Source organism: Candidatus Accumulibacter necessarius (assembly GCF_036625085.1).
The window spans coordinates 344,080-401,750 of sequence record NZ_JAZKUM010000005.1; the positions used below are offsets into that span (position 1 = coordinate 344,080).

At 65.6% G+C, this 57,671-nt stretch carries 47 protein-coding genes and 1 pseudogene (2 of these 48 only partly in view); 28 read left to right on the forward strand and 20 right to left on the reverse strand.

Translation table 11 applies throughout. From position 1 onward, the window contains the following. Together mutS and V5B44_RS15480 are read right to left on the reverse strand one after the other, a co-directional pair. Positions 1-1,474: the 5' portion of a DNA mismatch repair protein MutS gene (gene mutS, locus V5B44_RS15475; RefSeq protein ID WP_332359895.1), read on the reverse strand. Its footprint begins 1,124 nt before the window's first position; the window shows 1,474 of its 2,598 coding nt (coding positions 1-1,474); its start codon is at positions 1,472-1,474; the stop codon falls past the left edge of the window. A gap of 444 nt (positions 1,475-1,918) precedes the next feature. Then, complete coding sequence (locus V5B44_RS15480) at positions 1,919-2,158, reverse strand: oxidoreductase-like domain-containing protein (RefSeq protein WP_332359896.1); 240 nt, start codon at positions 2,156-2,158, stop codon at positions 1,919-1,921. Between the two features lie 212 nt (positions 2,159-2,370). Here V5B44_RS15480 and V5B44_RS15485 point away from each other — a divergent pair, with 212 nt between their 5' ends. After that, positions 2,371-3,462, forward strand: a complete 1,092-nt coding sequence (locus tag V5B44_RS15485) for an Acg family FMN-binding oxidoreductase (RefSeq protein WP_332359897.1) — start codon at positions 2,371-2,373, stop codon at positions 3,460-3,462. Between the two features lie 7 nt (positions 3,463-3,469). After that, positions 3,470-3,874, forward strand: coding sequence for a hypothetical protein (locus V5B44_RS15490; protein ID WP_332359898.1), 405 nt, complete (start codon positions 3,470-3,472; stop codon positions 3,872-3,874). A 208-nt stretch (positions 3,875-4,082) separates the two neighbouring features. Here the strand turns inward: V5B44_RS15490 and V5B44_RS15495 are convergent, their stop codons facing one another. The 5 genes from V5B44_RS15495 to V5B44_RS15515 form a co-directional block, all read right to left on the reverse strand. Then, positions 4,083-8,012: a toll/interleukin-1 receptor domain-containing protein gene (locus tag V5B44_RS15495; protein ID WP_332359899.1), complete on the reverse strand. Its 3,930-nt coding sequence runs from the start codon at positions 8,010-8,012 to the stop codon at positions 4,083-4,085. Positions 8,013-8,017: 5 nt separating this feature from the next. Beyond that, positions 8,018-9,757, reverse strand: a complete 1,740-nt coding sequence (locus tag V5B44_RS15500; RefSeq protein WP_332359900.1) for a DUF4062 domain-containing protein — start codon at positions 9,755-9,757, stop codon at positions 8,018-8,020. Between the two features lie 279 nt (positions 9,758-10,036). Beyond that, entirely contained in the window at positions 10,037-10,912 is an 876-nt protein-coding gene (gene hisG / locus V5B44_RS15505) for an ATP phosphoribosyltransferase (protein WP_332360059.1), read from the reverse strand. An 11-nt stretch (positions 10,913-10,923) separates the two neighbouring features. After that, positions 10,924-11,301, reverse strand: coding sequence for a phosphoribosyl-AMP cyclohydrolase (gene hisI, locus V5B44_RS15510; protein WP_332359901.1), 378 nt, complete (start codon positions 11,299-11,301; stop codon positions 10,924-10,926). After that, positions 11,288-11,983, reverse strand: a complete 696-nt coding sequence (locus V5B44_RS15515; RefSeq protein WP_332359902.1) for a hypothetical protein — start codon at positions 11,981-11,983, stop codon at positions 11,288-11,290. Before V5B44_RS15515 ends, hisI begins: the two co-directional genes overlap by 14 nt. A 2-nt stretch (positions 11,984-11,985) precedes the next feature. On the opposite strand from V5B44_RS15515, the gene V5B44_RS15520 reads away from it, so the two are divergent. The 17 genes from V5B44_RS15520 (at position 11,986) to V5B44_RS15600 (ending at position 34,274) form a co-directional block, all read left to right on the forward strand. After that, the gene (locus V5B44_RS15520) at positions 11,986-13,536 is read left to right on the forward strand and encodes an SIR2 family NAD-dependent protein deacylase (RefSeq protein WP_332359903.1); all 1,551 of its coding nucleotides are present in this window, start codon (positions 11,986-11,988) and stop codon (positions 13,534-13,536) included. Beyond that, positions 13,533-16,985 (forward strand): WD40 repeat domain-containing protein, encoded by a 3,453-nt coding sequence (locus tag V5B44_RS15525; RefSeq protein ID WP_332359904.1) that lies wholly within the window; start codon positions 13,533-13,535, stop codon positions 16,983-16,985. The genes V5B44_RS15520 and V5B44_RS15525 overlap by 4 nt, the downstream gene beginning before the upstream one ends. A gap of 131 nt (positions 16,986-17,116) precedes the next feature. Continuing rightward, positions 17,117-18,040: a DUF3616 domain-containing protein gene (locus V5B44_RS15530; protein WP_332359905.1), complete on the forward strand. Its 924-nt coding sequence runs from the start codon at positions 17,117-17,119 to the stop codon at positions 18,038-18,040. Between the two features lie 260 nt (positions 18,041-18,300). Then, positions 18,301-20,250, forward strand: coding sequence for a DNA topoisomerase IV subunit B (locus tag V5B44_RS15535; protein ID WP_332359906.1), 1,950 nt, complete (start codon positions 18,301-18,303; stop codon positions 20,248-20,250). 13 nt (positions 20,251-20,263) lie between these two features. Continuing rightward, positions 20,264-22,627 carry a DNA topoisomerase IV subunit A gene (gene parC / locus V5B44_RS15540; protein ID WP_332359908.1) on the forward strand — a complete coding sequence of 788 codons (2,364 nt, stop codon included), beginning with the start codon at positions 20,264-20,266 and terminating at the stop codon, positions 22,625-22,627. Between the two features lie 44 nt (positions 22,628-22,671). Continuing rightward, positions 22,672-23,154, forward strand: coding sequence for a CreA family protein (locus V5B44_RS15545; RefSeq protein ID WP_332359909.1), 483 nt, complete (start codon positions 22,672-22,674; stop codon positions 23,152-23,154). Between the two features lie 130 nt (positions 23,155-23,284). Next, a complete protein-coding gene (locus tag V5B44_RS15550) occupies positions 23,285-24,535 on the forward strand; it encodes a class I SAM-dependent methyltransferase (protein WP_332359910.1) in 1,251 nt (416 codons plus the stop codon). 85 nt (positions 24,536-24,620) lie between these two features. Beyond that, the gene (gene gshA / locus V5B44_RS15555) at positions 24,621-25,931 is read left to right on the forward strand and encodes a glutamate--cysteine ligase (RefSeq protein WP_332359911.1); all 1,311 of its coding nucleotides are present in this window, start codon (positions 24,621-24,623) and stop codon (positions 25,929-25,931) included. Beyond that, entirely contained in the window at positions 25,922-26,875 is a 954-nt protein-coding gene (gene gshB / locus V5B44_RS15560; RefSeq protein WP_332359912.1) for a glutathione synthase, read from the forward strand. Before gshA ends, gshB begins: the two co-directional genes overlap by 10 nt. After that, positions 26,857-27,894, forward strand: coding sequence for an FAD:protein FMN transferase (locus tag V5B44_RS15565; RefSeq protein WP_332359913.1), 1,038 nt, complete (start codon positions 26,857-26,859; stop codon positions 27,892-27,894). The genes gshB and V5B44_RS15565 overlap by 19 nt, the downstream gene beginning before the upstream one ends. A gap of 70 nt (positions 27,895-27,964) precedes the next feature. Then, positions 27,965-28,357 carry a PTS sugar transporter subunit IIA gene (locus V5B44_RS15570; protein WP_332359914.1) on the forward strand — a complete coding sequence of 131 codons (393 nt, stop codon included), beginning with the start codon at positions 27,965-27,967 and terminating at the stop codon, positions 28,355-28,357. Positions 28,358-28,382: 25 nt separating this feature from the next. Further along, entirely contained in the window at positions 28,383-28,652 is a 270-nt protein-coding gene (locus tag V5B44_RS15575; RefSeq protein ID WP_332359915.1) for an HPr family phosphocarrier protein, read from the forward strand. A 7-nt stretch (positions 28,653-28,659) separates the two neighbouring features. Continuing rightward, positions 28,660-30,408, forward strand: coding sequence for a phosphoenolpyruvate--protein phosphotransferase (gene ptsP / locus V5B44_RS15580; protein ID WP_332359916.1), 1,749 nt, complete (start codon positions 28,660-28,662; stop codon positions 30,406-30,408). Between the two features lie 161 nt (positions 30,409-30,569). Continuing rightward, on the forward strand, positions 30,570-31,697 hold the full coding sequence (gene metX / locus V5B44_RS15585; protein ID WP_332359917.1) for a homoserine O-succinyltransferase MetX: 1,128 nt from the start codon (positions 30,570-30,572) through the stop codon (positions 31,695-31,697). Then, positions 31,694-32,317 carry a methionine biosynthesis protein MetW gene (metW, locus tag V5B44_RS15590; RefSeq protein WP_332359918.1) on the forward strand — a complete coding sequence of 208 codons (624 nt, stop codon included), beginning with the start codon at positions 31,694-31,696 and terminating at the stop codon, positions 32,315-32,317. Before metX ends, metW begins: the two co-directional genes overlap by 4 nt. After that, positions 32,317-33,576, forward strand: a complete 1,260-nt coding sequence (locus tag V5B44_RS15595; protein ID WP_332359919.1) for an AmpG family muropeptide MFS transporter — start codon at positions 32,317-32,319, stop codon at positions 33,574-33,576. Before metW ends, V5B44_RS15595 begins: the two co-directional genes overlap by 1 nt. Continuing rightward, a complete protein-coding gene (locus V5B44_RS15600; protein ID WP_332359920.1) occupies positions 33,543-34,274 on the forward strand; it encodes a uracil-DNA glycosylase family protein in 732 nt (243 codons plus the stop codon). The genes V5B44_RS15595 and V5B44_RS15600 overlap by 34 nt, the downstream gene beginning before the upstream one ends. 52 nt (positions 34,275-34,326) lie before the next feature. Here the strand turns inward: V5B44_RS15600 and V5B44_RS15605 are convergent, their stop codons facing one another. The 5 genes from V5B44_RS15605 to V5B44_RS15625 form a co-directional block, all read right to left on the reverse strand. Continuing rightward, positions 34,327-34,668: a YqjK family protein gene (locus V5B44_RS15605; RefSeq protein WP_332359921.1), complete on the reverse strand. Its 342-nt coding sequence runs from the start codon at positions 34,666-34,668 to the stop codon at positions 34,327-34,329. Continuing rightward, positions 34,649-35,059 carry a phage holin family protein gene (locus V5B44_RS15610; RefSeq protein ID WP_332359922.1) on the reverse strand — a complete coding sequence of 137 codons (411 nt, stop codon included), beginning with the start codon at positions 35,057-35,059 and terminating at the stop codon, positions 34,649-34,651. The genes V5B44_RS15605 and V5B44_RS15610 overlap by 20 nt, the downstream gene beginning before the upstream one ends. A gap of 17 nt (positions 35,060-35,076) precedes the next feature. Next, positions 35,077-35,397 carry a DUF883 family protein gene (locus V5B44_RS15615; RefSeq protein WP_332359923.1) on the reverse strand — a complete coding sequence of 107 codons (321 nt, stop codon included), beginning with the start codon at positions 35,395-35,397 and terminating at the stop codon, positions 35,077-35,079. A 142-nt stretch (positions 35,398-35,539) separates the two neighbouring features. Next, entirely contained in the window at positions 35,540-37,006 is a 1,467-nt protein-coding gene (locus V5B44_RS15620) for a DUF3482 domain-containing protein (protein WP_332359924.1), read from the reverse strand. Next, entirely contained in the window at positions 37,003-38,553 is a 1,551-nt protein-coding gene (locus V5B44_RS15625) for a DUF2868 domain-containing protein (protein ID WP_332359925.1), read from the reverse strand. The genes V5B44_RS15620 and V5B44_RS15625 overlap by 4 nt, the downstream gene beginning before the upstream one ends. 328 nt (positions 38,554-38,881) lie before the next feature. Here V5B44_RS15625 and V5B44_RS15630 point away from each other — a divergent pair, with 328 nt between their 5' ends. Further along, positions 38,882-39,670 carry a GAF domain-containing protein gene (locus tag V5B44_RS15630; RefSeq protein WP_332359926.1) on the forward strand — a complete coding sequence of 263 codons (789 nt, stop codon included), beginning with the start codon at positions 38,882-38,884 and terminating at the stop codon, positions 39,668-39,670. A 61-nt stretch (positions 39,671-39,731) separates the two neighbouring features. Here V5B44_RS15630 and V5B44_RS15635 read toward each other — a convergent pair whose 3' ends face one another. Then, positions 39,732-40,709, reverse strand: a complete 978-nt coding sequence (locus V5B44_RS15635; RefSeq protein ID WP_332360060.1) for a hypothetical protein — start codon at positions 40,707-40,709, stop codon at positions 39,732-39,734. A 541-nt stretch (positions 40,710-41,250) separates the two neighbouring features. On the opposite strand from V5B44_RS15635, the gene V5B44_RS15640 reads away from it, so the two are divergent. From V5B44_RS15640 to V5B44_RS15655, 4 genes are all read left to right on the forward strand, one after another. Next, complete coding sequence (locus tag V5B44_RS15640; protein ID WP_332359927.1) at positions 41,251-42,846, forward strand: hypothetical protein; 1,596 nt, start codon at positions 41,251-41,253, stop codon at positions 42,844-42,846. A gap of 229 nt (positions 42,847-43,075) precedes the next feature. Continuing rightward, positions 43,076-44,536 (forward strand): hypothetical protein, encoded by a 1,461-nt coding sequence (locus V5B44_RS15645; protein ID WP_332359928.1) that lies wholly within the window; start codon positions 43,076-43,078, stop codon positions 44,534-44,536. A 19-nt stretch (positions 44,537-44,555) separates the two neighbouring features. Further along, positions 44,556-45,485 carry an AAA family ATPase gene (locus V5B44_RS15650; RefSeq protein WP_332359929.1) on the forward strand — a complete coding sequence of 310 codons (930 nt, stop codon included), beginning with the start codon at positions 44,556-44,558 and terminating at the stop codon, positions 45,483-45,485. Then, positions 45,472-49,497 (forward strand): caspase family protein, encoded by a 4,026-nt coding sequence (locus V5B44_RS15655; protein ID WP_332359930.1) that lies wholly within the window; start codon positions 45,472-45,474, stop codon positions 49,495-49,497. Before V5B44_RS15650 ends, V5B44_RS15655 begins: the two co-directional genes overlap by 14 nt. A gap of 31 nt (positions 49,498-49,528) precedes the next feature. On the opposite strand, the gene V5B44_RS15660 is transcribed toward V5B44_RS15655, so the two are convergent. Further along, positions 49,529-50,059, reverse strand: coding sequence for a DUF2062 domain-containing protein (locus V5B44_RS15660; RefSeq protein WP_332359931.1), 531 nt, complete (start codon positions 50,057-50,059; stop codon positions 49,529-49,531). Between the two features lie 295 nt (positions 50,060-50,354). On the opposite strand from V5B44_RS15660, the gene V5B44_RS15665 reads away from it, so the two are divergent. After that, complete coding sequence (locus tag V5B44_RS15665; RefSeq protein WP_332359932.1) at positions 50,355-51,164, forward strand: SDR family NAD(P)-dependent oxidoreductase; 810 nt, start codon at positions 50,355-50,357, stop codon at positions 51,162-51,164. 113 nt (positions 51,165-51,277) lie between these two features. Here the strand turns inward: V5B44_RS15665 and V5B44_RS15670 are convergent, their stop codons facing one another. From V5B44_RS15670 to V5B44_RS15680, 3 genes are all read right to left on the reverse strand, one after another. Then, positions 51,278-52,456 carry a CaiB/BaiF CoA transferase family protein gene (locus tag V5B44_RS15670; RefSeq protein ID WP_332360061.1) on the reverse strand — a complete coding sequence of 393 codons (1,179 nt, stop codon included), beginning with the start codon at positions 52,454-52,456 and terminating at the stop codon, positions 51,278-51,280. Positions 52,457-52,481: 25 nt separating this feature from the next. Next, the gene (locus tag V5B44_RS15675) at positions 52,482-53,642 is read right to left on the reverse strand and encodes an acyl-CoA dehydrogenase family protein (RefSeq protein WP_332359933.1); all 1,161 of its coding nucleotides are present in this window, start codon (positions 53,640-53,642) and stop codon (positions 52,482-52,484) included. A 251-nt stretch (positions 53,643-53,893) separates the two neighbouring features. Next, entirely contained in the window at positions 53,894-54,688 is a 795-nt protein-coding gene (locus V5B44_RS15680; protein ID WP_332359934.1) for a PEP-CTERM sorting domain-containing protein, read from the reverse strand. A 386-nt stretch (positions 54,689-55,074) separates the two neighbouring features. Between V5B44_RS15680 and V5B44_RS15685 the strand changes: the two genes are divergently transcribed. Beyond that, positions 55,075-55,587: a YbaK/EbsC family protein gene (locus V5B44_RS15685; protein WP_332359936.1), complete on the forward strand. Its 513-nt coding sequence runs from the start codon at positions 55,075-55,077 to the stop codon at positions 55,585-55,587. Positions 55,588-55,633: 46 nt separating this feature from the next. Here the strand turns inward: V5B44_RS15685 and V5B44_RS15690 are convergent, their stop codons facing one another. Beyond that, on the reverse strand, positions 55,634-56,407 hold the full coding sequence (locus V5B44_RS15690; RefSeq protein ID WP_332359937.1) for a bacteriohemerythrin: 774 nt from the start codon (positions 56,405-56,407) through the stop codon (positions 55,634-55,636). 281 nt (positions 56,408-56,688) lie between these two features. Here V5B44_RS15690 and V5B44_RS15695 point away from each other — a divergent pair, with 281 nt between their 5' ends. Continuing rightward, positions 56,689-56,907, forward strand: coding sequence for a prevent-host-death protein (locus V5B44_RS15695; protein ID WP_332359939.1), 219 nt, complete (start codon positions 56,689-56,691; stop codon positions 56,905-56,907). Beyond that, positions 56,907-57,131 carry a plasmid stabilization protein gene (locus V5B44_RS15700; protein WP_332359940.1) on the forward strand — a complete coding sequence of 75 codons (225 nt, stop codon included), beginning with the start codon at positions 56,907-56,909 and terminating at the stop codon, positions 57,129-57,131. The genes V5B44_RS15695 and V5B44_RS15700 overlap by 1 nt, the downstream gene beginning before the upstream one ends. A gap of 8 nt (positions 57,132-57,139) precedes the next feature. Here V5B44_RS15700 and V5B44_RS26745 read toward each other — a convergent pair. Both V5B44_RS26745 and istA read right to left on the reverse strand, forming a co-directional pair. After that, positions 57,140-57,568: pseudogene (locus V5B44_RS26745) on the reverse strand (ATP-binding protein); the annotation flags it as partial. Continuing rightward, positions 57,565-57,671 carry the final stretch of an IS21 family transposase gene (istA, locus tag V5B44_RS15710; RefSeq protein ID WP_332357315.1) on the reverse strand. Its footprint extends 1,369 nt past the window's final position, so 107 of the gene's 1,476 nt are visible here — the last part of the coding sequence; its start codon lies off the right edge, out of view; its stop codon occupies positions 57,565-57,567. The gene istA and the pseudogene V5B44_RS26745, both read right to left, overlap by 4 nt.

The following is a 57,671-nucleotide window of genomic DNA, read 5'->3' on the forward strand; positions in this document are numbered from 1 at the left end:
GGACTTTGGTGGCGTTGGCATTGCTGACTTCGATGTAGAAGCCGTGCACACGGTTGTACTCGACCTTGAGGTTGGCGATCCCGGTACGCTCGCGTTCACGCGCTTCGAGCTCGACCAGGAAGGCGCCACAGTTGTCGTTGAGCGCGCGCAGTTCGTCGAGATCGGGATCGAAGCCATTGGCGATGACGCCGCCGTCACGGATCAGGGCGGCGGGCTCGGGCAGAATGGCGCGGCACAGCAGGTCGAAGGCCGCCACCGGGGTCGCCAGGTGCGCATGCAGTTCGGCGAGCAGCGGTGCGGCGGTCGCCGCCAGCGGTGCGCGCAGCTCGACGAGGCGCTGCAGGCTGTCGCGCAGGCTTGACAGGTCTCTCGGCCGCGCGCTGTAGAGCGCGATGCGCCCGGCGATACGTTCGACGTCGGCAAAACCGCGCAGCGCCTGCCGCAGCTCTCGCAGCGTGTGGCCACCGTCGTCGAGCAGCATGGCAATCGCCGCGTGGCGGGCGGCAGGGACGGCGGGGTCGCACAAGGGATGGTGCAGGGCGTGGCGCAGGAGCCGCGAGCCCATGGCGGTGATGCAGTTGTCGAGCAGGCTGCAGACCGTCGGTGCCGGCTGGCCGCGCAGGGTCTCGGTCAATTCGAGGTTGCGCCGGGTCGCTGTGTCAAGTCCGAGGAAGGTCGCGTCGCGTTCGACAATCAGCGCCCGCAGGTGGGGCAGGGCACGCGTCTGCGTCGCTTTGGCGTAACGCAGCAGGGCGCCGGCAGCAGCGATGGCCGGCCGCAGACCGTCGGCACCAAAGCCGGCCAGCGAGGTCGTGCCAAAGTGCGCACGCAGTTCGCGGCCGGCGGCCTCGACGTCGAAATGCCAGTCCGGCTGACGGGTCAGCGCCACTTCCGGGGTGAAGCTGAGCGCCACGCTCTCGGCAACGATGATTTCGGCCGGACGGATACGTTCGAGGGTCGCCGCCAGCCTTGCCGGCACGACTTCGGAGACGCGAAAGTCGCCACTCGCCAGATTGATCCAGGCCAGGCCGGCGAGTTGCCGGGTGAGATGGATGGCGAGCAGGAGGGTGTTGCGTTTCTCGTCGAGCAATGCCGCGTCGGTCAAGGTGCCAGGGGTGACGATGCGCGCCACGGCACGTTCGACCGGACCCTTGCTGGTCGCCGGATCACCGATCTGCTCGCAGATCACCACCGACTCACCCAGCCGGACCAGCTTCGCCAAGTATTGCTCGACCGCGTGGTAGGGTACGCCAGCCATCCGGATCGGCTGCCCGGCCGACTGGCCGCGTGTCGTCAAGGTGATGTCGAGCAGGCGGGCGGCCTTTTCCGCGTCGTCGAAGAACAACTCGTAGAAGTCGCCCATCCGGTAGAACAACAGGATGCCCGGATGCTCGGCCTTGATGCGCAGGTACTGCTGCATCATTGGCGTGTGCAGCGTTGGCGAGCCTTCCCTGGCACCCTGATTCTTCTGCATGTTTATGTCAAGCCATTGAGTTATCGTGCAAACGGGTCGGCATCTTCGGGCTGGAGATGATCAAGGAAGCGCGTCGCTACACGACGACACCTGGCTTTGCCGTACAGGTTTCTGTGGTGTATTCGGAAGAACCTGTGCCAATGCTCTGGTTACCGGAAAAAAACCGCTACTGGGGACCGCTCCTGGGCTTCGGTGCGCGTTCAATCAAGCTGTTGCACAGGTCAGCATCTTACCAGTGCGACTCCGGGATTGCGGATGCAGCGTACTCAGACAGGAGGAGCTGGACTTACCGGTGCCGAAGCCCACTCGCTCAGAAGCTGCGGCAGGTGCGGATCGACACCGGCAGGCGGCCAGATTCCTGCCTGGCTGCGTGCACACCGGACGAGCGAGGCCAGGTGATTGGCGCCATCCGCTCGCAGGGACTGCCTCGTGGATCAACGGCCCTCAGCGCGCGAGTTCCCGGGCCTGATCGCGCCAGTAGGTCAGGGCTGCGTAGTATCCTTGCCAGACACAACCGTTGCAGCCCCGACCACAGCAGGTATCGGGCACGGGCGGAGGAGGGCGCAGGCTGAGGCCTCGCTGGCTGAGCAGGGCTTCGATCGCGCGAACGAGTGCCTGCGCGTCGGCGAGGTTGTTCATGGGCAGGGAAAAAGGATCGGGACAGGCGTTCGTGTCGGGCATCATGGCTGCGGGTGGATATGGGGTGGATATGGGGTGGATATGGGGGGATATGGGGTGGATAGCGGGTGACGACGGGCGTGTGCTCGTCCGCCAGTCCGGTGATCATGGTTCAAGGATGCGACGATTCACCGAGGCACTGACGGTCGTCAACACCGAATTCCGGCAAGGCGCCCATGCTGCACCAGCCAGGGGACTTTCTTTCAGGGATGATCATCATGAAGCGGCGAACCTTCCTCGTCGGTGCCGGCGTCGCGGCGGCTACGGGCGCAGGAGTTCACTGGCTGACGCGCGGTCCGGATTATGACTCAGTGGCGGCCAACTTGTGGTCGCATCGGTCGTCTGCCAGCGGCGCGGGGTTCGCCGATCTGGTCCACTACGCGACCCTTGCGGCAAACAGCCACAACGCCCAGCCCTGGCACTTCCGGCAGACGCCCGTGGCTGTGGTGATCGCGCCGGACTTCACTCGCGCGCTGCCGGTGGTCGATGCCGACAATCATCACCTCTACGCCTCGCTCGGCTGCGCCGCTGAAAACCTGATGCTGGCGGTCCGGGCGGCCGGGAGATCGAGCGAGCTGACTTTCGATCCGGCAGGCGCAGGGCGAGTCCAGGTGACGACCGGGCGGGCCGGTGCCGCGCGTGATGCCCTCTTCGAGGCCATTCCCGACCGGCAGTGCACCCGTTCCGACTATGATGGCCGAGCCCTCGGCGCGGCAGACCGAACCGTCTTGCTGCAGGCGGCACGGGTCGACGGTTGCGAGTTGCTGCTGATCGAGGATCGGGCCAGGGTCGAACAGGTGCTTGAGCTTATCCTGGCGGCCACCACGGTCCAGGTCGCCGACCCGGCCTTCGTGGCGGAACTGCGTTCCTGGCTGCGTTTCAATGCCCGCGCGGCAGTCGAGCGTGGTGATGGCCTGTATGTCGGCTGTTCCGGCAATCCGACGCTGCCGACCTGGCTGGGGTCGATCCTGTTCGGTGCCTTCTTCAAGCCGGCCGCAGAAAACGTGCGCTACGCCCGGCAGGTGCGCTCCAGTGCCGGGCTGGCGGTCTTTGTCTCGGAGCGCGACGATCCGGCGCACTGGGTTCAGGCCGGAAGGAGCTATCAACGCTTTGCCCTGCAGGCGACCGCACTCGGTATCCGCCATGCGCATCTCAATCAGCCGCTGGAGATCGCACCCATACGCCGGCAGCTTGGGGCACTGCTGGGGGTGGGTGATCGTCGTGTCGACCTGATGGTCCGTTATGGCCATGCCGCACCGATGCCGCGTTCCCTGCGCCGCCCGGTCAGCGATGTGATCATCGCCACGTGAGTCCTTTATGACCAAGGCGCTGCGAGCGGGCTGTACCTACTTTGCCGGGGCTTTCGCCGTCGGCTTTCTCCTCGGTGTGTTGCGCACCCTGGTGCTGGTGCCTCGGGTTGGCGAAACCGCGGCGGTACTCATCGAGCTGCCGATCATTCTTGGCGCCTCCTGGTTGATCTGCCGACGCATTCTGCGGCGAGCACCGCTTTCCTCGGGCGAAGCGGTCGTGATGGGCGCTGCTGCCTTTGTGCTGCTGATGATTGCGGAGTTGTCGATGTCCATCCTGTTGGCGAATCGGACATTCACGGCGCATCTGGCGCTTTACTCCGAGGTGGCGCATCTCTTGGGGCTGGCCGGGCAGATTGCCTTCGCGCTGTTCCCGGTGCTTCAGGCAATGCGCCGTAAACCAGGGAGAGGCTGAGATGCGCCAGCGGCGAGTGGCAAGGGGCGATCCAATCGGTCGGTCAGGAGGATCCGCAGGTTGAACCGGCTCTCGGCTGCTCTTATCCCGTGTCCTCGCAATCAGATCCTGGGTATGCCCGGGTAAAAAAGTCCCGGAGGCCGCAGCACCCGCGGCGTACGGCTGCATCTGCGCGATCCGCCTGGTGCCCGCGCCCCCTGCGTTTTGATCAGCGTGACCCGGTCGGTGAATCCCCCGCCCACGACAGCGGCCCGATCGGCCTGAACTGCGGCGGCGCTTCGTCCAGCAGTGCGGCGACGATGGCCTCGGCGCAGCGCGTGTCGCCGAAATAGCCGAAGTGGTGCGTCTGCGCCGATTCGTCGAGGAAGAACAACGCCGGCTGGTGCCGCAAAGCGCCGCCGAACATCGAGCGTGTCGGCACGACGAGGTCGTTATCGCTCAGGAAGAACGCGTCGGTGGCGAGGCTGCGGAACCAGCCGTCACCGCTGCCTCCGACGCGCTTGCCCGCGATCACGCGCAGCACCGAGTCGACCGGCTCGTCGGCGGCCGGCAACCAGCGCAGCAGCGGGCTGCCGGGCAGGCTGGCCGCCAGGCCGGGCAGCGTGGCCGGGTCGATGCGCTGGCGCGCGGCTTCGATCAGCAGCTCGCGTGCCGGAGCGGGCAGCACAGCACCCGCATGCTCGGCCGACCAGACCAGAGCCGCCAGATGAGCGTCGAGCTTACCCGACATCAACAGTTGCCCACGCAGGGGGCCGGCGACACGAACGACGCGCTCGATGCGGATGCGGCTGGCTTGCAGATGTGACGCCAGGCGCGCCAGCCGCGCGTTGGTCGCTTCGTCGAGCGCGGTCGCGCCGGCGGCATCGAGCGCCGATGCCCGCACCAGCAACTCGGCGACGAGCCCGCCGCTGCCATGCGTGAGCAGATGCAGCCGGGTGCCCGGGGCGCACGCCTCGACGAGCCCGATGGCATTGTCGATTGGGTCGGTGCCGATGGCGGCATGGGCCGAGGCGTAGACCTGGTCGGGGTAGGCTTTGCGCAGCCGCTGCCATTGCGCGGGCTGTTTCGACCACAGGCCGCTGAAGGTGACCACGCTGTCGACCAGCACACCCGGGATCAGCACCAGCACCGGCTGGCGCGCGTCTTCGACGCGTACAGGTGACGATGGAGCGGGGCCGCCGAACGGAGGGTCGCTGTCGCAACGAACGAGGCGGCCGGGTGGGCCTTCGAGCTCGCGCACGAGCTCGATGAACGGCCGGTTGTCGCTGCCGGATACGGTCATCACCTTCAAGCCGCGCAGCAACAGCCCGGACAGGAACGACGGCCGGCTGGCGCGCTGTGGCGCAAGGAGCTCGCGCGCCGATTCCGGGTGCAGCGTGATCTCCGAGCCGTCTACGGTCTGGAACATCACGACGTCGCGGCCCGCCACCGCCTCCGTCGTTGTTGAGTCGCCCGCAGCGAGCTGCACCACACCGCGCTCGACCGAACGTTCGATGTAGCGGCGCTCTTCGGCGAGCAACCAGCCCGGGGCCTGGCCGAGCCAGTGGCGCGAGTCTTCCAAGGCGCGTTCGGTCAGCAGGCCCTGGTCGCTATCGGGCTGCGCCACCCACGCCGCGACCATCGGTTCGACCGCTTGACGCCAGCGCAGGAAAGCGGTCGACCCCGCGTAGGCCGCGTCGGGCTCGAACAACGGCCGCGAATCGGGTCGCACCGACGAGAGCTTCACGGTACAAGCGCCGTCGGGGCCCGCCTCGGACCAAAGGTCCACGAGCCCGGCGTCGGCGAGGCGGTCGCGCAGCGCCACTGCTGCGGCAAGGTCGGTGCGCAAGGCGCCAAGCCCGGCCAACACTGGCCACGGCCGCGCGCGCGGCAACCAGGCACCACTTGCGTCCACGCTCAGTAGCGCCAGCAGCAGCGCCCAATGCCGCGTGGGATCGTCAAACGTCGCAAGGGTCGCACGCGCACGTTTGGCGAACGCGCCGCCCAGGTGGCCCAGTTCGTCCAGCGCCTGGTTGGTGATCCAGCCGCGCCGGCGTTGCTCCCACAGCAGGTGCAGCACCGGCTGCAGTTGCGACACCGCGTTGCGTGCCGGGCCCGCGCTGTCGATCAGGCGCTCGACCAGGCCGGGCTCGAGGAGCTGGCCGGTGCTGCGGGCCGGCGCCTCGATCGCTTCGCGCAGCGCGGCCGCGTCCATCGCTGCGAGCGTCAGTACCGTTGCCGTACCTGCGGCGGGGAGCAGTGTGGGCTCGATACCGCGACAAACGAGCAGCAGCTTGCGTGCTTGATGCGAACCTTGCACCAGGGCGTCCACGCGCCTGGCGCGGGTCGCCGCATCGAGGCCGGTCGTGGTCTCGCTATCCAGATGGTCGACGATCACCAGGTCGAAGGTCGCGTCGCGCGTGGGTGCGTGCGACGGCGGCAGCTCGGGCCATGCGGGCTGCCGCGCATCGATTAGCGTCGTGCTGCGCAAGCGCGCGCCCGCCTTCCGCTCGCGCAACGCGGGCAGCAAGCCGGCGCGCACCAGCGAGGTCTTGCCGACCCGTGCCGCGCCTTGCAACACGACCACGGGATGTCCGTCGAGCGCCTGCGCGATGCGCATCGTTTCGCTTGAACGACCGAAGAAGCGTGTCGCGTCGCTTTCGTCAAAAGGGAGCGCACCGGGGAACGGGTTGGCAGTCTGCGTGCCGCGCGCAGCCGCAGGTTCGTCGGCTCGTGCCTGCTCGAGCAGCCCCTGCAACAGTCTTGCGTAACCGGCCTCGGACTCGTGACGCAGGTCGAGCCAGTGCAATTCATCCAGGCCAAAGGAGCGCAGCGCCTTTTCGTCCGCGCCGGGCAACAACACCGGGATGATGCGCACGCCGCGCCGCTTGCGTGCCTCGGCGAGCAGCCGGCTGCGCCAGCCTGAGCCCGACGACCGCCCGAACAGCAGCAGCAGGTTGGCGCTGTACGACAACGCGACTTCGATGCGCTGGGCGAAATGCGCTCCCGGCTCGAGTTCGGTTCGGTCGATGAAGACGCGAAGGCCCTCATCGCTCAGCCGCTCCCATAATTTCATCGCGAACGCGTGGTCATCACGCCCGTAATCGATGAAGGCGTCGTACCCCGCCGAGGTCTTCGTCGTATCGGCTTCCATTGCCTGCGCCCGCGGCACGCCCATTCCTGCGAACTCGGCTTCGGCTTCCGCGCGCGGACGTTCGAAGGCGCCGCTGCCGTCGGTGAGCAGCAGCAGCGCCGAGGCCAAGCGCTCGATATCGGCGTGAAAGCCGGTCAGCTCGGCCGCCTGTGGGGCACCCACCGCCATCTCCCCCACCGAGAGCGCGATTTCGTAGCGCAGCGCCAGCCGCTCGTAGCCGAGCCCTGCTTCGGCCAGCACCTGCGGCATCCCGAGCACACCCATTTCTCGCGCGAAATCGTCGAGAAACGCCTGCCGCTTGGGGTGCTCAGCCGCCAGCCGTGCGGGTATGGCCAGCGTCTGCAGCGGCTTGCCCCGGCGCAGCGCGCGCACGTTGTCGGACGTGAAATCGCGCGCCACATCGCGCGTGCCTTCAAGGTTCTGCCAGTTTGGCGCGCTCAGCATCACCACCGCATCGGCGAGCTGGTAGGTGCATACGCCACCCATTTCGGTGACGCCGGTGCGGCTGTCGACCAGCACCGCATCGAAGCCGCGCCCGTCGGTGGCCAGCCAGCGCCGGCGCAGCCAGTCGAAGAAGCGGTCGCCTTTCCAGTTGTAGAAGAAATCCTGCCAGTTGAAATTGCGCACCGCGAGTGCGTAGTCGCGCAGCTTGTCGACCGGCTCGCGGCAGCCGGCCGAAAGCAGGTGCACCGAGCCGCCAAGTGTGCCGGCACTGTGGATCACCGGCAGCTGGTAGGCGTCGAGCTGGCGGAAGTCGGCGCGCTCGAAGGCGGCCTGGCTGGTCAGCGCTTCCTTGTATTTGGCGATCAGGTCGATGAGGCCCGGTTCGGCGCGCCGGCTGCGGCTGCCTTCGCCGTCGAGAAAATATCGTTCGAGCCCCGGCGCCTCGAGGTCGAAGTCGACCGCCAGCACACGCAATCCGCGCATCGCCAGCGCGCGGGCCGTGGCGGCCAGCGCCATCGAGCGACCGACGCCGCCCTTGTAGCTGTAGAAGGTGAAGATCATCGCGCTCACTGCAGCAGGTCGTCGACCCGTTCCACGAGCGAGGGCTCACCGGTCAGCCCTCCAAGGTCGGCCACCAGGCGTGGCACGGCGCCGCGCAGCCAGCGTTCGACGCGTGTCGAGCAGTTGAGCGCCAGCTCGCATTGCAGGTCGCGCCGCCGCGCGAAGCGCTCGAGCACGGCGGCCACGCGAAGAAACGAAAGCTCGCCGAACAGCTTGTGCGTGGGCAGATGCGCCGGGTCACAGGCGCTGACGGTGGCGACTGCGCCGCGCTCGGCGGCCAGCAGCTGCTGCGCGCTGTCGCGCAGCGCCGGATGCAGCAGCACCAACTCGTCGACCAGCACCAGCGCGCCGCGGTCGCAGGCTTCCGTGAGCACGGCGCGCGAGCCGCCGGAATCGTCGAGGAGGTATTCGTCGAGCTCGTACGAACGGCGCACCAGCTCGGCATCCTGCAGCACTTCGCGCTCACGCGAGCCGGGCAGTGCAGAGTTGATCGCGTGCAGCGCGCCATTGATCAGCTCGCCGGCGCTTTGGCTACCGGGGCCGAAACAGCGCCATTGCTCGCGGGTCGCAGCGTAGAAGCCGTCCGGCCAGTTCGGATGGCTGCGCCTGAGCGCCTTGACCAGCGCGTCGAACTGCTTGCGGCGCTGGCTGCGTGTGTCTGGGTCGGCGATCGACGCGAAGGCGCCGGCAGGGTCGTCAATCAGCGCGCGCGCCTCGGCCTCGGTGGGCGCAAGCACCAGCGTCGGTACGGCAAGCCGAGTCTGTGCCGAAACCGGCGCGAGCACCCGCAGCCGCGCCAGCACGTCGGTCGCGCATGCCGCTGCGTCGGCGAGCAGTTGCGCCTGGTCGACCGGCAGCACGTCCACGGCTGGCCATTCGCCCGGCAGTTGTGCTTCGGCTCCTTGCAGGCACAGCACCGGCGCCACGCCAAAGCGGCGGCGCAGCGTCGCCAGCAGCCGGCCCACCGCAAGGCGCCGTTCGGGGCTGTCGAGCATGGCCAGCGCCGCCGGCGTAAGCAGCAAGGCACCGAGCTGCGCCACCCGCAGTCCCTGCTCGGCCTGCCGCCCGAGTGCAGCATCGTTGATACGCAGCGGCGTCGCCTCGAAGTCCTTGGCGCGTCCTAGCGCCAACCGCTGGTGCAACGCGTCGTCGGCCCCTTGCAGCGCGAGCAGCGCGACCTGCTTGAGCCGCGTCTGCCACTGCCGCCGCTGTTCCATCATCCCCGGCTCGGGGGCGGCAGCGCGGTAGTGCCGGTCGCGCTGGGTCCGCACCGCCTCCTGCAGCCGCAGTTTCAAGTCGGCGATGTCGGCGAATTCGATGCCGGTGGCCGCTGCACGGGAACGAAATGCGTCGACCGCGACCCGCCGGCATTCGCGCTCGGCCGGCGCGAACTTGCCGTCGCGGCTGTCGTCGTCCTTGTCGGCGGTGGTCGTGCGCAACAGCATCAGGCGCGGGATGCGCGGCTGCTCCGGCATCTCGCAGGCTTCGAACTCCAGTTCGGTGATCGACTTCGGTGGCGGCCCTTGCTCGGCGATCCAGCCGTAGCGCCGACCCAGGATGCCGATGTAGAGGTGTGCGCTACGCACGTCTGCCACGCACTTCGTCGTGTGCGCCTCCTCGGTGAGCCGGTAGCTGTCGACCAGCACACCATAACGGCCGGCGACCTCGACCGCGGCCGCGCGCTCGGCTTTCAGGTCGTCGATCGTCGACGAGATATAGATCCGGAACTCCTGTCCCGCGGGCATCGAGCTTCCCTCTTCGGCAGAGCGTGGACCATTGTGCCGCTATTTCGGTGGCGAGCGACGCCAAGGATAGGAAATCCAACGGCACCCAGGCGAGTATATGAGCCTTCATTGAGGAGCGTCAATCTCGGATTTCGCCCCGGCGGCCCTTGAAAAGTCATCCGAATCCCGCCCCTGAGCGCCTGTCGTCATCCGCCGATCCGGACCGGCGGATGACCACAGGCACGAGTTGTCCCACGACGAGCGCGTCGGGTCCTGCAAGTCCACACCGGGCCGAATTGCTCAGATGATCTTGTTCAACGGGTACTCGACAATTCCCTCGGCACCGAGCTTCATCAGTTCCGGAACGATGCTTCGAACCTTGATTTCCGGGAGGATGGTCTCGATCGAAACCCAGGAGGAATTGTGCAGATGGGCAACGGTCGGGTTGTTGAGGCTGGGGAGGATGTCAGTGATGGCGGCAACACGGTCTCCCGGAGCGTTCATCTTCAGGCCCACCATCCCTTCCGCGCGCAACGTCGATTGCAGCAGGGTAGCGATCTGCTCGATCTTGACCCGCTTCCAGGGGTCTTCCCATGCTCGCCGGTTGGCGATCATGACCGGCAGCGACTCCATCAGGTCGCAGACGATGCGCAGGCCATTGGCACGAATGGTGGAACCCGTCTCGGTGACCTCGACGATGGCGTCGCACAGCCCCTCGACCACCTTGGCCTCGGTGGCCCCCCATGAGAATTCAACGGTGACCGGAATATTGCGCTCGGCGAAGTAACGCTGGGTGAAGCCCACCAGTTCCGTCGAAATGGTGCCGCCGCGGAGATCCTCGGGTGAGCGAACCTCGGAACCCTCATTGACCACCAGGACCCAGCGCACCGTGCCGCGGGAAACCTTCGAATAGGCCATTTCGCAGATTTCCACGACATCCGAATCGCTCTCCCGGACCCAGTCCCGGCCAGCAATGCCGACGTCGATGGTGCCCCGTTCTACGTACCTGCCCATCTCCTGCGGACGGATGAGGCTGCATTTCATCTCTTCGTCGTCGACGCTTGGAAAGTAGCTGCGCGACGCTGTGGTGATCCGCCAGCCGGCCTTGCGGAACAGCTCGACGGTGGCCTCCTCCAGGCTTCCCTTGGGGATGCCGAACTTCAGCAGATTGTCGATCACGGCTTGCTTCATTTCTTGTACACCTGCGCCGGGTCAAACAGGGGATTGGAATGCTCCACCCAGGCCCCGCTTTCCCATTTCACGAAGAAGCAGCTGCGGTTACCGGTATGACAGGCCGCAGGGCCATTCTGCCTGACCTTGATGACCACCGTATCGGCATCGCAGTCGGTGAATACCTCGACAACGTCCTGCGTGTTGCCGGACTCCTCGCCCTTCATCCAGTATTTGTTGCGCGAGCGACTGAAGAACCAGGTCTTGCCGGACTCCAGGGTCAGATTCAAGGTCTTTTCGTCCATGAAGGCGACCATCAGCACCTCGCCGTTATCGGCATCCTGGATCACGGCAGGAATCAACCCGCCCATTTTTTCAAAATCAATCTTGATCATGAAGCATGCATTCCTTGTGCGTTGAATGTTGACCAATACAGCAGCTTCGAGCGGTATTGGCGCCGGACAGCGCCCCTCGCGGGCGCGGACCGGTCAGTCTTGTCTCCCCGGGTCGGGTTCTGGGGACAGTATAGCTAATTCGCAGCGCTGCATGCTCTACCGGGATCGACCCTTTTCGGCACTTTGAGGTTGCAATGAGCAATTTTGTATGTTGTCCCCGAAAAAACCTATGCGAGCTGTCTCCCGATAACAAACTTGGATGCTCATGCATCGGCAGCATCTTTTCGCGTTGGGCGTTGAGGTAGGCTAAGGTTCCAGTCATCTTGTCGGGGAAATCCGGCTGCCACCGCGGCAGGAAATGATGGACCAGCTCGTTGCGCTCTTCGGTCATCAGTTTCAGATCCCGGCGCACGGATTCGACGCATTCTGTGTCATCTGAGATCCGGAAGGAGAAAGAGAGCCAGCCCGCTGGCCTATCCTCTTCTGGGACTTCGTCCCTGGCGGTTTTCTGACGTGCGCTCGTCAACGCGACGATTGACCACGATTCGATGGCCCGGATTACTCCTGGAAAAGGGCAGCGGGATTTCTGAGCTTGGATCGTGCGGATTGCCGACCGTCCTTTGTAATTCCCCTTCTTCGGTGCTACAGTCAATTCGGGACCCAGGACATGGAGATCAACCACACGTGCACCTCCGCTTTTTCATTTCGTCGCCAGGAGACGTTGCCAGGGAAAGGGCACTGGCGCAGGAGGTGGTCGAGCAGGAGATCCCGAAGGATCCTCTCCTGCGCGGGCTGGTGACATGCGAGGCGGTGCGCTGGGACGACCCGGCCGCGCCGGCGGCCATGCCGGCAACCCTGACACCGCAGGAAGCGGTGAATCGGGGGTTGCCCAAGCCCTCCCAATGCGACGTGGTCATCGTCATCCTGTGGTCGCGCATGGGCACCCCGTTGCCGGATACCTTCCGCAGGGCGGATGGTTCGGCCTATCTGTCGGGTAGCGAGTGGGAGTACGAGGATGCGCTGCAAGGCAATTCACCCGTTTCGCCACCGCATGTTCTGGTCTATCGCTGCACCAGCGCGGTCTCCATCGATCCCGACCAGCCCGATGCGGCGTCCAGGCTCGAACAGCGCGGGCGCGTGCGGCAGTTCTTCGACCGCTTCAAGAACCTGGATGGCTCGTTGCGCGGCGCATTCTCCGAGTACGACTCGCCCGAAGCCTTCCGCGACCGTCTGCGCAACGACCTGCGCGCCTATGTGCAGCAGCGGCTTGCGGGGCAGGCACAGGAGCAAACGCGCTCATCCGAAAAGGCACCGCCGCCGTTCGGCGAGATCGCCCGCGCCCTCTGGAAGGGACGCGTGGTGCTGTTCATCGGTAATCGCGCGATGTCGGCGGGGCGCTCGCCCGACGCGGTTGCCGGCAGTGCGCCGGAGATCTTCCTTCCCAGCGGCGCCGAGCTGTCGCACGTCCTCGCGGAAGATATGGCGCTGCACGAGGACGATGACGATCTCGCGCAGATTTCCTCCTACTATGAGACTTTCCAGGGCCGCCCGGCGCTGCGCGAGCGCTTGCGCCAGATCCTGGTTCCGCAGGCGGATTCCGGAATCCGCGTTCCTCCGCTGTACCGTCTTCTCGCTGAGGTGCCTGTTCCGCTTCTGGTTCTGAGCACTGGCTTCGACACCCTGATCGAACAGGCATTCCGCGCGGCCGGCAAGCCTTACGATCTGGTGATCTATCCCGCCGACCGCAAGGATCTGGCCAGCGCCGTCCTCTGGTGGCCTCACGGCGAAACTCAGCCGCGGACGCCGGCGCCGAACGAACTGGACATCGATCTCGCGACGACGACGGTGATCTTCAAGATGCATGGCTCGGTACGCCCGGAAAACGACGAGTGGGACGGGTTCGTGATCACCGAGGACGACCACGTGGAGTTCCTCTCTCGGGTGGCGGCCAAGTCGGCGATTCCGTCGCTGTTCTTCGCGTATCTCCGTGACCGCAGTCTGCTCTTCGTCGGCTGCTGCCTGCACGACTGGAACCTGCGTGTTGCGATCCGCAGTCTGAGTCGGTACTTCGCGCGCCGCACGACGGCGGACGCCGATGAGGAAATACCCTCGTGGGCCGTCGATGAGCAGATTTCGGAACTCGAAGTCAAACTCTGGCGGCGGCGCGGGGTATATCCCTTCCAGGTCGCGATCGACGAGTTCGTCACAAAATTGCGGGCGAGGGCGCCCAGATGACCGCAGCGCGCGACCTTGACACCTGTCCGTACGTCGGTCTTCAGCCGTTTCTAGAGGAGCACCGCGAGTACTTCTTCGGGCGCGAAAAGGATCAGCGCATCATCATCGCCAACGTGCTGGCGTCGCCGCTGACGGTCTTCTATGGGTCCAGCGGCGTCGGCAAGAGTTCGGTACTGATGGCGGGCGTCGTTCCGCAACTTCGCCGCGACCGGCCCCGGATTCCCGTTGTCGTCTTCCGTGAGTGGGTCGGCGATGAGTTTCAGCAAAGGCTGGCCCGGGCCTGTATCGCGTCTGTGAAGAATTGCGTCGGGGACGCGGATTTGCCGGCGGAGGACCTGCCGCTGGACGAGCTCTTGCGTGCCTGTTGTGCGCGTGCGCGCGAAACCGTTCTGGTCATCCTCGATCAGTTCGAGGAATACTTTCTTTACCACCAAAAAGCGAACGCGCCGACCTCCTTCGAGGCGCAGCTTGCGCGCGCGATCAACCGGGAGGATGTGGATGTCGGCTTCCTCATCGCGTTGCGCGAGGACAGCCTGGCAAAACTGGACCGCTTTCAGGAGCGCATCCCCAACCTGCTGAGCAACCGCTTGCGCCTCAAGCACCTCGACGCGGACGGCGCGGCCGAGGCCATTCGCCGCCCCCTGGAAGTGTGGAACCGCAAGAGCGCGTCCGTACCGCCGGTTACCGTCGAGGACGACCTGGTGTCGGCGTTGATCGAACAGGTCCGCGCCGGGCGCGTGTCGGTCAGCCGCCAGTCCGGCGGTGCGTCATTGAGGAATGAGGACGGGCTTGTCGAAGCGCCCTATCTGCAACTGGTGCTGACCCGTTTGTGGTCGCAGGAAATGAGTGAGCAATCCCGGGTGCTGCGCCGGGTCACGTTCGATCGCCTCGGCGGTGCGCAGGAAATCGTGTGCAGCCACCTGGGGGCCGTGATGTCACACCTCGACGAGACCAGCCAGGCGGTATGCGCCACCTTCTTCGATCGCCTCGTCACGCCGAGCGGGGGCAAGGTGGCCTGTGCTCGCGACGACCTCGTGGGCTGGGCCGGTCCGCTGCGGGAGCACGTGCCGCAGGTTCTGCACGCCTTGTCGGAACAGCGCATCCTGCGTACGACCGCGTCGGCGATCGATCAGCCCGAAGCAACGTATTACGAGATCTATCATGACGTGCTCGCCGCGGCGCTGGTCGATTGGCGCAATCGTTATGTGGAGAAACAGGCGCGCGAAACCGCCAGCCGACAACGGCAGGAGGAGTCTCGCCGCCGGCGGCAGCGACGCCTGCTGATCGTTGCGTCGGCCTTTGCGCTGATTACGGTTCCCGGCTGGCTGTATTCCTTCACCCAGCATCACCGTGCCGAGGCAAACGCCCGCGCCGCCCGCGTCGCCGCGATTGCCCAGACGGACCCGGCGCGAGCCCTGGACGTCGCCATTGCGGCGGTAGACGAGACGCGCCGATTCTTCCTGCCGACAACCCCCGAGGCCGAGGATGCGCTGCGCCAGGCGATCCTCGCCACGGGCTACGAGCCAAGGACCGCCGATTTCGGCGACTGGGTATGGGATGTCGCTTTCAGCCCGAGTTCTGACAGGATTGCGGTCGGTACCCGGGATCACAAGGCGACGGTGTGGAGCTTGAACACCGACGGGCCGGACGCGTCGGCGCCGCACATGAGTTTCGATCAGGATGTGCGAACGGTGTCCTTCCTCGGCAGCGATGCCAGGTTGCTCGTCAGCGCGGGCAAGGTCGCCCACGTCTGGGATCTCGCCAGGTCGGAGGTCGCCAAGGCATTCGAACACGGCAGCCTGATCTACGACGCGGTTGCCATCAGTGCCGATGGCCAGCGGCTGGCCACAGCGGGTCAGGGCGTGGACGGAAAGGAGCGCCTGATCAAGGTCTGGGATCCGCAATCCCCTGGCGATCAGCCGCTGTCGGTGATCGACCTGGGCGGCGCGTGGGTGATGGGGCTGGCCTTCAGCCCCGATGGCTGCTGTCTGGCGACGGTCAGCGTCGAAAAAGGCGCAGCCGACAGAACCCATACCGAGGTCTGGGGCATCGCCACCGGCAAGCGTCTGCTGAGCCTGCCGAATCGGCAACCGGGCGACGCCATACAATTTGCGGCGGACGGCAGGAAGATCGTGATCGCCGGTCGGGACAACCGCATTCGCATCTTCGAGCCGGCGAAAGGCGAACTCGACGAGATGCTTGCCGCGGATGCCGTTTCCGGCCGGGAACGCATCGATGTCCCGTGGGACATCGATGTCCTTGCGGGCCACACCGGCCGCGTCCGCGACATCGTCATCAGCCCGGACGGATCGCGCATCGCGAGCGCTAGCGGCGACCAGACGGTGAGAATCTGGGACAGCGCCACCGGTGAGAGTCTGCTGGTGCTCAAGGGACACCGCGGCTGGGTCGAGGCAGTGGCGTTTAGCGCCGACGGTCGACACGTGGCGAGCGGTGGACGGGACAACCTGGTCAAGGTGTGGGACATCAGCCGCCATACCGCGCCGGTGCATGGTGTCGCCTTCAGCCCGGATGGCATGGTGGTGGCGACGGCGGCGGCCGACGGCAGCGCCAAGATCTGGGACGTTTCCGGCGACCTTCCGGCGTTGCGCTTCACCCTGAGCGGGCACAAGGGTGAGGTCTATCGCGTCGCATTTGACCCGACCGGCAGACGCCTGGCAACGGCCAGCTTCGACAACACCGTTCGCCTGTGGGATGTCGCGACGGGACAATCCCTGGAGTTTGTCGCCAGACACGGGGACCAATTGCGCGATGTTGCCTTCAGCCCGGACGGCGCTTACCTGGCTACGGCGTGCGCCGATGGCCATGCGCGCCTCTACCGCTGGAACGATTCCGGTGCCGAGTCAGATCCCGTGCTTCTTCCCAAGGTGCGCGCGAAGAAGTTTTCGCAGATCATGGCCGTCGCATTTCACCCGGGCGATGCAACGCTGGTCACTGTGAGCAGCGAAGGATCGCTCAGGCGCTGGAGTCGCGCTGGCGAGGAACTCGGGGAAATCTCGTTGAATGGGGTTCGCCTCGGCGATGTCGCCATCAGCCCTGACGGAAGCCGACTGGCTGCCCTGGCGCCGAGAGCGTTGTACCTCTGGCCCTATGCGGATCTGGTCCGGTCGACGGCGAATCCGCAGAAATCGATCAGGTTGCCGTCAAATACATACTGCTATTCCGTCGCTTTCAGCGCTGACGGCAAGCAGGTCGCGGTGGCCTGCGAGGACTCGGCGGTTCGCCTGTACGACGCGCATTCCGGTGCACCCGTCAAAACGATGGCCATTCACAATGGATCCGTCAGCGAGGTTGCCTTCAGCGCGGATGGCAAGCGCTTTGCCACAGCCAGCGCCGACCGGACATTCGCCGTCCTGCCCAGTGCGAGCGACGACACTTATCGACTGGCCACACGCCTCCGCAAGCGCTCGACAGCCGGAGGCAGCGACTGAGCGCGCCATGGACACCGGCCCCAAGGGGCGCGGGTTTGCCAGGCCTTGCCTTTTCGGCGCAGCCGGAGCGGTGCGCCCGGGGGCGCCTTGCGCCGCACCGGTGGCGCCGGCAATCGTGATTGGGGACCGCCATGCCGCCAAATGACCTGCCGATCTTTCAACCCCTGACCGGGGTCTACGAGCCGTCCGGCATCCAGCAACTTGCCGACGGCCGCTTTCTCGTTGTCGAGGACGAAGAGCAGCATGCGTTGAGTCTCCTCCGTATCACTGGCGGCCAAGTCAGTCACACGGCCCTGAGCGCCCCTTTCTGGTCGTGGGGTAACGGCGACTTCTGGGAGCTTGACGACCTCGAAGGCATCACTGCCGATGGCGCGGGCAACCTCTACGCCATCACCTCGCATTCCCGCGACAGCAACGGCGATGAGCGGAAATCCAGGGAAAGACTGGTGCGCTTCCGCATCGAAGGCGACAACGTCGTCGATCCGAGGGTGGTCGGCAGCCTGAAGCGCGATCTGACGGCCGCTCATCCGGAACTGGCCGCTTCTGCCGGGATACGCGAAGTCAAGAGCGCGGGCGGGTTGAACATCGAGGCCCTGGCAATGAGCGCCGACCAGAGGCGCCTGCTGATTGGATTTCGCAGTCCGCTGCTCGACCAGCGAGCGATCATCGCCAGCATCGAGAATCCGGGTGCCATCTTTGATGCCGAAGAGCGGCCGCGGATCGGCGTCACCCTGACGACACTCGATCTGGGTGGCAACGGCATTCGCGGCATGTCCTGGGTGCCCTTTCTTGCCGGCTATCTGGTCGTCGCCGGTCCCGTTGCCCGCGAACAGGTTGAATTCCAGCTCTGGTTCTGGCGTGGAGGCAGCGACGATCGCCCGCGCCGGGTCAGTGTTGCCGGCCTGTCCGGTTTCGGACATGCCGAGGGGGTGAGCCCGGCGGTCATCGATGGCCGGCAGTGCATCATCATCGTCAGTGACGACGGCAGCCGGGATGACGACCGCTTTGCGCGTTTTCTGATTCTGCAACCGGAGCAACTACGGATTGCCAACTGATCGGGGATCGTGGCGACGAATGAGTCTGCCTCAGCGCCTCGGTCGTATTCGCTCGTATTCGGTAGTACACTCCGCACCTCGAAGCTCAGGGCGCCAGGCCTCCCTCTGGCGTTGCCCGGTTTTGACTGGCCTGGTGAGCTTGTGGCAGAAAGCCGGCTCTCGCCGATCCGCCTGCACCGCGGCAAGCTTCCACGACAAGAAACCGTTCATGGCCGCCGGCGTGCAATCTGCCGAGGCGGCCTGCTGGAGATATTGGAGTCATGAGCTACACCGCAGAATCGATCGCTGTCCTCAAGGGACTGGAGCCGGTGCGCCATCGTCCCGGGATGTACACGCGGACCGATTGCCCGTTGCACATCATCCAGGAAGCGATCGACAACGCTGCCGATGAGGCGCTCGGCGGCTATTGCAAACGCATCGCCGTGATCCTCCATCGCGATCATTCGGTCACTGTCCAGGATGATGGCCGTGGTATTCCGGTGGAGATGCATCCACTGGAAAAGGTGCCGACGGTCGAGGTGGTGTTTACCCGGCTGCACGCTGGCGGCAAGTTCAACAAGGATGATCAGGCTTCGGCCTATCGCTTCTCGGGCGGTCTGCACGGTGTTGGCGTTTCGGTGACCAATGCCCTGTCGACCCGGCTCGAGGTCGAGGTCGTTCGCGACGGGGCGCGGCATCAGATGACTTTCGCCGGGGGTGAGGTCATCGAGCCGCTGCGGCGGGTCGGCGATGCCCCGAAGCGAGCGAGCGGTACGCGGGTGCGGGCGTGGCCGGACCCGGCTTTCTTCGACTCGCCGAACGTTCCCCTGCCGCAGCTCGAACGTCTGTTGCGCAGCAAGGCACTGCTGCTGCCCGGGCTGCAGGTTGCACTGACCGTCGAGGACGGCGCCAGCAGCGAGTGGTGTTTCGCCCAGGGGATGCAGCAGTATCTGGTCGAGCAGCTCGACGGCGAGGCGGTGGCGCCGGTGTTCAGCAGCGAGAAATACGCCGGCAAGGGAGACGAGAACTTTCCCGTCGGCTCGGGCGCCGCCTGGGCGATCTGCTGGACGGCCGAGGGCGGGGTGGCGCGCGAATCCTACGTCAACCTGATCCCGACGACGGCCGGCGGAACGCACGAGGTCGGTTTGCGGCAGGCGGTGCTCGACGCCATACGCAGCTTCGCCGAGCACCACGCGCTGTTGCCGAAGGGGATCAAGCTGGCTGCCGAGGACGTCTTTGCGCGCGCCAGCTTCGTGCTCGCGGTGCGCATGCTCGATCCCTCGTTCCAGGGGCAGACCAAGGAGCGGCTGAACTCGCGCGATGCGGTAGGGCTGGTGGCGCGCATGGTGCGCGACAGTCTGGAATTGTGGCTCAATGAACATCCCGAGGCGGCGAAGCGGATCACCGAGCTGGCCATTCGGGCAGCGCAGGCGCGCACGCGGGCCGGTCAGAAGGTCGAGAAGCGCAAGCAGTCGGGGGTGGCGATCCTGCCCGGCAAGCTGTCCGATTGCCAAAGCGAGGACGTCAGTCGCAACGAGATCTTTCTCGTCGAGGGTGACTCGGCCGGCGGCTCGGCGAAATCCGGACGCGACAAGGAGCTGCAGGCGATCCTGCCGCTACGCGGCAAGGTACTGAATACCTGGGAGGTCGAAGCCGGCAGCCTGTTCGCCAACCGCGAGGTGCACGACATTGCGGTGGCGCTGGGCATCGACCCGCACCAGGCAAACGCGCCGGATTCGGTACTGGCCAATCTGCGCTACGGCAAGGTGGTGATCATGACCGACGCCGATGTCGATGGCTCGCATATCCGGGTTCTGTTGTGCACGCTCTTCTACCGCCATTTTCCGAAGCTGATCGCCAGTGGCCATCTCTACTTTGCGCAGCCGCCACTCTATCGTCTCGATGTGCCTGGCCTCGGCAAGACGCGTCCGCCGCGCAAGATTTATGCGCTCGACAGCGCCGAACTCGAGGCGTCGATCGATCGCCTGCGCCTCGAAGGGATCAAGCCGGAGGCGGTTTCGATCTCGCGTTTCAAGGGGCTGGGCGAGATGAATCCCGAACAGCTCTGGGAGACGACGATGTCACCCGACACGCGCCGCCTGATGCGCATCCGGATGCCTGGCGCCGAGACGGCCAGGCCGGTGATGAACATGTTGATGGGCAAGAATGAATCCGCCGGCCGGCGGGCGTGGATGGAAGAGAACGGCGCCCTGATCGGCGCAGAAATCTGAGGGTGAACCGAAGGTGAGGAAAGATTCAACGCCAGACCTGTTTGCCGACCTGCCGGCCAACCACCAACTGCCGCCGGCACCCCCGGCCGTGCCGCCGTCTGCAGCGACGCAGCCGCCGGGCGAAGACGATGACAGCATCCTGCTGCACGACTCGGCTGCACGCGATTACCTCGAATACGCCATTGCGGTGGTCAAGGGCCGCGCGCTGCCGGATGTCAAGGACGGCCTGAAGCCGGTGCAGCGTCGCGTCCTCTTCGCGATGCGAGAACTGGGGCTGTCGGCGACGGCCAAGCCGGTCAAGTCGGCTCGCGTTGTTGGTGACGTGATCGGCAAGTACCACCCGCACGGCGATACTTCGGCCTACGATGCGATGGTGCGGGTGGCGCAGCCCTTCATGCTGCGTTACCCGCTGGTCGATGGCCAGGGAAACTTTGGCTCGCGCGATGGCGACAATGCGGCGGCGATGCGCTACACCGAGGCGCGCCTGACGCCAATCGCCGAACTGCTGCTCGGCGAGCTTGGCGAAGGCACGGTCGACTTCCAGCCGAATTACGACGGTTCCTTCGATGAGCCGGCTTTCCTGCCGGCGCGCCTGCCGTTCCTGTTGCTCAACGGTGCTTCGGGCATTGCCGTCGGCATGGCCACCGAAATGCCGGCGCACAACCTGCGCGAGGTGGCAGCGGCAGCGATCCACAAGATCGAGCAGCCGGCAGCCGGGGTCAGCGAACTGATGGCGCACATTCCCGGGCCGGACTACCCCGGTGGCGGGCAGATCATTTCGTCGCCGGGCGACATCGCTGCGGCCTACAGCAGCGGTCGCGGCAGCCTGCGCGTGCGCGCCCGCTACGAGATCGAGGAGATGGCGCGCGGGGCGTGGCAAGTGGTGTTCAAGGAGTTGCCGCCGGGTGTTTCGTCGGCCAAGGTGCTTGCCGAGATCGGCGTGCTGCTCAATCCACAGCCCAAGCCGGGCAAGAAGGCGATCGAGCAGTCGGTCGCGCAACTGAAGGCGCTGATGGCGTCGCAGCTCGATCGGGCGCGTGACGAGTCGGGCAAGGATGACGATGTGCGTCTGGTTTTCGAGCCGAGCAGCTCGCGGATTGATCGGCAGGAGTTCGTGGCGCTGCTGCTCGCGCATACCAGTCTCGAAACCTCGGCGCCGATCAACCTGGTCGCGGTCGGCATCGATGGCCGGCCGTGCCAGAAATCCCTGGCCGACCTGATCGGCGAGTGGTGCACCTTCCGCATCCGGACCGTGCATCGGCGCACCGAGTTCCGCCTGCAAAAGGCTGACGACCGCATCCACATTCTCGAAGGCCGGCACATCGTCTTCCTCAACATCGACGAGGTGATCCGGATCATTCGCGAATCCGACGAGCCGAAAGCGGCGCTGATCGCACGTTTCACGCTCTCGGATCGGCAGGCCGAAGATATCCTGGAAATTCGCCTGCGCCAGCTGGCCAGGCTCGAGGGAATCCGCATCGAGCAGGAACTCGCCAAGCTGCGCGGGGAACGGGAAGGGTTTCTCAAGTTGCTCGGCAGCGATACGCTGCTGCGCCGGCAGGTGATCCGCGAGATCAAGGCCGATGCCGAGAAGCATGGCGATGCCCGGCGGACGATCATCCAGCCGGCGGCCACCGCTTCGCGCTCGGAGGTGGCTGCCGTTGCCGACGAGCCGGTCACGGTGATCATCTCCGAGAAGGGCTGGGCGCGGGTCAGGCAGGGGCATGGTCTGGACCTGTCGGGGGTCGTCTTCAAGGATGGCGACCGCGCCGGTTCGGCGCAGGAGTGCCGTTCGGTCGACTCGCTGGTGATCGTCTCGACCGAAGGACGCGCGTTCACCGTACCGATCGCCAGTCTTCCGGATGGTCGCGGCATGGGCGCGCCACTGTCATCGTTCGTCGAGCTGGGTGGCGGCAAGATCGCGCATGTGTTGACCGGATTGCCGGAGGACGAGCTTCTGATTGCCAAGACCTCGGGCTACGGCTTCATTTGCACGTTCGGCGATCTGCTCTCGCGCCAGAAGGCCGGCAAGGCCTTCCTGACCGTCGAAGAGGGCGCCGGTATCCTGCCGCCGGTGAGGCTTGCCGGCAAGGATCATCTGGCCGCATTATCGGAAGATGGTCGACTGCTGATCTTTCCGCTCGAACAGATGAAGCGCCTGGCGAGTGGCAAGGGCGTTCAGATCATTGGTCTGCGCGACGCGGAGTCGCTGCGGGCGGTGATCGCGATGCAGGGATCGCGGGTGATGATCAAGGGGACCGCCCGGAACCGGGTCAAGACGCTGGCTTCCGAGGCTCGGCATCTCGCCTTGCGAGCGCGGCGCGGCTCGCCCGTCGGACCAATGACCAACGTGACGCTCGAGGCGTATCCGGAGTGATGAGTGATGATTGACCGAGACTTGCCGGCAGGAGGGAAAATCTGATGGGCAGCAATCAATGGAAGCTGGGCGGGCAGGTGGCCATCTGGGGCGTTTCCTGTTTCTGCAGCGGGCTGGCTCTGGCCGAGCAGGTGGGTTGCGTGACCACCGAGTGGAAGCTGGTCGGCGCCAATCACCGGGTCTGTGTCGAGAGTTTTCCCGATCCGCAGGTGTCGGGTGTGACCTGCCACGTCAGCCAGGCGAGAACCGGTGGTGTCAAGGGCTCCTTAGGCCTGGCGCAGGATCCGTCGCAGTTCGCGCTGGCCTGTCGACAGACCGGTCCGATCACGTTGCCGGCAAAATTGCCGAAAGACGCGACCGTTTTTTCGGACGACACCTCGATCCTGTTCAAGGAGACGCGAGTCGTCAGGATGTGGGACGAGGCCAACCGGACGCTGGTCTACCTCGCGATCAGCCGCAAGCTGATCGACGGTGCGCCAGCGAACAGCATTTCGACCGTGCCGGTGATGCCCTGGGGCGGGCGCTGAAGGTGGACGGACTGACCTCACCTGCGGGCTTGCCGCAGGCGGCAGCGGTTCCGGCATGCCGCCGACGCTCTGGTCAGCGAGGTCCGATAGTCTCGACGCTGCCGCAGCCCTTCCCGTCCTCTGACCGGCAATGACCGCCAATTCTTGCGCGCCGACCGAGTACGACGTCGGCCGCCTGGGTCAGGTGTTTACGCCGCCGGCGATCGTCGATGCCATGCTTGCCCTGGTCCGCAATTGTGGTCGGGTGCTCGAGCCGGCCTGTGGCGACGGCGCTTTCCTGCAGCATTTTCCGTTTGCGCTCGGCGTCGAGATCGATCCGCGGCACGCGCCACCGGGGGCGCGCGTGATGGATTTTTTTGCCTTGCCCGAACACGAGGCCTTCGCGACCATCATCGGCAATCCGCCCTACGTACGCTATCGGGAAATCGCCACTGCGACGCGCCGGCTGGTCAGGCGCAGCGTGCTCGATGGACGCGCCAACCTGTACCTCTTCTTCATCGAAAAGTGTCTGCGGCATCTGGCGCCGGGCGGTGAACTGGTGTTCATCACGCCACGCGATTTCGTCAAGGCGACTTCCGCGGTGCCGCTGAACCGGCTGCTCCACGCGGCGGGAACGATCACCGATTTCGTCGACCTCGGCGATTCACGGTTGTTCGACGACGCGACGCCGAATTGCGCCATCTGGCGTTACGAGCGCGACAATTTCTCGCGGCGGACGCGCTATGCGGCGCAGGGCGTCGCCGATGGTCTGCGCGGCCTGGCGCGGCTGCAGTGGGAGGAGCGTCACTTTGTCGAGAGCGGTGGGCACCTGCTGTTCACCCGCGGTGACTACGGACTGCAACTGGCCGACATTGCTTTTGTCAAGGTCGGTGCCGTGTCCGGTGCCGATGAACTCTACGTCAGCGAGGCGTACGGCAATCGCAGCTTCGTCTGCTCGGCGACGGTGAGCAGCGGTGAAACCCGCCGCATGCTCTGGTGCGAGCCGGGCCAGCCGCCGCCGGCGGTGCTGCTGCCGTACAGGGAACGGCTGATCGCCCGCCGCATTCGGCCTTTTGACGAGTCCAACTGGTGGCAATGGGGCCGCGGCTATTACCAGTCACAGCAGCCACGGGTCTATGTGAACAACAAGACGCGCCGTTTGCAGCCCTTCTTCGTACACCCGTGTACGAACTATGACGGATCGGTGCTGGCGATTTTTCCGCACGACCCGGCAGTCGATGTGCAGGCACTGGCTGCCGCGCTGAATGCGGTCGACTGGGCTGACCTCGGTTTCGTCTGCGACGGCCGCTTCCTGTTTGCCCAGCGCAGCCTTGAGCAGACGCCGCTGCCCGAGTCGTTCCGGGCGTTCGCGCCCGGTCGCGGTGTTAAAATAGCCAATTGAACAGCGGCGTCCGCTGCCGCTGCGGCATGCTTCGCCACCAAGTATCCCCGGCGCCGCCTGGTGTTCGCGGGGAGGAGATGAGCCCATGGTTCCACGCCTGACGACTGCCCTCAACGGCCCACTGCTGGAGATCGAGCGCCGCTTCCTTGACGCCATGCCGGCGATCGAACGCTGGCTGCGCGGTCAGTGGCAGGAGCATACGCCGCCCTTCTACGGCTCGGTCGATCTGCGCAACGCGGGTTTCAAGCTGGCACCGGTGGACATGAATCTTTTCCCGGGCGGCTTCAACAATCTGGCTGCCACCTTCCTGCCGCTCTGCGTCCAGGCCGCGATGACGGCCATCGACCGCATCTGCCCGGACGCCAGGAAGCTCTTGCTGATTCCCGAGAACCACACGCGCAACCTGTTTTACCTGCAGAATGTGGCCCAGATCGCGGCGATCCTGCGCCTGACCGGACTTGAAGTGCGCCTAGGTTCGTTGCTGCCGGAGATTGACAAGCCGACGACGGTTGCCCTGCCTGACGGTGCGATGCTGCTCCTCGAGCCCCTGCGGCGCAGCGCTGGCCGGCTTGGGCTGGCGGACTTCGATCCTTGCGCCATCCTGCTCAACAACGACCTGTCAGCGGGCATCCCGGAGATACTGCAGGATCTCGACGGGCAGTTCGTCCTGCCGCCGCTGCACGCTGGCTGGGCCTTGCGCCGCAAGTCCAACCACTTCGCCGCCTACGACGAGGTCGCCGGCAACTTTGCCAAACTGGTCGGGATCGACCCGTGGCGGATCAACCCTTACTTTTCAGTCTGCGACAGCGTCAACTTCCACGAGCGGCAGGGCGAGGACTGCCTGGCAGCCAACGTCGACGCCGTACTCGGCCTGATCCGCGAGAAGTACCGGCAATACGGCATCGACGAGACCCCTTATGTGGTCGTCAAGGCCGACGCCGGCACCTATGGCATGGGCGTGATGACGGTCAAGGACGCTTCCCAGGTGACCGGTCTGAGTCGCCGACAGCGCAACAAGATGTCAGTTGTCAAGGAAGGCCTGGCGGTGTCGCAGGTGATCATCCAGGAAGGGGTGCATACCTACGAGCGGGTGGGCAGCGGAGTCGAGGAAGGAGTCGCCGAACCGGTGGTCTACATGATCGACCGCTTTGTCGTCGGGGGGTTTTACCGCGTGCACAGCGGTCGTGGCAAGGACGAAAACCTCAATGCACCGGGAATGCACTTCGAGCCACTCGCCTTCGAGACCAGTTGCTCCTTGCCCGATCACTGCCAGAACCCTGATGCGGCGCCGAACCGCTTCTACGCCTATGGCGTGGTGGCTCGTCTGGCGCAGCTCGCCGCGTCGCTTGAACTCGAACGTACCGCGCCACGAGAGGAGCTGATATCATGCGCATAGCATTCATTGTCGACCCGCTGCCGTCGCTGAAGGCCTGCAAGGATACGAGCATCGCGATGATGCGCGCCGCGCAGGCTACCGGGCATGCCGTCTGGGCGGTGCAGCAGGCGGCGATACACTGGTCGCCCGTGCACGGCGTCTGTGCCGAAGCGGTGCATCTGGAAATGCTGGCTGACGACCAGGACTGGTTCGTCGAGGTCGATCGTTACGTCGTCGCGCTGCGGGATTTTCGCGCTGTCCTGATGCGCAAGGATCCGCCCTTCGACATGGAGTACGTGACCACCACCTGGTTGCTCGAACGAGCCGAAGCCGAGGGCGCGCGCGTTTTCAATCGACCGCGCGCTCTGCGCGACCATTCAGAGAAGTTGTCGGTGGCCGAGTTCCGGCAGTTTACAGTACCGACGGCGGTGGCGCGTGCGCCGGCCGTGATCCACTCTTTCATCGACCTTGAACGCGATACGATTCTGAAGCCGCTCGACGGCATGGGCGGCAGCGAGATCTTCCGGGTCCGTCACGACGACCCGAATCGCAACGTGATCGTCGAGACGCTGACCCACGATGGTGCCCGCACGATCATGGCGCAGCGCTACATCCCCGAGATCGCCGATGGCGACAAGCGGATCCTGATTGTCGGTGGCGAGGTCGTTCCCTATTGCCTGGCACGCATTCCCAAGGCCGGCGAAACGCGCGGCAACCTGGCTGCCGGCGGCACCGGCGTGGCACGCGAACTCAGCCCACGCGACCGGGAAATCGCCAGCACGCTGGCGCCGGTGCTGGCTGCCCGCGGTTTGCTGTTGGTCGGTCTCGACGTGATCGGCGACTGGTTGACGGAAATCAATGTCACCAGCCCGACCTGCATGGTCGAGATCGCCGAGCAGACTGGTTTCGACGCCGCCGAAATGTTCATTGCCGCGCTGGAGCGCCAGTGCGTGGCCGCTGCCTAGCGCTTCTGCTGGTTCTGGCGTGGGCCTTGCCGGCCTGCAGCAGAGCGCCGCTGCATCAACAGGAAGCCTTTGTTTTCGGCACCCGGGTGCAAGTGTTGATTGCCGGGCTGGCCGAGGCGGAGGCGCGACCGGCCGCGGCCGCCGTGCTGAGCGAGTTCGATCGCCTGCATCGCAGTTATCACGCCTGGAGGCCGTCCGAGCTGAGCGCCTTGAACGAGGCCGTCGCGGCTGGCAGGCGGCAACCGGTCACGGCGGAAATGGCCGAGCTGATCATCGAAGCGCAGCGCCTGACGCGACTCAGCGAGCAACTCTTCGACCCCGGCATTGGTCGTCTGGTCAGCCTGTGGGGCTTCCAGTCGGACGAGCTGCCCGCCAGGCTGCCTGAAGCGAGCGCTCTGGCTGTCTGGCAAGCGGCCCGGCCGAGCATCGTCGACCTTCGGCTTGACGGCAACTACGCCAGCAGTCGCCAGCAGCAGCTGGCGCTGGATTTTGGCGGCTATCTCAAGGGGGTCGCGCTCGACCGCGCAGCGAGCATCCTCAAGGCGCAGGGCGTACAGCACGCGCTGATCAATATCGGCGGCAACGTCATGGCGTTCGGCAGCAAGAACGGGCAGCGCTGGCGGGTCGGAATCCAGCATCCGCGCCAGCCGGGCCCGCTGGCGACGGTCGAGCTAGACGATGGCGAGGCGATCGGCACCTCGGGTGACTATCAGCGTTATTTCGAGCTCGATGGCCGGCGCTATTGCCATCTGCTCGATCCACGCAGCGGCCAGCCGGTGATGCACACGCAGGCGCTGACCGTGCTGATCACGTCGCGCCCGGCGGCCGGCGCATTGTCCGATGTGGCCTCCAAACCCCTGTTCATCGCCGGCAGCGACTGGCCACGCCTGGCACAGAAGCTGCAGGTCGAGCACGTCCTGCGCGTCGACGCGACCGGTCGCCTGCAGGTCAGCAGTGCCATGCAGGGCCGGCTGGTGTACGTCGGTGGTCAGCCGAAGGCGCTCGACGTGATCCCGTGACCGGCCTGCCGATGCTGCCGGGCGACCGGGAATCGCTTAGAATGGCGGCCTGTCGTAAGGGATAAGTGCAATGATCGGTGTCTTACTGATAACGCATGGTTCGTTTGGTGAAAGCCTGGTTCAGAACGTATGCCATGTCCTCAACAAGCGTCCGCCACTGATTGCGCAGCTCGGTGTGGCCGCTCAGGACGACCCGCTTGATATTCTGCCGCTGGCGCGCCTGCTGCTGAGAGAGGTTGACTCTGGCGAGGGTGTGCTGGTGATGACCGATGTCTATGGGGCGACGCCCGGCAACCTGGCGCTCAAGCTGCTCGAACCGGGACGCATTGAAGGCATTGCCGGAGTCAATCTGCCGATGTTGTTGCGTGCGCTGACGTATCGCGAGAAGGGCATGGAAACGATGCTCCAGAAGGCGATCAGCGGCGCCCATGATGGCGTGGTGAAGTTGCCACCGCCGGCCTAGGCCCCCGGGGCCAGAGGAGTTCTGAATGGTACGTGTTGAAGCCGAAGTACTCAACAAGCTGGGCCTGCACGCGCGTGCTTCAGCCAAGTTGACCCAGCTCGCCAGCCGCTTTGGGAGCGAGGTCTGGATGGAGAAGGGGGCCCGCCGGATCAACGCCAAGAGCATCATGGGGGTGATGATGCTGGCCGCCGGCAAGGGCTCGACGGTGATCGTCGAGACCGATGGAGCAGACGAGCTGGCAGCGAGCGAGGCGATCCTCGAACTGATCGCGAACCGGTTTGGCGAGGCGGAGTAGGTACATCATGAGTTTTACCCTGCATGGTCTGGCGGTTTCAGGTGGCATCGCAATCGGTCAGGCGCATCTGATGTCGCACGCGACGCTCGAAGTCTCTCACCTGGTCATCGCGCCGCGCATGGTGGACAAGGAGGTTGCCCGCTTCGAGGCCGCGCTGCAGCGGGTTCGCGAGGAATTCGCGGCTCTGAAAGGGCGCATGCAGCACACTTCGGCCGAGTTTGGTGCCTTCATCGATCTGCACTCGATGATCCTTTCCGATCCCGAGCTGGCGGAAACCCCCAAGCATTTGATCCGCGAGCGTCGCTGCAACGCCGAATGGGCACTGGTGCAGCAGATGGAGATCCTGGTCGCCCAGTTCGAGAAGTTTGACGATCAGTACCTGCGCGAGCGGAGCTATGACGTGCGCCAGGTCGTCGAGCGGGTGATCAAGGAACTTGTCGGCCAGCCGGGCCGGATGTCGCTGCGAACAGGCAAAGGCATCAGGGAAGAGAATCTGATCGTCGTCGCGCATGATCTCTCGCCGGCCGATGTGATTGCCTACAAGGAGCATCATTTTGCGGCCTTCGTGACCGATGTCGGCGGCTCGACCTCGCACACCGCGATTCTGGCGCGCAGCCTGCGGATTCCTGCCGTCCTCGGTCTGCTCAATGCCCGACAACTGATCCACGATGGCGAAGTCCTGATCGTCGACGGCACGCGTGGCGTGCTGATCGTCAACCCTGATGCGCGCATTCTGGAAGAGTATCGGCTGAGAAAAAGCCAGATCGAGCTCGAACGCACCAAGCTCAAGCGGCTGAAGACGGCGAGGTCGGTCACCCTCGATGGCGTTGACATCGATCTGCACGCCAACATCGAGCTGCCCGGCGATGTGGCCAATGCGCTGGACGGCGGCGCCGAGGGCATTGGGCTGTTTCGCAGCGAGTTCCTGTTCCTCGATCGTGGCGACATGCCGACCGAAGATGAGCAGTTCGAGGCCTACCGGACGGTAGTCAAGGGGATGGGCGGCCGACCGGTCACCATCCGCACCTTCGACCTCGGTTACGACAAGGATCTGCATCCGGAAAAGGTGCACGGTGATCGCCTGCAAAGCAACCCGGCGCTCGGCCTGCGCGCCATCCGCCTGTCGCTGGCCGAGCCGAAGATGTTCCAGACGCAGTTGCGGGCGATCCTGCGCGCTTCGAAGTACGGCAAGATCAAGCTGCTGATCCCGATGCTTTCGCAGGCCCACGAGATCGACCAGACGCTTGCCGCCATCGAGCGGGCCAAGTCGAGCCTGCGCGGCGAGCGGGTTGCTTTCGACGAAGCGATCGCGGTCGGCGCGATGATCGAAATCCCGGCCGCTGCGCTGGCCGTGGGTCTCTTCCTGCGGCGCGTACATTTTCTCTCGATCGGGACCAACGACCTGATCCAGTACACCCTGGCCATCGATCGCAGCGACGAACAGGTGGCCGCCCTCTATGATCCGCTGCATCCGGCGGTCCTGATGCTGCTGGCGCACACCATCGCGAGCGCCGAGAAGGTGGCGATCCCGGTTTCGATCTGTGGCGAGCTGGCTGGCGATCCGACGCTGACGCGCCTGTTACTGGGCATGGGGCTGCGGCAGTTCTCGATGCATCCGGCGCAGATCCTGTTGGTCAAGCAGAAGATCATGCAGAGCAACTGTTCCGAACTGGCGCCGATCGTTCGCCGCATGTTGCGCTATGAAGAGCCGGCGAAGATTCGCGAGCAACTGGAGAAGCTCAACACGAGCGTCTGAATTGACTTTTTCGCGGGCTGCGGGTAACTTTCGCCGCCTTGGCGCCGATTTGAACGATCAGCTTGCGGGCGCACTATAAATACGGCTAAAGCGCGGCACACCCAGTCCGCCTTGCTAGCCGACTGGGTTTTTCTTTCTGTCCTGGTACCGATACGATCGCGATGTCATCAGAGAATTCTGTCGGAGTTGTTGTGCCGCAGCGAGTGCACTTTGCCCAGCCGCTGACGCTGAAAAGCGGAGCGGTGCTGCCCGGCTTCGAACTGACTTTCGAAACCTACGGCACGCTCAACGGCGAGCACTCCAATGCCGTGCTGGTTTGCCACGCCCTTTCCGGGAGCCACCACGTCGCCGGGCAGTATGCCGACGATCCGGAGAACATCGGCTGGTGGGACAATCTCGTCGGTCCGGGGAAGCCGCTCGATACCCGGAAGTTCTTTGTTGTCGGCGTCAACAACCTGGGTGGTTGCCATGGTTCGACGGGTCCGCTGTCGGTCAATCCGGAGACCGGCAAGCGCTACGGCGCCGATTTCCCGATGGTGACGGTCGAGGACTGGGTAGCGGCACAGGCACGTCTGGCAGACCATCTTGGCATCCAGACATGGGCGGCAGTGATCGGCGGCAGCCTCGGCGGCATGCAGGCACTGGCGTGGTCGCTGCAGTTTCCTGACCGCATCCGGCACGCGATGGTGATCGCTTCGGCGCCGAAGCTGTCGGCGCAGAACATCGCTTTCAACGAGGTGGCACGGCAGGCGATCATCTCGGATCCCGATTTCCATGGCGGTTACTACGCTGACCATGCCGTCATCCCGACCAGGGGCTTGCGACTTGCGCGGATGGTCGGCCACATCACGTATCTGTCGGATAGCCAGATGGCCGAGAAGTTTGGCCGGCAGTTGCGTCACGGCGAGCACAAGTTCAGCTACGACGTCGATTTCGAGATCGAGTCCTATCTCCGCTATCAGGGCAACAAGTTCGCCGGCTTCTTCGACGCCAATACCTACCTGATGATGACCAAGGCGCTCGACTACTTCGATCCTGCCTATGAGTACGACGGGAGTCTGGCGGCGGCGCTGGCGCGCGCCAGGGCCAGTTTCTTCGTCGCCAGTTTCTCGACCGACTGGCGTTTTGCACCGGTACGCTCGCGTGAGATCGTCTTTGCGCTGCTGCACAATCGCCTGCATGTCGTCTATGCGGAGATCGACTGTGACGCCGGGCATGACTCGTTCCTGCTCGACGATGGACACTACCATGCGCTGCTGGCCGCCTATCTGGAGAACATCATCGTATGACGGAGCACGAGAGGAGAGTCAGGGCCGAGCAGCGGGAGCGCTTCGACTTTGCCGTGATTGCCAGCTGGATTCCACCCGGTGAGCGTGTTCTCGACCTGGGCTGCGGTGACGGCAGATTGCTGCGCTACCTGAGCGAAACCCGGGATGTCAGTGGTTACGGTGTCGAGATCGAACATGAAAGCGTTCTCGGCTGTATTCGCAACGGGGTTGATGTGATCCAGATGGACATCGAGTGTGGGCTGTCCGGCTTCGAGGACAACTCCTTCGACCATGTGGTCATCTCGCAGGCGCTGCAGACGATGCGCACCACCGAGCGCATCCTGACCGAGATGCTGCGGGTGGCGGCCGAGGCGGTGGTCAGCTTTCCCAATTTTGCCTATCGAGCCAACCGGGTGGCGATTGCCGAAGGGCACATGCCAGTCTCGGAGGACCTGCCCTACGACTGGTTCGATACGCCGAACGTGCGCTTCTTCACGATTTTTGACTTCGAGGACTTGTGCAGCAGGCTGGGGATCGAGATTCGCGAGCGTCTGGCTTTCGACGAAACGGGTCGCGAGGTCAGCCACGATCCCAATCTGAACGGCAGTCTGGCTTTCTATCGCCTCGGACGAAAATCCTGATGCCCGACTGGCTACGCCTGCTGCTGACCAGGCGGATGCTGATCTGCGTGTTTACCGGCTTCAGCTCGGGCCTGCCGCTGTACCTGCTGCTCAACCTGTTGCCCGCCTGGTTGCGCAGCGAGAGCGTCGATCTCAAGACCATCGGCCTGTTCGCGCTGATCCAGTTTCCCTACACCTGGAAGTTCCTCTGGGCGCCGCTGCTCGATCGCTATCGCCTGCCGCTGGGTCGGCGGCGCGGCTGGATGATGGTCTCGCAGATTGGCCTGCTGTATTCGATTGGCCTGCTCGGTGGCTTCTCACCGTCGACTAATCTGACCCCGGTGATCTGGTTGTCGGTGGCGCTGGCTTTCCTCTCTGCGACGCAGGACGTGGCGTTGGACGCCTTCCGGCGCGAGATTCTCAGCGATCAGGAACTCGGCCTGGGCAACTCGGTGCACGTCAACGCCTATCGGATCGCTGGTCTGGTCCCCGGGTCCCTGTCGCTGATCCTCGCGGACCTGCTTCCCTGGGGGCAGGTCTTCTGGATTACGGCTACCTTCATGTTGCCGGGCATGGGGATGGTGCTGCTGGTCGAAGAGCCGGCCGTGGTCGGGGCACCGAAAACCTTGCGCCAGGCGGTAGTCGAGCCCTTTCACGAGTTTATCGGTCGCCAGGGATGGTCGGGGGCGCTGACCGTGCTCGGCTTCATCTTTCTCTACAAGCTGGGCGATTCGCTGGCCACGGCGCTGTCCACCCCCTTCTATCTCGACCTCGGCTACAGCAAGACCGACATCGGCATGATTGCCAAGCATGCCGGACTGTGGCCGGCGGTCTTCGGTGGCTTGCTCGGTGGCCTGTGGATGGTCCGCCTGGGTATCAACCGGGCGCTGTGGTTGTTTGGGCTGGTGCAGATGGTGACCATTCTTGGTTTCGCCTGGCTGGCGTGGCGCGGCGTCCAGCCAAGCATCGACGGCTTTGACCGGGCAGCGCTCGCTGGGGTCATTGCTGCCGAGTATCTGGGTGTCGGTCTCGGTACGGCGGCGTTCACCGCCTTCATTGCGCGCGCCACCAATCCGGCCTTCACGGCAACCCAGTTTGCACTGTTCACCAGTCTCGCCGCTGTTCCGCGGACCTTCATCAATGCCAGCGCCGGCGCGCTGGTCGAGTCGATGGGCTGGGTCAGCTTCTTCATCCTCTGTTTCGTCCTTGCTGCGCCGGGCATGGCCCTGCTGCTCAAGGTTGCGCCATGGAACGAGATACCCCCGTCGCCGAAAGCCTGATCGCTGCCGCCCGGCGGTTGTCGGCAAGTCTGTCGACGCTCACCTTTGCGCCACCGGTCAGCCATCTCTACAACCCGCTGACCTATGCCTGGGCGGTGCATGAGCGGTATCTGCGCCGCTATGCTGCGAGTACCCGGCGGGTGGTGTTCCTGGGCATGAACCCGGGCCCTTTCGGGATGGTGCAAACCGGCGTGCCGTTCGGTGAAATCGCCGTCGTCCGTGACTGGCTGGGGCTCGAGGCGATCGTGCAGAAGCCGGCAGCGGAAAACCCGGCGCGGCCGATCGAAGGCTTCGCCTGCGCACGTTCGGAGGTCAGTGGGCGACGGCTCTGGGGCCTGTTCCGCGAGCGCTTCGGCAGCCCCGATGTTTTCTTTGCCGAGCACTTTGTCGCCAACTACTGTCCCCTGGCTTTCTTCGATCATGGCCGCAACCTGACCCCGGACAAGCTGGCGGCAGCGGCGGCGGCGCCGCTGAGGGCGGCCTGTGACGCTCATTTGCTGGCCCTGGTGTCCGCCATGCAGCCGGAATGGGTGATTGGCATTGGCGCTTTCGCCGAAGCGCGTGCCGCCGAAGCGCTGGCGGGGACGCATGCAAGAATCGGTCGCGTGCTGCATCCGAGTCCCGCGAGCCCGGTTGCCAACCGCGGTTGGGCGGAAGCGGCGACCAGGCAGCTGGTCGCCCTGGGCGTCTGGGATTGAAACTGCCTGCCTGTCCGGCTCTGGCCCGAGTCAACGGGCAATGGCGACGTTCCTACGCTTGACCGGCTGCGCCGCGACGGGCGGGGTTGATGCCGAGTTCCGACATCTTTCGGCGCAGCAGGCGCCAAGTGCGCCAGACAAAGTACCCGCGTTTGCTCCAGCGCCACACGCGGCCGGGTTGCAGGACAACCAGCACGACGACACCGGCAGCGACGACTTCCGGGTGCTGGCCGAGGTAAGTACCGGCCTTGCGTACGGCCGCGACTGCACGATCAGCGGTCTCCAGGGCGTCGCCAACCGGCTGTAGTTGCTGACCCAGCAGCTGGCGCTGGTTGCTGATGCGTTCGAGCAGTCTGCCGCGCTCGATGGCGAGGCTAATCAGGTCTTGATTCATTGCCGGCCGCGCCCTGCAACTGACGAAGGTCTTTGCCAAGCTCGGAAATGCTGGCTGCAAACAGGCGGTTGCTGCGCGTCATCGTACGTCGCAGAGCGAGATAAGCGAGGCCGCTGCCAGCGAGGAAGAAGGCGGTCAGGCCACCGAGGATGGCCAGCCGGTTGTCCCAGAACAGGACGAGCAGCACGCCGATGGCCAGAATCGTGGCGACCATGAGGCAGAAAGCCGCCACCTGCGACAGCAGCAGGAGGTGGACCGCACGCAGCTTTTCTTCGCTGATTTCGTTGGCGAGAAGTTCAAGACGCGTGCGCCCGGTAGCCAGCAGTGTCGCAGCGCTGTTTCTGGTGGCAGCCAACAGGCCGCCGCTTGCACTGCTGGCGGATTCGCTCATCTCTCGGACGGGTCCGCTTAACGCCGGCCGATGATCACGCCAAGCAGCAAGCCAATCCCGGCGGCAACGCCAACCGCGCGCCACGGATTTTCGTGCACATAGTCGTCGGTGGCACGCGCTGCGGCTTTGGTGCGGTCGACCAGCGCGGCTTCGGCATCAGCCAGGCGCAGCTTGGCATCGCGTAGACGTTCGCCAAAGCGTTCGCGCAAATCACCCATTTTGTCGCCGGCAACGCCGGCAGTGGCGCGCAGGATTTCCTCTGCGTCTGCGACCACAACCTTCATGTCGGAGACGAGTTTCTGTTTGTTGGCGGTGGAAAGATCGGTAACTTCAGACATGGCGAACCTCACAGTGGAAGGTGATGACAGGGAAAGCGATGGTGCAACAGCAGACCTCGACGAGATACTCACATTATAGAAAACGCGGGCGAAGATCAATGAAAAGAGGCAACTCTGCCGGAAACAAGCGATCTGGTTGCGCTCAGCTTGCGGCCAATGCCCCTGGATAGAGCTCGTCAAGCAGCGAACGTGCGGCTTCCCTGAGGAAGCTGTACACGCCGGCTTCAAGGTTTGCCGCATTGGCGGCCAGAGTGCGCTGTGCCCAGAGGGCGGCAAGCGCTGGCTGGCGGGCTGCCACGGTCTGCTGCACGATTTCGCGCCAGAACGGCGGGTACTCGCTTTCCTTCCATTCGCCACGGCCACGGCCGAAGTGCGCCACCGCGAGGTAGCGCAGCAGGGCGGAGGTGATCAGCCCATCGAGCAGTTTGTCGTCCCAGCGCACTTGCGCGTCGCTGTGGCCGCGCAGGACGTTGACCCCGCGTGCCAGCCCGGCGCCGCCGGCGGCGCCGGCGATTGCCCCGAGCAGCGTGCCGGCACCGAAGCTCAGACCGCCTGCCGCGAGGTCGGCGGCCAGGCCCGACAGGGCGCCCGACACCACGCCGCCGAGTGCCGCGGCCTTGCCCTGGTGCATCGGTCCCTGCGTTCGCACATGCTCGATCAGCCGCTCGCGCACCTCGTCGGCGGCGTGGCCAGAGAGGCCGTGGATGGTAATCAGGCGCTCGGTGCTCTCGCGCAGGCCGGCGTCGAGGCGGCTGGCGAGCGCGCGCGCTGCCCGCTGCTGGTCGTCGTTTTCCTGCTGGCCGGCGACCAGCGAGCGCAAGGCATCGCGCAGCGTGTCCCGGAAGCGCGGGTTGGCAAGCCTTTCGACGTCACAGGCAGCGGCGGCAATCGGTGCGGCCAGCGCCGTCATGGCCTGGTCGAACTGCAGGTCGCGCCGCGTCTGCCAGGCACCGACCAGCCGTTGGTAGGCGTCGCCCTTATCGGTGGCGACGAGCGGCGCGAGGGCTCGCAGCAGCACGATCTCCTGCACCCAGCAGCGCGCGAAGGCGTCCAGTGCGAGTACCTGGCGGACCAGGGGGTGGGCGCGCAGCGCCTCACGCCAACGCGCTTCATCGGTTTCCTCTGCAGCGCGCGGGCGAGGCCTTCCCGTCTGGTTGAGCAGCACGACGACGGGCCGGCCAATCCACGCCAGCACTTCGAGCTCGGGGGCGAGATAACCGGCGTCGGCCGGGGCTTCGGAGGCGTTGACCAGGTAGAGGACGACGTCGGCATCGTCGCGGACGTTGCGTACGGCCTGTTGCGAAAGATAGAAGGGCTGGTTGCGGAAGCGGTCCCAGACTTGCGAGAGGAACCAGCCGATCGGGTTGCCCTGCTGCCGGAGTCGCCGCGCGAGCCGCACGCTGTCACCGAAGCCGGGGGTGTCCCAGAGTACCAGCGCGTCGCCTTGCGGCGTCTCGATCAGCGGATACGGTGTCGCCTCGGTCGTGACGTGCGGCGCGTCACGCACCTCGCCAACGTCGCGCCCGAGCAGCGTGCGAGCGAGCGTCGTCTTGCCGGCGTTGGTGTGCGAGATCAGCGACAGCGCAATCGCACCAGCGGCGCCGCTCATCGGGTCGCCTCGGCAAGCGCAGTTTCGATGGCCGTCTGGGCGTCGGCCAGTTGCGCAGCGGCCGACGTGAGGTCCGCCCCCGCCGCCGCGAGATCGGCGAAGGCACAGGGCACCTGCTGTTGACCGCATAGTTCGCGCCAGGCGCGACGCCGTTCCTCGGTGCGTGCAGCGCCTCTGCCCCAGCGGGCGTTGAAGGCACTCTCGTCCACCAGCGCTAGCAGCGCGCCGGCTGGTCTGAAGCGGGCGGCAGTAGCGGTGAGGAAGGCCCCGTGCGCTTCGCGCTCCGGCGTTGCGGTGGCGTTGAACAGGACGATCACGCTCGCCGCAGAAGTGCTGGCCGGGACCATGGGCAGCGCATCCTCGCCGCCATAGCCGACCGGCGGGCTGATCGTCAGCGCCGCACCAGCGCCGAAGGCGCGCGCGACGAGTCGCTCCAGCCCGGCCGTTGCCGTCGGCGGAACCGTATAGCTGTAGGGCACGACAGATACCCGGGCTGGCCCGCCATCGAAGTCGCGCAGCAGCCGCTGGAAGTACGGATCTTCGAGCGCAATCGGCAGATTCGTCGCGCGATGACGTTCGATCAGCCAGGCGAACAATCCGAGCAGCAGACGCGGGACGATCACGACGACGGCCACGGTCGCAGCCATCAGGTGCAGCCAGCGGGCGGCGTTTTCACCGCCGGGTGCGCGGATCGCCTCGATCTCCCCGGCGGCAGGAACGGCAATGCCGGTCAGCGCCGTGCCCGGAGACAGTGCGATGCCGAGCAGCTGGTGCACTTGACCGGCATCGAGGAAGGTGCTTTGCCAGCTCGCACGATACTCGAACACCATGCCTCGCAGGTAGAGGCCGGCCAGCAGGCCCGCGGCCAGCAGTGCGGCGGCGAGGTGGAGAATGCGCGCCGCGCGCGCAGCGTAGAGCGGGGCGGCGATGCGCGACCAGTCGCTTGCCAAGCGGGCAAGCACAGTACCGAGTTCGCCTCCGGCGTGCGGCGTCAGCAGCCCGGCAGCCAGTCGTGTGACCGCCTGCCGCAATGGTCCCGACGGCGCCTCCTTGCCGTAGCCGGTGGTCAGGCGGACCGCGAGCAACCCGTAAACCGCGAGATTCCATGCCAGCAAGGTCAGTACCGGCGGCGTCAGCACGTTGATTCCCTGGCTATTGCCGATGCGGTCGATCACCACGCCGGCAGCGAACGCGGCGGCAACGATGACGGTGCCCAGCCAGGGTCGCCAGCGCAGCGTGCGCGCAGCTCGCGGCACGGCCTTGAAGCGTTCGCCCAGGCGAGCGAGCGCCAGCCGCGCGCGTTGCGCCAGGAAAGCCTGCGGCGAGCCGCCCTGGCCAACCACTTCGGCGGCTGCGCGACTCGCCCATGCCCGGTCGGCATCGGTCCATAGCGTGTGCGTGCGGTCGGCAGTCTCGAGCGCGCGTACTGCGGTGAGGTCGAGGGCGGTGCTTTCGGCAGGGCCCCTGCGGGTCGCCTGGCAGCCGGCAACATCGAGCCGCGTCAACGCCCCTGGCGCCAAACACGACACCTTGGGTGGTACAGGCATGGTCCCGGTTTCCGTGAGAGAACGACGGTGGCGAGCAGACGCTCAGGGTGGTCATGAGGGAAGAGTTCGAGCGGGTATTCTACCGGAACCGACGCAATGGGCGAATCATGCGGGGACTGCCCAGAGCCAGACGAACTATTGACCATTTCCCGGGCAGCATTGACCGAGCCAGGTCACTTGCTGGTCTTCAGGGCAACCCATGCTTGCGATGACGGATCAGGGAAAGCCGTCACGTAAAGGGTGACGTCCATCGGTTCGCTGTCGGCCTCCCTATGGTACGATTGCCGTTGGATTCTCGGGGACTGCGATGGCCTACGCGGAAAGCTCATTGATCAAGCTTCAGGACTTGGCCAGTTTTCTCGAAGAGGGGGATTTTGACGACAACATGCAGCGGCTGGCTGCGATGTCGGCAAGCGTTCTCAATGCGGAAAACTGTTCGCTGATGCTGCTCAGCGACGGCGAACCGGAAAGCCCCCGCATGCGCGTCTGCGGCAGCTTCGGGCCGCTGCCCGCGGCCGCCTACAACGAGTCCACCGATAGCGGTCAGGGAATTTCGGGGTGGGTGGTCGCTACCGGCCAAGCGCTTTTGATCGAGGACATTCAGCAATCCGAGTTTGCACATTGTGCGCGGCGTGCCGATGATCGACACAAGAGCCTGCTTTGCTCGCCGGTCCTGATCAATGGTCGTATTGTCGGCGTTCTCAACATCAGCGCGCATCGGCACGGGCGCGCCTTCAACACCGGTGACCTGCGGCTGCTGGAGGTGGTTGCGCTGTTCGTCGGGAAAACCATTCAGGCGGTGCAGTTGCAGAACATCCTGAATTCGCGTTTTGCCCAGTTGGCGCTCGTCGAGGCCGCGGAGAAAGACATCGGGCGGGCCCTGGCGAGCACTCTGCCGAATCCGGACCAAGTGGCCAGGATCGTGGCCAAATCCTTTTTCAAGGAAATGAGCCGTGCCGGCTTCGGATCCAGGCAGATCATCAACGCTGCTTCGGAAATCATCTCGCAACTGAGCAGCAGCCTTCGTCGCCACAGCCAGCGAATTGACCGGGAAAGTCCCGAACTGCCGAGAGAAGCAACCGCGCGAACTGCGGCTGCGACAAAAGCGGCCAACTGAGATCTGGTGAATGCTTGGCTGGCGAGCGTCTGTCAGGCAGCGAATCTGTTTCCTGAACGACTCATGCCGGCAACGGCGCCGCCATGACAGGAATCCGGCCAGTGGCGAGGTAAGCCTGGCAGCGTTCGATGTAGTCGCACGTGCTCCTGGGCATCGGCGTGCGCGCACGGGCGATGTAGAAGACGAGCGCGCGACCGTTACGAAGCAACTGGAGGCCATCGGAAACGCGGTGCAAACGCCGCGTGGTTTGACCGCGTAGCGGTTTTGATGCCGGTGTCGGCGTGAAGTTGGCCAGCCTTTCGCCAGCCGTGACCAGTTGTGCCCAGACATCGAAGATGTTCGGGTCGGTACGGAGGGTCTCCGCCTTGATCCTGGCCGCATTGGCAAAGTGCCGCACCGGTGCCTCGATCGCGGCAAAGGCGGGAATGCCGCTGAAGTTGGCGACCATGGCGTTGGCGATGCAGTCGATGTCGCGCATGCTCTGGCCGATCTTGATGTAGCGGCTCTCGTAGAACTCCTCGATCGACACCGAAAAGGCCCGGAAGGGCTCGCCCCACAGCTCATCGATCCCTTCCTCGCCGCTGCGGTGAAGGACGACGTGGCCGAGGTCCATCGCATCGAGCAGACATTGGCCACACTCACGCATCAGCGCGTCGTCGCTGGGGACCTCGATGCCGTCCGCCTGTAGCTCGACCAGCTTCCGGAAAATGTCGGTGGCGCGATTGAACAGGGCGCCGGCGAGCATCGCCGCCTTGACCCGCCGCCGGCCCGGGTCGGTTTCCGCCTGATAACTCTGCCGGGCTTCTGCCAGTCGGCATCCCGGAATATTCAGTCCGTGCTCGGTGTGGTTGAAGAGGCGCCGGGTCAGCGCTTCGATCAGCAGCTTCTTTGCCTGCAGGGAATCGGAGGGAACCGGGTAAGTCTTGATCCAGTAACCGTCATAGAGCACACGCTCCTCGTTGTCGATGATTCTGCGCGTCCCCTCAGGCGGCAGCGCTTCGCCAAACGAAGGTCGTTCGAGACGGTGGACATTGGTCATTGCTCTGATCTCAGCCAAGAAACTTCCTATCGGAAGCAAGAATCGTGCGCGCAACTGCCGCTTCAGCAACGCATTCTTTCGTATCCAGTCACAGCGTATCGGCAGTGGTTCTGGCTGTCTGTGCGCTCCATCACGGTGCTCGCAACATCTCGCCAGCGCACCGTTTTGATGCACGGGACAGCGCATGGCTATCGCCGAGCCAGAGTGAGCAAGGCGAGCCCCCATCACCCGTCGTTGGACGTAACCCTTCACCCAGCCAGTCTGGCCAGGGGGAACGCGGGGGCAAAGCGGGGGCAAAGCGGGGGCAAAGCGGGGGCAAAGCGGGCGGAATCGGCGGACGTGGCATTGTGGTGAGTTGGCAGCAGCCCGTCCGGCCGAATGCGCGATTGACAGCAACTGATGGCGCTACGCATACTCAGCGGCGGTTCCTCGGGTTTGCCTGCTGTGAAAACCTCTGTCTCCGCAAAGGCCACCGTCAGGTCCGGGTCGTGATCAAACCGGTCAAGCCGCGAGCGGCGCCGTCAGGGAGCAGCCATTCGCCATGTCCGAATCGTTTGTGTTGCAGAAGTTTCTGCTCCTCGGCGCCTTGTTCGCGGTGACCGTGACGCTGCTGGTGACACCGGTGGTGGTAGGTGTCTTCCGGCGAAAGGTGACGGCGTCGATGAACCGCGCTGCGCACGCTGCCGATCCCCTCGAGAGCAGCGGGGCAAGCCTGCCAACGGCCGTGCAGCAAGCGGTGCAGCCGGTACTGCCGCGCGTTCGTGCCGGCGACGCGCTTGTTGTCGCTGCGCGCGAAAGCTCCCTGGCACAGCAGGCCCACGGCAAGTTGCGGCGGATCGCGCTGGCTTACGTTGCTGGTGGTGTCGCGCAGGCGGTGGTGATCGCACTCGTCTTGCTCCTCGGCGGCGCCAGTGCCTACACCAGCCTGGCGATCGGGCTGCCCGTCGTGCTCATGCTGTCGCTGCCCGTGGTGCCGACGGTCTCGCAGGTCCTCTCGCCGCGGCCCGCAGTCCGCGCCCTGTGGGCTGTCGGCGGCCTGGTGGCGGCCTTGCTTCCGGCCGGTGCGGCGCGCGGGCTGGTCTGGAGCATATTCCAGCTCTACATCCTGATCCCGGCTGTGATTTTCGCAATTTTCAACCTGCGCTACTGGCGCGCTGCCGCGCCGTTGATCCTGGTGCTGGCGTTCGGCGCAAGCCTCGGCTGGCTGGTCTTCCTTGAATTTGGCCGGCTCATCGTCGGCGACAGTGCAGGTATCTGGCTGTTCCGTCTGGCAGGGCTGGCGGGCGGCACACTGCTGGCGCTGCCCGTCGCGCGGCACATCTGCGGCTGGTATGAAAGCAAGCGGAGCAGCGAACAAATGCTGTCCATCGACATCTGGTGGTTGCTGCTCACGTTGATCGAGACCACCATTCTCGTCATCACGCGCGACAGCCTCGGGCAACTGATCGCACTGGGCGGCTTTGCCGCATACTGGCTTGTCAGTCGTGCGCTGATCGGCGGTCGCCGCAGCGAGGACCCACCCGCAGCGCGGTTGCTCCTGCTGCGCGTGTTCGGCCATGGCCGGCGCAGCGAACGGCTGCTCGATGAACTGACGCTACGCTGGCGGCCGGTCGGTACCGTGGCGCTGATCGCCGGCCCCGACCTGGCGCTGCGCAACATCGATCCCAGCGAACTCTACGGCTTCCTGACCGGTGGCCTGGCGCGCGAATTCGTCAAGGACGGCGCTGATCTGGCGCAGCGCCTGGCGCGGCTTGACGAGCGTCAGGATCCGGACGGTCTGTACCGCGTGACACAATTCTTCTGCCATCGAAATACCTGGCAGCGCACGCTCGATGCCCTGGTTGCTGGCTGCGATGCGATCCTGATGGATCTGCGCGGCTTTGACGAAAGCAGGCTCGGCTGCCAGTACGAGATCGGCCGCCTGGCCGAATGCCTTGGCGAGAAACCGATCGTGCTCCTGGTCGATGCCAGCACTCGCGTTGACCTGGCGGAATCGCTGTTTCTTGCCGCAGTCCCGGCCAGCCGGCGTGCCGCACTGCCGGTTAACCGCCATGTTTTCGTGCTTGAAGCCGGGCGGTCGCCAGGCGATACAGTGGCAACGGCGACTCGCCTGTTGTTCGGCGCGCAGCCAGCCTGAAGGCGTCGGCCTGCTGCGCGCCGGCGGGCCAGCTGCCGTCGTCACCGGGCTTGAGACGCGCACGCCTGCGCCCTGGCAGTTCACCCGTGGCATGGATTGTCCGTGTCGCAAAGTATTCCCTGATTGACTGGGAACGCGACGCCCCTATACTTCAGCCGGTCACCCCGAAAGGACTAGACTGAGAAATTGCACAGCCATTCGGGTTGTACGCTGAAGCGAGGTTGATGCCGTGCCGGTAAACAAGCGCATTCTGCGGCTGTTCCTCTCCTCTCCCGGCGATGTCGCGCGACAGCGCGAGATCGTTCGCGAGGTGGTTGACGCACTCAACGTCGATCCGCTGGTGGCCGAGCGCTGCGCGCTGGAGGTGGTTGCCTGGGATACCGAGGGCGCCGCCGTTCCCCTCAGTGGCGTGCGTCCACCGCAGGATTCGGTGAATGCCTATCTGGCATTGCCGCGCGAGTGCGACCTGACGATCGTTCTGCTGTGGGGGCGCCTAGGCACGCCGCTGCCGCCGGAAAACCGGCGGGCCGACGGCACCGTCTACGCCTCCGGAACCGTCTGGGAACTCGAGGACGCGTCCAGCGCCGGGCGGGAGGTGTGGATCTACCGTTACGCCCGCCCGCCGCAGATGGACGTCGACGATCCACAGGAGCAAGAGAAGAAGGAGCAGTATCGTCGCCTCAAGGCCTTCGTCGCCGGTTCGCGGGCGGCCGACGGATCCCTGCGCTTCGGTCTCAACGACTTTCTCCACGACCAGCAGTTCACCGACCTCCTGCGCGAGCACCTCAAGCAGTTCATCCGCAAGGCCGTGCCGGTCGACGCGCCGGAGGCCACGCCGGCCTTGAGCGCTGTGCCCGCGATGGTCGTCGCTCCGGTCAGCGCCGCTGAGCTGGCCGATCGGCTCGATCACCTGATACACCTCTGCGACCGTGAGGACGTACGCGACCTGTTCACCGAGACGATGCGCCAGCGGGTCAAGCTTGCCCGGCCTGGCGCAGGCATTCTGTGCGTCTTGCCCGGCGGCACGCGCGAGGGGCACCGTGGTTTCCTGCAGCGGGTGCGCGAGTACGAAATGCGCAACCAGATCCCGGGCGTGACGCCCGAGCAGGTGGCGCTGGTACCGGTGGTTGGCAAGTTGTCGCTGGCGACGCCGGAGACCCTCGGGATTTCGATCCTGCGCGGCATTCGCGACGGGGTCCGGAACCCGGATCTCGATTCCTGGCGAGACCTGCAGCGCTGGATGACGGCCGAACAGCGGCGCATCTTCATCCTCGCTCTGGAGCCCACCAGCGAGGTGATCCGCGGCAAGGAGCGCCTTTTCCTGGCCAGCGCTGCCGCCTGGTTGAGCAGCTGGCTGGACAAACCGGCCCGCCACCTCTTCGTGCTTGTCGCCTGCGTGCGCTACGCGGCAGACGAAAGCAGCGCCGGTCTGGCGAGTGAGCGCCGGCGCATCCTCGAGGAAGTGGCCAGCTTCAACCCGCCCGTGCCGCCCGTCGGGCTGGCGCCGGAGATCGTCAAGTTGCCGGAATTGCCGCCGATCACCCGCGAGGACATCGAGAACTGGCTGAACCACGAATCTGTCAGGCAGCTTTTCGGAACACGCCTCAAGGCCATCATCAACCAGCTGTTCGCCGAGCGCCCGCTGTGGACCATGGACGACTTGCGCGACCGCCTCGCCACACCGGGCTGACCCGGACCCAGGAGCCCCCATGACCACGCCCGACAGCAAGGACCGCTACATTTCCCACGCCAACCTGGAAATCGCCGCCGAGGTCGCCATCCAGCTCAACCAGCCGCTGCTGCTGACTGGCGAGCCAGGCACCGGCAAGACCACCTACGCCCGCCACCTGGCCTGCACGCTCGGCGCTCAGATGGGCGAGGGGGAACTGCCGCTGCTCAGGTTCGAGACCAAATCGACCAGCGCGGCGCGCGATCTGTTCTATCAGTTCGACAACCTGCGTCGCTTCCACGCCGCCCACGATCCCGCGATGAGCCGGGAGAACAAGGACTATCTGAGCTTCAACGCCCTCGGCGAGGCGATCCTGCGCTCCCGGTCCGGCAGCGAGGTCGCTGATCTGCTGCCCGATCACCGCCAGCCGCGCCAGTCGGTGGTACTGGTGGACGAAATCGACAAGGCGCCGCGGGATTTTCCCAACGACATCCTCAACGAGATCGAACGTCAGTATTTCCGCATCCCGGAACTCGAAATGCGCACCATCGAAGCCGACCCGGACTTCCGGCCGGTCGTCGTGCTGACCAGCAACAGCGAAAAGAACCTGCCCGACGCCTTCCTGCGCCGCTGCGTGTTCTACCACATCCCCTTCCCGGAAAAGGCCGCGATGCTGGAGATCGTTCGCGCCAACCTCGATGGCGAGCTCGCCTGTACCGTGGCAGCGGTCGATTTCTTCTACCAGCTGCGGCAACTGGAACTCGACAAGCCGCCCGCCACTGCCGAACTGGTGGGCTGGCTGAAGGCCCTGCGCGCTCGCGGCGCACGCGCTGCCGAGGACCTCCCGGAGATTGCCCTGGTCCTCAAGGGCACGCTTGGCGTGCTGGTGAAGACCCGCGACGACCTCGAACGCGTGCGCGCGTTCGCAGTGCAGGAACTCGGCGCGCTGCCGGACAATGCTCAGTACTGAAGCACTCGTTGACCTGGGCGAGAAGCTCAGGCGAAACGACTTTGACGTCAGCGCGCACGAGCTGATCGCTGCTCGCCGGGTGCTCGCCGGTCTGGCCCTGCGCGACGAGCCGCCGGCGCCGCGCGATCTGGCGCCCTACCTGGCGCCGGTCTTCTGCAATACGCCCGAGCAACAGCAGCAGTTCTTCCCCCTCTTCGCCAGCTGGATCGACGCCTGGGGGCTGGATTCCCTGCACCAAGAACCGCCACCGCCGCCCGCGCCGCTCCCGCCGCTGCGCCGCCCGCCGGTCTGGCTTCCCGGCCTGTTGGCACTGATGCTCTTCCTCGGCCTCGTCACCGCCGTCTGGCTGCGGCCGCTGGCGCTGGCGGTGCGTGTCGAAGGCGAAGACGGCCGAGCGCTCGGCGCCCGGCTGGATCTCTCGTTTGCCGATCACAGTGTCTCGGTTTCACCGACCGTACCGACCGCCACCGTCGAATACCGGCGCTACCACCTGCCGCTGACGCTGCGGGCGCAGCCGGAAAATGCCGACTTCGAAGCCGGCGAACTGACCGTGCCGGCACCACCGCTACCCGCGGAAGTGCGCCTCGTCCTCAAACGTTCCACCGCGGCTCAGGCCGTCGAGCCGTCGAAACCGCCCGAAGTGCCGCCGGGCTTCTCGCCCGCCGGCCGCATCGCGGCCGCGGCGCCCGAGAGCCCCGCGCCGACGGTGAGCAAGGAATACCGTCTCGTTCCCGATCACCTGGCGGTCGCCGCCGCCTTCCTGCTCCTGCTTGCCGGCGGCTGGCTGTGGAATGGTCTGCGTCGACGTGGCTGGCTGGAGCGCCTGCCGGCCGGCGGTCGCGACACCGAGAAGCGCCTTCAGTCCGACCGGGGTGAACTGCATGGCGCCTTGCACGCGGAGCTGGTCCAGCTCGGCCGGGAGTTGCGCCGGCGGCGTCTGATGCCGTCGGCGGAACTGGACGTGGACCGTACCGTTGCCGCCACGCTCCGCCAGGGGGGCTTGCTGACGCCGGTGTTCGGCTCCCGTATCGAATCGGAATTTCTCGTCCTGGTGGACCGCGCGAGCCTGCGCGATCACTTCGCCCTGATGGCCGACGAACTGCTGCGCGGCCTCTACGACCGCGGCCTCTCGCTCGAACGTTTCTTCTACGACCGCGACCCCGCCCGCTGCCGCCATCAGCCGTTCAAGCACGGGGCCCGCGACCTCGGTTCGCAGGACCTCGCGCAGCTCTTTGCGCGCTTCAGCGAGCGGCGGTTGATCGTCTTCGGTGATGGCCGCGATCTCCTCGATCCCTACAGCGGCCGGCCGGTGGCGAGCGTCGAGCGCCTATTGCAGTGGGGGCGGCCAGTGCTGATGACGCCGCGGCCCCAGGCCGAGTGGGGTCGCCAGGAATGGCTCGTCGAACGGACCGGCTTCACGATCCTGCCGCTCGACGCGGTCGGCCTCAAGCGGCTCGCTGAAGTCATCGGGCGTGACCGCGCGATCACGCCTCCCGACAGCCGTGCTGCCGAGCGCCCGCGTCCCGCCTACCTGCGCGACCTCGACCGGCTGCTCGACGCCGAGTCTCCGGGCGAGCCCTTCATCAGCCGGGTGATCGCTGCGCTTGAGCACGACCTGCCGCCGGCAGCGTTCACCTGGCTCGCGGGATGCGCGGTCTACCCCGAGATTCACTGGGGCATTACCCTGCGCATCGGGGCGTGCCTGATTGCCGACGAGCGCCAGCTTGCCGAGCGACTGCCAGCGCTGGCCCAGCTGCCCTGGTTGCGGCATGGCTATATGCCCGACTGGCTGCGTGAGGCGCTGCTGGCGCGGCTGCCCACCGCGGCGCAGGAGCTGATCCGGGCCGAACTGGACGACTTCCTGAGCCGTCTGCGGGAGGCGCCGGGCGATGCCGGAGCACTGCGCATCGTTGCCGGTCCACCGGCCCGCCGTTCCGCTCTCGCCGACGTCTGGCGGGGCCTGAAGGCGCTGTGCAGTGGGCCGCCGACGGTGGAAGTCCTGCCCGCCGCCGAGGATCGCGTCTTCCTGCGCTTCATGAGTGCGCCTTCGAACCCACTCGGGGTGCGTGCCAGCGACGCGTTGCGGCGGATCTTCTACCGCCATGGCCTGCCGCTGGCCGGGCTGCGGCCGCTGCCGCTGCTGTTTGTCGCCGCGCTCGGCGTGGTGCTGCTGCAGTCGGTCTTGCCCTGGCGCGAAACGGTCCTGGTCGTCGGACCGACACCGGTCGCGGTCGTCCGCCTGCCGACCGCCATCGCGCTCGATGCGGAGGGCCGCGGCCTGCTGATCGGCGACAGCCACCGTGGGCTGCAAGCGTGGCAGGAAACGGAGCAGGGCTGGAACAAGGTGGCGGCGGAAACGCCGACGGAGGCGGACGCCATCAGTGCCGTCGCGCTCGGCGCCGGGCGCATGCTTGGCGTCAGCCAGGCCGGCTTGCTGGTTCGCGCGCCCATCGGTGGCGCCATCGACGCAACGCTGGCGCGCCTGCGGGCGAGCACGGTCCGCAGCGCGGCGCTCTACGGCAAGGCGCCGGACGGGCAGTTCCAGCTCCAGGCGGGGTCGTCGTCGGGGCCGGCCGCCGATCAGTTGTGCGTGGCAATTGACGCGCCAGCCGCAGAGGCCCTGTCGGTCGGTGCCGGCTTCCTCGCCGGGATCGTCGGCGGCAAGCCGGTGGCCTGCGCCGTCTCGCAGGGCGCAGAGCAGATGGCAGTGCTCGCTGCCGATGGTCGCGTTTTCGTGTTGCCGTTGCGCGCGGCGCTCACTGCGAGTGCGCGGGCAGGCGGCAAGCTGCCAGCCGGGACCTGGGGTCGCGGCCTGGCGGTGAGTGCCGACGGCGCGACGCTGGCGGCGACCGACGATGAGGGCAGACTGCTGCTCCTGCGCGCCGGCCAGGCCGAGCCGACGATGCTCGATGGCCTGCAGGCCGCCGGCCCGGTGGCGCTGTCCGGCGACGGCCTGACGCTGGCGCTGGCCGACAGCGAACGGCAGGTGCAGTTGTGGCGAGTCGAAAAGCCGGGCCGCAACGTCCTGCTGACGATCGCGGTCGCCGATCTGGGCCCCGGCGCGCGCCTTCAGAGTCCGCTGCCGGACGTGCGCAAGGTGGCCGAGGTGTTGCAGCGGCGCTACGGCTTCGAGCTTACCCGGCTTGACAACCCGCGCCGGGCCGAAGTTCTCAAGGCCCTCGACGAACTGGCTGTCAGCCTTGCGCCGCGCGACCGGCTGCTGATCTTTTTCTCGGGTTTCGGCAGCTACGCCGCCAGCAACAGCAAGTATGGCAAGGGCGAACGCAGCTTTAGCTTCCACTTGCCGCCAGGCAGTGGCGGCGCGTCCGTGGCGACCGGTGAACTGTCCGGCGCCGAATTCGCCGCCCGGATTGCCGCCATTCCGGCGCGGCAGATCCTCACCATCGTCGATACGGTCGAGGCGGGGCGGCTGGCGACCCTGCCAAAAGCGACGACCGCAAGCAGCGGCGCGCGCGGCCTGCTGTACTCGGCGGGCGCCGGCCAGCAGAGCATGGATACCGGGGACTTTTCCACTGCCCTGGCCAATGCCCTGGCGAGCGCACCGGGTGCGCTCGGCGGACGCGCGCTGGTGGCCGATGTCGCACGCCGCCTTCCGGCCGAGGCGCGCAAAACGCAGACGCCTGGCTACGCCGAGTGGCTGGCGGCAGGGAGTGATGGTGGCGAAGTGCTGCTGCTGCCGATCGGCCCGAAGCTGCCCGAGACGGCCGCAAAGCGGCCAGCGGCGGCGCCTGCGCAGGCGAAGCCGGAGGCCGCGCCCCCTGCCGTGCAGCAAGCGTATCCGCCACCTCAACAGCGACAGCAGGCGCCGCAGCAGCCACAACAACAGCCACAACAACAGCCACAACAACAACAGCAACAGCAGCCCCAGCAGCCCCAGCAGCCCCAGCAGCCCCAGCAGCAACAGCAGCCCCAGCAGCAACAGCAGCAACAGCTGGAGCCTCCCGAAGAGAGCAACGTGGGTCCGGGCGGGGTCTTGTCAAATACTCAGTAGTGATGCCGCGTGGGCAGCCCGGAAGTCCCGGTCAGGCGTGCGGAACTCTTCGCCGACGCCGGCGGATGGCGAGCCACCCGTACCAGCCGAGGTTGATCGTGACATAGCTGGCCAGTCCGGCGATCGTGGCGGTGATCGTCAGTCCGACGAGCAGTGGGCGGCCGATGCCGGCAATTTTCTGCCAGAGGCTGCGCTCATCGCCGTCCTGGATGGTTGGTTGTTGCGGAACGACGCCAGCCGCGTCGCCCGTTACCCAGAGGCCGAGTTTATAGGCAGCAAAGTAGACCGGGGGGAAGGTGAGCGGGTTGGTGACCAGGGTGCTGGTCGCGGCAGCCGGGATACAGGCGCGCAGGGCGACGGCAGTGACGACCGATAGCGGGATCTGCGCCACCGGGACGAGAAGGCCGAAGAAGACGCCGATGCTGACGCCCCGGGCAACTCCCCGCCGCGACCAGCGCCACAGGCGGGGGTCAAGCAGCAAGGGGCCGAGCCAACGCAGGCAGCGGTTTGCAGCCAGCTGCTCGCGAGTGGGAACGAGATGGGTGAGGCGATCGAGGATCATCAGGGGCGCCGCGGTAGCGCCGTCACTCGGCCATCACCACAAGCTGGCCTGGCGCTTCACAGACAAGGATAGACGCCCCGGTGCGCGAATGCCAGCCCGGCGGCGATTGACCCCTCCGACGGCGGCAGCTAAAGTGGCCGCGGTGGCGTGTCTGCCCGCTGCGGACGCAGGCCCGACGCCTGGCGGCCGGCGGCAGGAGCCCGGGTCGGCTCGTCCCGCGTGCTGCCTGCACGGCCGGTGGGGGCAGGGCGGTCCGCGGTTTTGATCCGGGCAACACTTCCTTGAGGAAAGAGCGATGGCAACAGGGCAGGGCGCCGCGGTGTCGACGGCATTGATCACCGGCGCCTCGTCGGGTATCGGCGAATCCCTGGCGCGCTGTTTTGCACGCGCCGGTCACTGCCTGGTTCTGGTGGCGCGCAGCCGCGACAAGCTGAAGGCGCTTGCACTGGCGCTGGCCAGCGAGTTCGGCGTGCGCACCGTGGCGTTGCCGGCTGATCTGTCGCAGCCGGGCGCGGTGCCCGCGCTCGCCGCGCGGCTGCGCCGTCGGCACCTGACCATCGACGTGCTGGTGAACAACGCCGGCGTCCTCGCGCACGGCCCGTTTGTCGGCATGGCGGCCCAGCGCCAGCAGCAGATGATCGATCTCAACGTCTCCGGCCTGACCGCGATGCTGTCGCAGTTCGTTCCGGGCATGGTCGCGCGCGGGCACGGACGCATCCTCAATGTGGCCTCGATCGCGGCCTTTCAGCCGGTTCCCTCGCTCGCCACCTATGCGGCGACCAAGGCCTACGTGCTCTCGCTCAGCGAGTCGCTGGCCGAGGAACTGCGCGGCAGCGGCGTCACTGTCACGGTTCTCTGCCCCGGCATCACCGCGACGCCGATGCTCAGCTCTGCCGTCGAGGCAAGCGCGGCGCTCGCCCGGCTGCCGGGCTTCCTGATCGGCGACGTTGACGCGGTGGCTGCCGAAGGCTATCAGGCGTGCATGGACGGCGAGGTGATCCGGGTGCCCGGGGTGCTCAATCAGGCGGCGACCCTGGCCGGGCGCGCAACGCCGAAGTGGCTGCTGCGGCGAATCGTCGGCGCCATCGGGCGGACGACGATCTGAATCCGCTCCGTTCAAACAATGGATTGCAAAGACAATTGGATACAGTCGGTGGCTTCTTCTTGCGCGGGAATGGCGGTACGACCTGCCGTCGCCACGGAAAGACTGACAGCCCCTCAGATGGCGGCCAGTTGACGCAGGCGGCTGATCGCTGCCGCGTCCCAACCCAGTTCGCCGAGGATGCCGTCGGTGTGCTGGCCGAGAGCCGGTACGGCATCCATCCGCGGCGTGAAGGCATCGACCTTGCCCGGTGGCAGCAGGGCGGGAATCGGGCCGGCGGGCGTCGCCACCTCGGTCCACCGCTGGCGGGCCGCCAGCTGCGGATGCTGCCAGACGTCGTGCATGTCGTTCACGCGGGCGTTGGCGATCTGCGCCGCGTCGAGGCGGGCGATCAGTTGCTCGGCGCTGAGGCCGGCGAAGCGGCTGACGATCAGCGGCTGCAACTCGTCGCGCGCCGCCGTGCGCAGGGCGTTCGAAGCGTAGCGCGGGTCGCTGGCGAGATCAGGGCGCTCGAGCACCTCGGTGCAGAAGACGGCCCACTCGCGTTCGTTCTGCAGGCCGAGCATCACCGTCTTGCCGTCGCCGGTGGGAAACGGGCCGTAGGGATAGATTGTCGCGTGCGCGGCGCCGGCGCGCGGCGGCGGGCTGGCGCCGTCAAAGGCGTAATACAGGGGATAGCTCATCCACTCGACCATGCTTTCCAGCATCGACACCTCGATGTGGCAGCCGCGCCCGCTCCTGCCGCGCTGCAGCAGCGCCGCCAGGATCTGGCTGTAGGCGTACATGCCGGCAGAAATGTCGGCGATCGAACAGCCGGCCTTGGCCGGCGCGTCGGGCGCGCCGGTGACCGAGAGGAAGCCCGACTCGCTCTGGATCAGCAGGTCGTAGGCCTTCTTGTCGCGATACGGGCCGTCGCTGCCGTAGCCGGAGATGTCGCAGACGATCAGCCGCGGGTACTGCCCGCGTAGCGCGTCATACGACAGGCCAAGGCGGGCGGCGGCGCCGGGTGCCAGGTTCTGCACCAGGACGTCGGCGACGTCGAGCAGTCTGGCCAGGATGCCCGGCGCTTCGGCATGCTTGAGGTCGAGCGTCAGGCTCTCCTTGGAGCGGTTGGTCCACACGAAGTGTGACGCCAGCCCCCGTACGCGCTCGTCGTAGGCACGGGCAAAATCACCGCTCCGCGGGCGCTCGACCTTGATCACGCGGGCGCCGAGGTCGGCCAGTTGGCGGGTGCAGAACGGCGCCGCGATGGCGTGTTCGAGGGTGACGATGGTGATGCCGTCGAGCGGGCGCAAGGTGGCCTCCATGGACTCCGGTCGCTCAGAACGAGCGCGGCAGGCCGAGCAGATGCTCGGCGACGTAGGAGAAGATCAGGTTGGTCGAGATCGGCGCCACCTGATACAGGCGGGTCTCGCGGAACTTGCGCTCGATATCGTATTCGCTGGCGAAGCCAAAGCCGCCGTGCGTCTGCAGGCAGACGTTGGCCGCCTGCCACGAGGCCTTGGCGGCGAGGTACTTGGCCATGTTCGCCTGCGCGCCGCAGGGTTGCTGCGCGTCGAACAGCGCGCAGGCCCTGAAGCGCATCAGATTGGCTGCCTCGATCTCGATGAAGGCTTCCGCGATCGGGAACTGGACGCCCTGGTTGATGCCGATCGGCCGGTCGAAGACGATGCGCTCGCTGGCGTAGCGGCTGGCGCGTTCAATGAACCAGTAACCGTCGCCGATGCACTCGGCGGCGATCAGCGCGCGTTCGGCGTTGAGGCCGTCGAGCAGGTAGCGAAATCCCTGGCCCTCGTCGCCGATCAGGTTCTCTGCAGGAACCTCTAGATTGTCGAAGAACAGTTCGTTGGTCTCATGATTGACCATGTTGGCGATCGGCCGCATGGAAAGGCCGTGGCCGATGGCGTCGTGCAGGTCGACGATGAAGATCGACATCCCTTCCGATTTCCGCTTCACTTCGGCGAGTGGCGTCGTGCGCGCCAGCAGGATCATCAGATCCGAGTGCTGCACGCGCGAGATCCAGACCTTCTGGCCATTGACGACGTAGCGGTCACCCTGCCGGACGGCCGTCGTCCGGACCTTCGTCGTGTCGCTGCCGGTGGTCGGCTCGGTCACCGCCATCGACTGGATGCGCAGCTTGCCCGCGGCGATCGCCGGCAGATACTTCTCCTTCTGCGCCTGGCTGCCGTTGCGCAGTAGCGTTCCCATGTTGTACATCTGGCCGTGAACCGCGGCCGAGTTGCCACCGCTGCGATTGATCTCCTCCATGATCACGCTCGCCGCGGTCAGCCCGAGGCCGGAGCCACCGTAGTGCTCGGGAATCATCGCCGCCAGCCAGCCGGCGCCGAGCAGCGCATCGACGAAGGCCTCGGGATAGGCGCGCTGCTCGTCGATCCTGCGGAAATACTCATCGGGGAACTGGCGGCAAAGGTCGCGGACGGCGTCGCGAATTTCCTGGTGTTCGTCGGGGGGGGTGAGCATGGTCGTCGTCCTTGTTGTCGCGGCTCGACTGCAGGAGCTGGCGATGGCCATCCGGCAGGCGATCCGCCGGCTTTCAGCACGGCGGCACGCGTGTGCGCCAGCGGCGGGAGCTTAACAAGGCTTCGGCTTTCTCTGCAAATCGCCGATCGCTCGAGACGCCCATGCCTTGGCGTCTTCCCGAAACTGCCATTATGGGCAGTCAGCAATGAAAACCCCGCCGGAGCGGGGTCTTGGGGGCTGCCTGTGGCGACTCAGGCTTGCTTGCGCCTGCCGGCTGTCACGAGACCCAACAGGCCGAGGCCCAGAAGTGCGAGCGAGCCAGGCTCAGGCAGGTCCGGTCCGGGAGGGAAGACCTCCTCGGCCGTGCCCTGGACGCCGACTGTGAAACCGTTCCAGTATTCATTCGAGGTGCTGCGCCACGCGACCGAATCGAATGCTCCCAAGAAGCGAAGCGCGCCATGAGGTTCTGATCCGCCAATATTGTTGCTGTTGAGCTGGTATTCGAAATTTCCCCCACCAAGATCGACGACGACCTTGCTGGCACCGCCGCAACCCCAATAGCCGCAATCGTTGCCATCGACACCGCCTAGGCTGAGCAGCTCGAAATCCCGGTTGAAGGCGTAACCGTTGCCGTTGAGGCTGACGAAGGCGAAAACCGGGTTGGCGATCGCCTGCGAGAAGTTCAGGGTCTGCATCCCCGCATACCTCAGGGCGACGATGTCGGTATCAGTCGGGATGTTATCCACCGCCGCGCTAGTGTACGGCGACGTCGCCGGATTCCTCCCGGCGCGATTGTTCTGCCAATAGTCGGTGCCGCCGCTCGCTTGATAAAAGCCGATACCTTGAGGGTTGCTGTAGGTGACCGTCACTGACGACTGATTGGTGGTGAGGGTCCCCTGGGCCTGAAACGCGCCTGCGATGGAACCGACATTGGCTCCGGTCCAGTCGGTCCAGAATATCGGGGCGGCACCGGCGCTGGCGCTTGCCAGCCCGAGCGAGATCGCAGCAACGGCAAGAAGTGCCTTGTTGATTCGTTTGACTTTCATTTCTTTTCTCCTGATGTTGACCACTATTGCGGAAGATCTCGGTCATCCCGAAGACTCGCTTCTTCAAAGCACGAAACATGCCAAAAAATAATCGCTCGTTAAAGCAATGAACTGGCTAGGCAGGGCAGGCGTTTCGGCTTTTCAGTGTCAAGAAAGCCGACACCCTCCAGGCAAGGCAGGTCTCCGGAAACAGCCAGGGCGTGGTCGCGCAAGGACAGGAAGCCCTCGCCAAATGCGCAGAACCGACGCTTGTCCTAGCGCAGCGTGGCTCAAGCTCCCTTTGAATGGCATACTCCCGCCTGCTCGCCCTGGAGCGTCGGCGCGCCTGGCGCTGCAACACCCGCGGCGACGGGGGTCATGGTCAATCAACGCAGGAAGGTGTGCCCATGGATTCTGCAAACAAACTGCCCGATAGCGCGCAAAGAGTCGCCGATCTGCTGGAGAAGATCGGCCACGGCAAGCCGGTCGTCCTCTTGCCCGCCAGTGGCAGAACCTCGGCTGAAGCGGCCGCCGGCCTCGCCTGCAGCGTCGCCGAAATCGCCAAGTCGATCGTTTTCCGCCGTCTCGAGGACGACGCGGCGGTGATCGTCGTCGCCAGCGGCGCTCACCGCGTTGACGAACGCAAGGTGGCGGCGCTGGTCGGCCCGCTCGGCAAGGCGGACGCCCGCTCCGTGCGGGAGCACACGGGTTACGCGATCGGCGGCGTGTGCCCGATCGGCCATGTCAAGGATACGACGCTGCTGGTCGACCAGGATCTGCTTCGCTTCGACAGCATCTGGGCCGCCGCCGGACACCCACACGCGGTCTTCAAGCTCTCGCCGCAGGAGTTGCTGGCCATGACCGGAGGACGGGTGGTCGACGTCGCCTTGTCAGACTCACCGCATGCGACTGCTGTCTGATCGGTCGGAGCAGAAGCCGCTGCGGGAAACCGCAGCGCAAACAGGTTCAGCGAAGCGCCGGCACTGCCCCGGGAGCTGACTGTCCGGCTTCTTCGGCCTCTTCGTCCTGTTCGGCCGGCGTCTGTGGCATCGACCACCGACCACATCCTGAAGTCGGTGCAGACTCGCTGGTCGTGCCGCGAGGCCAGATCTTCGCTTCACCCGCAAGTTCCTGGCTGTCTCTGATCAGGTAGTCCGACATGACTTCGCACGAAACGAACCCCACCAGCTCACTGGCGGGGATCTCGCCACCGAGAAAATGATCACGAACACTGGCGGCTCTGGCCAGCAAGGCGCGATGGATTTCCTGATGATTCTTGAGAGCTGGCTGATTCGTTTCGGCGAGGACCGCCTCCTTGGTACGAAAATGCTCAATGATCCGTTCGATCAGCTCATCGATCAGCCTTTCCACCTGGGCGCGGGATTGCTTCAGCAGAACCCCGTTGATCAGTTCGCCGCCCAGCCCGAACAGCCGACGGCGTTGCCCGTCGATGACCGGATGTCCGCTGTCGAACGCGTGAAGCCACGAAATCTGGACAGGTCCTTGCGCAGGTGCCTGTACTCCCTTTGTCTCGGGTAGATCGACGCCAGCCGTGCCTCGATGGAGGCTCCGACGGCATTGGTAGCGAAGCAGGCCCAGGATGCCGCCAGCCGACATCAGGGCCAGGCCCATGAAGACCGCTAGCCCGTTGTGCAGCACGATCATCGCAAGCAGGCCGGCGCCGACATAGAAGCAGGGCAGTGCATCGTAGAGCCCGGCCGGAATTCGCAACTTTTTCACCTGGTCACCTGTTCGGAAGACTGTCCTGGACTGTCGCTGCAACCGCGCATGCCATCGTCGGTCACAGCCTGTTGTTGGGGTGGTCACTGGCGCGCACGGCTTGCTGCCTGTGCCAAGAGATTGAAACATATAAGCCGGTCCGGCGACGTGATACTTGTCACGACGGCCATCAGATGGGATGGAACGGCCTCGCCTGAGCCAGTGTTGCTGTCAGCGCTTGAAGAAGGGGACAGCTTAAAAAGGGGACAGTATACTAAATAGCTCGTCGCGGTATCGCCGCCGTGGGCGAAGCGCTGGCCCAAGGCCCGGTCCACATCGTCAAGAACAATCGTGCGCAATACGTCGTGCTCACCGAAGCGCGCTACCAGGAATTGCTCGAAATGCAGGAAGAAGCTCTGCTCGCCCGTATCAAGGCCTCGCTGGAGGACGCCAAGGCCGGCCGCGCCACCCGGCACCGCACCGTGGATGCGCTCTTGAAGCATCTGGACCAATCCGCTTAATGAGCTGGAAGCTCGTCACCACCGTCAGCCTCGACCGCCGCACCCGCAAACTCCTCGCCCGCCACCCCGACCTGCGGCCCCGGTTTGCCGATACGCTCGAAAAACTGCCCACCGATCCCTTCGCGCCCGGCCTGCGCCTGCATCCACTCACCGGCAAACTCCAGGGCATGCAAGAAGGCTTCGCGAGCCGCGCCATCTCGCGCTTGATGCCCCCCGCGAGTTGAACGGCGGCCAGCGAATTGACGATATCGACCGCGCTGGTAAACAGCGTCGTCTGGCCATGCAGGCACGCCGTGTGCGCCAGGGCGGTTGCCAGATGCGTTTTGCCGACACCGACGCCGCCGAGCAGGATCACATTGGTGTGTTCCTTCAGGAAGCCCAAGCGAAAGAGGTGCTGAATCTGGGCGCGGTTGATCTTGTGCGGGAAACTCCAGTCGAACTGATCGAGCGTCTTGATCCCCGGCAAGCGAGCCGCCTTCACCCGGCGCTGGATCAGCGCCTCATCGCGACGAGCGACTTCCCCGACGACCAACGTTTCCAGAAAGCGGGCATGGCTCCAGGCTGCCTGCGCCGCCTCGCTACTGATCGCGGCATGATGTTTGGCGAAGAACGGCAACTGCAGGCGCGCCAGGCCCTGCTCCAGCAGGATCTCGGATTTCATGAGGGACTTCCATCGAGCGGCGGGACCGGATAGCGCGACAAGTCGGGCGGTGGCAATTCAAGGTCCAGCAAGTCCTGCCGGCGTGTCAAGTGCAGTGGGCTCG

What these genes read in the sequence shown, in the direction of transcription:
- V5B44_RS15480 (WP_332359896.1), bottom strand. Translation starts at nt 2,158, where the DNA reads ATGATGCCCGACACGAACGCCTGTCCCGATCCTTTTTCCCTGCCCATG.
- V5B44_RS15485 (WP_332359897.1), top strand. Translation starts at nt 2,371, where the DNA reads ATGAAGCGGCGAACCTTCCTCGTCGGTGCCGGCGTCGCGGCGGCTACG.
- V5B44_RS15490 (WP_332359898.1), top strand. Translation starts at nt 3,470, where the DNA reads ATGACCAAGGCGCTGCGAGCGGGCTGTACCTACTTTGCCGGGGCTTTC.
- V5B44_RS15495 (WP_332359899.1), bottom strand. Translation starts at nt 8,012, where the DNA reads ATGATCTTCACCTTCTACAGCTACAAGGGCGGCGTCGGTCGCTCGATG.
- V5B44_RS15500 (WP_332359900.1), bottom strand. Translation starts at nt 9,757, where the DNA reads ATGCCCGCGGGACAGGAGTTCCGGATCTATATCTCGTCGACGATCGAC.
- hisI (WP_332359901.1), bottom strand. Translation starts at nt 11,301, where the DNA reads ATGATCAAGATTGATTTTGAAAAAATGGGCGGGTTGATTCCTGCCGTG.
- V5B44_RS15525 (WP_332359904.1), top strand. Translation starts at nt 13,533, where the DNA reads ATGACCGCAGCGCGCGACCTTGACACCTGTCCGTACGTCGGTCTTCAG.
- V5B44_RS15530 (WP_332359905.1), top strand. Translation starts at nt 17,117, where the DNA reads ATGCCGCCAAATGACCTGCCGATCTTTCAACCCCTGACCGGGGTCTAC.
- V5B44_RS15535 (WP_332359906.1), top strand. Translation starts at nt 18,301, where the DNA reads ATGAGCTACACCGCAGAATCGATCGCTGTCCTCAAGGGACTGGAGCCG.
- V5B44_RS15545 (WP_332359909.1), top strand. Translation starts at nt 22,672, where the DNA reads ATGGGCAGCAATCAATGGAAGCTGGGCGGGCAGGTGGCCATCTGGGGC.
- V5B44_RS15550 (WP_332359910.1), top strand. Translation starts at nt 23,285, where the DNA reads ATGACCGCCAATTCTTGCGCGCCGACCGAGTACGACGTCGGCCGCCTG.
- gshA (WP_332359911.1), top strand. Translation starts at nt 24,621, where the DNA reads ATGGTTCCACGCCTGACGACTGCCCTCAACGGCCCACTGCTGGAGATC.
- gshB (WP_332359912.1), top strand. Translation starts at nt 25,922, where the DNA reads ATGCGCATAGCATTCATTGTCGACCCGCTGCCGTCGCTGAAGGCCTGC.
- V5B44_RS15570 (WP_332359914.1), top strand. Translation starts at nt 27,965, where the DNA reads ATGATCGGTGTCTTACTGATAACGCATGGTTCGTTTGGTGAAAGCCTG.
- V5B44_RS15575 (WP_332359915.1), top strand. Translation starts at nt 28,383, where the DNA reads ATGGTACGTGTTGAAGCCGAAGTACTCAACAAGCTGGGCCTGCACGCG.
- ptsP (WP_332359916.1), top strand. Translation starts at nt 28,660, where the DNA reads ATGAGTTTTACCCTGCATGGTCTGGCGGTTTCAGGTGGCATCGCAATC.
- metX (WP_332359917.1), top strand. Translation starts at nt 30,570, where the DNA reads ATGTCATCAGAGAATTCTGTCGGAGTTGTTGTGCCGCAGCGAGTGCAC.
- metW (WP_332359918.1), top strand. Translation starts at nt 31,694, where the DNA reads ATGACGGAGCACGAGAGGAGAGTCAGGGCCGAGCAGCGGGAGCGCTTC.
- V5B44_RS15595 (WP_332359919.1), top strand. Translation starts at nt 32,317, where the DNA reads ATGCCCGACTGGCTACGCCTGCTGCTGACCAGGCGGATGCTGATCTGC.
- V5B44_RS15600 (WP_332359920.1), top strand. Translation starts at nt 33,543, where the DNA reads ATGGAACGAGATACCCCCGTCGCCGAAAGCCTGATCGCTGCCGCCCGG.
- V5B44_RS15605 (WP_332359921.1), bottom strand. Translation starts at nt 34,668, where the DNA reads ATGAATCAAGACCTGATTAGCCTCGCCATCGAGCGCGGCAGACTGCTC.
- V5B44_RS15610 (WP_332359922.1), bottom strand. Translation starts at nt 35,059, where the DNA reads ATGAGCGAATCCGCCAGCAGTGCAAGCGGCGGCCTGTTGGCTGCCACC.
- V5B44_RS15615 (WP_332359923.1), bottom strand. Translation starts at nt 35,397, where the DNA reads ATGTCTGAAGTTACCGATCTTTCCACCGCCAACAAACAGAAACTCGTC.
- V5B44_RS15620 (WP_332359924.1), bottom strand. Translation starts at nt 37,006, where the DNA reads ATGAGCGGCGCCGCTGGTGCGATTGCGCTGTCGCTGATCTCGCACACC.
- V5B44_RS15625 (WP_332359925.1), bottom strand. Translation starts at nt 38,553, where the DNA reads ATGCCTGTACCACCCAAGGTGTCGTGTTTGGCGCCAGGGGCGTTGACG.
- V5B44_RS15635 (WP_332360060.1), bottom strand. Translation starts at nt 40,709, where the DNA reads ATGACCAATGTCCACCGTCTCGAACGACCTTCGTTTGGCGAAGCGCTG.
- V5B44_RS15640 (WP_332359927.1), top strand. Translation starts at nt 41,251, where the DNA reads ATGTCCGAATCGTTTGTGTTGCAGAAGTTTCTGCTCCTCGGCGCCTTG.
- V5B44_RS15650 (WP_332359929.1), top strand. Translation starts at nt 44,556, where the DNA reads ATGACCACGCCCGACAGCAAGGACCGCTACATTTCCCACGCCAACCTG.
- V5B44_RS15655 (WP_332359930.1), top strand. Translation starts at nt 45,472, where the DNA reads ATGCTCAGTACTGAAGCACTCGTTGACCTGGGCGAGAAGCTCAGGCGA.
- V5B44_RS15660 (WP_332359931.1), bottom strand. Translation starts at nt 50,059, where the DNA reads ATGATCCTCGATCGCCTCACCCATCTCGTTCCCACTCGCGAGCAGCTG.
- V5B44_RS15665 (WP_332359932.1), top strand. Translation starts at nt 50,355, where the DNA reads ATGGCAACAGGGCAGGGCGCCGCGGTGTCGACGGCATTGATCACCGGC.
- V5B44_RS15675 (WP_332359933.1), bottom strand. Translation starts at nt 53,642, where the DNA reads ATGCTCACCCCCCCCGACGAACACCAGGAAATTCGCGACGCCGTCCGC.
- V5B44_RS15680 (WP_332359934.1), bottom strand. Translation starts at nt 54,688, where the DNA reads ATGAAAGTCAAACGAATCAACAAGGCACTTCTTGCCGTTGCTGCGATC.
- V5B44_RS15685 (WP_332359936.1), top strand. Translation starts at nt 55,075, where the DNA reads ATGGATTCTGCAAACAAACTGCCCGATAGCGCGCAAAGAGTCGCCGAT.
- V5B44_RS15700 (WP_332359940.1), top strand. Translation starts at nt 56,907, where the DNA reads ATGAGCTGGAAGCTCGTCACCACCGTCAGCCTCGACCGCCGCACCCGC.